Source organism: Armatimonadota bacterium (genome assembly GCA_031459715.1).
GTDB lineage: Bacteria > Sysuimicrobiota > Sysuimicrobiia > Sysuimicrobiales > Humicultoraceae > Humicultor > Humicultor tengchongensis.
Genome location: JAVKIA010000009.1, coordinates 1 through 57,671, shown reverse-complemented (window position 1 = coordinate 57,671; position 57,671 = coordinate 1). Strand labels below are relative to the sequence as shown.

Sequence of the window (57,671 nt, the reverse complement as noted above, 5' to 3'; positions counted from 1 at the left end):
GGGGACGCAGAAGACGGTGCTGGAGCGCAAGGCTCCGCCCACCTTTGACGTAATCATCGAGATCCAGGAGAAGGACCGTCTGGCCGTGCACCACGACGTGGCTGCGGTGGTGGACCGCTTCCTGCGCGGCGCCCCTCCCCGCCCCGAGCTGCGCGTGCGCACCGAGGGGGGAGAGGTGGAGATCACCCGGCCGACGCTTCGGGCGGAGACGTGGGCGCCGGCGGGCCCCCTGGCGCCTGCAACGGACGGGACACGCCCGGGGGGGCGGGTGCTGCGCATCTACCCCTTTGCCGTGAGCCGCAACCGCCTGGAGCGGGCCATCCGCGAGTTGCGGGTGCCCGCCTACATCACCGACACTCTGGCCGACGCCGATATGGTGCTGTCCATCCGGTCCCAGGAGAAGCGCCGCCCCAAGAAGCTGGCCGACGCCCAGGCCCGGGGCATCCCCCTGCACGTGATCAAGAGCAACACCGTCTCCCAGATCCAGGCCTTCCTGCGGGAGGTGTTTGACGTCGAGGAGTACATGGGCGAGGAGACCGCCGCCCTGCGCGAGGTGGAGGAGGCCATCGCCGAGGTCTTCGAGTCGGCGCAGCCGGTGGAGCTCTCCCCGCAGAACTCCTACGTGCGGCGGCTGCAGCACCAGCTCATCCAGCGCTACGGTCTGGCCTCGGAGAGCCGCGGCGAGGAACCACTGCGCCGCGTGGTCATCTTCCCCAAGTAGCCCGGCGCCTTCCGTGCGCGGCTTCTTCATCACCCTGGAGGGCCCGGATGGGGCCGGCAAGAGCACACAGGGCCGCCTCCTGGAGGCCTACCTGCGGGGAGCCGGGGTGGACGTCCTCTCCACCCGCGAGCCCGGCGGCACCCCGATCGGCGAGCGCATCCGCCAGATCCTGCTGGACACCAACCACGCCGAGATGGCCGCGGAGACAGAGATGCTGCTCTTCGCCGCCGCCCGGGCGCAGTTGGTGCGCCAGGTGGTACGGCCGGCGCTGGATGGGGGCACCACCGTGCTCTCCGAACGCTACGTGGACGCCTCCCTGGCCTACCAGGGGTACGGCCGGGGCCTGGACCTGGGTCTGGTGCGCGCGGTGAACGAGGCGGCTACCGGGGGGCTGCTGCCCGATCTGACCGTGCTTCTGGACATCGACCCGGAGGTGGGCTTGCACCGCGCGTGGACCGCGGCCCGGGAAGGCACCCGGGGCGGCGACCGGCTGGAGCGGGAGGCCCTGGCCTTCCACCAGCGGGTGCGGGCAGGATTCCTGGAGCTGGCGCGCGAATCGCCGAAGCGGTTCGTCGTCGTCGACGCGCAGGACGACGTGGAGCGCGTGCACCAGGCGGTGGTGCAGGCGGTCCGGGAGCTGCTGGGCGGACGGAGATAGTCTGCGGCGCATGCCGGGAGGGGGCGGGGCGATCAAACTTGTCCTGGCCGTGGTGCAGGAGAAGGACGGGGGGAGGCTGATGGAGGCCCTCACCGCCGCCCAGTTCCAGGGGACGATGCTGGCCAGCACGGGCGGATTCCTCCGTGAGGGGAACAGTACCATCCTGATCGGCGTCCAGGACGAGCAGGTGGATGAGGTGCTGGGGATCATCCAGAAGGTCTGCCACCGCCGGGAACAGTTGCTGAGCCCCATGCCTCCGGTGGTGGAGCCCGTGGACTCCTACGTCACCTATCCGGTGAAGGTGGAGGTGGGCGGGGCCATCGTCTTCGTCCTGGGCGTGGACAGGATGGAGCGCATTTAGATCCCCCATATGCCCTTCCGCGAGGTCGTCGGCCAGCGGCACGCTGTTCTTCTACTCCGCTCCGCAGTGCGCGCGGATCGTCGGGCGCACGCCTACCTGTTCCTCGGCCCGGCGGGGACGGGGCGGCGGACCCTGGCGCTGGCCTTTGCCCAGTTCTTGAACTGCCAGCAGCCGATGGAGGACGATGCCTGCGGAGCCTGTCGCACCTGTCGGCGGATTGCCGCGGGCAACCACCCCGACGTGCGCATGCTGGACATCGCCGCGGCGCAGTTCCTGGTGGCGGTGGGACGGGAGTACCGGGGTCGGGAGATCCCCATCGACCAGATCCGAGCCCTGCAGCGGGACGCCTCCTACCCGCCCTACGAGGGGCGGGTCAAGGTCTACATCATCGCCGATGCGGAGCTGCTCAGCCCCGGCGCGGCCAACAGCCTGCTGAAGGTGCTGGAGGAGCCGCCGCCGGATGTGGTCCTCATCCTCATCGCGGAGACCACGGTGCCTCTGCCCGCCACCATCACCTCCCGCTGCCAGACCGTCCGCTGCGCGCTGGTCCCCACGGCGCAGATTGCGCATACGCTGCTGGAGCGTTACGCCACCCCACCGGAGCGGGCGCGGCTGCTGGCCTCCCTGGCGGCGGGGCGCATGGGGCGGGCGCTGGCCTGGGCCCGCTCCCCGGAGGCGCTGGGCCGGCGCGACCGCCTGCTGGACCGCCTGGTGCAGGTGGAGGACTCCACTCTGCCGGCCCGTCTGGATGCCGCGGAGGAGCTGGCCCGGGAGCGGGAGGCCCTGGGGGAGCTGCTGGAGATCGCCGCCCTCTGGTACCGCGACCTGGCGGTGTGGAAGGAGTCGCAGGATCCGGACCTGCTGGTCAACCTGGACCGGCGGACGGAGGTCGCCCGCTGGGCGGGACTGCTCTCCTGGGAGGACCTGGGCCGGCGCATCGCCGCCGTGGAGGCGGCGCGGGACTCCCTGGAGCGTAACGTCCACCCGCGTATCCTGCTGGAGAGTCTGTTCTTCAAGATCGCCCCGGCGGAAACCCCCACATAGGTCGCGCTCCGTCCGACGTTTGCCCGTACGTCCTGCAGCTGATCGACATCAAGGTGCGGGAGATCGAGTCGCGGATTCGGGGGCTGCGCCTGTTCGCCAGCGACCTCAGACGCCTGGCCAAGCGGCGGCCGCCATCCCTCCGGAGAAACTCGCGGCCAGGGCCCGCTTCTGCCACATCATCGAGAACCGCGCACTGCTCCAGCCGCCGAAAGATCCGTCCGCGACGCCGCGGCGGCCGTGACCTACATCCTCTCCGGGTACGCCTCCCTGTTCGTGCGCGCCCGCGCGCGGGTGCAGGTCCGCCTTGGGCGTCTCCGCTTCCTTACGCTTACCTGAGGCACTGGTTGCTCGTCCAGCCCTTGCCCGTCCCCCGCCAAACTCCTGCGTCATCTTGAATGCTTCCTGGACTTTTCAGGCCGCGCAATGGGGGGCCCAGCCGGCGCAGCCGCTTCAGGGCCTCCAGGTTCCGGCGGTCGGCGTCCTGCCGGTCGAAGCCGGGGGTCTCGATGAACCCCGGCAGGTGGTGCACCGCCGGGTGGTGGATGAGGGCCCGCAGCCCCATGGTACCGATCCGGCCGGCCCCGATGTGCGCGTGGCGATCCAGACGCGTCCCCAGCCCTGCCCGGGAGTCGTTAAGGTGGAGGGCGCGCAGGTGCCGCAGGCCCACGGTGCGGTCGAAGGCCCGCAGTGTGCGCGCCACCCCTTCAGGGGTGCGGATATCCCACCCCGCAGCGAAGAGGTGCGCAGTGTCCAGACACACTCCCACGCGGGGGTGCCAGACCAGTGCGTCCAGGATCTCCGCCAGCTCCTCGAAGGTCCCTCCGATGGCCTCACCCGCGCCGGCCGAGTTCTCCAGGAGGACCAGCGAGCCGGCGGTGCGCTGCAGCACCGCCTCCAACGCCGCCACCACCCGTGACCTCGCCGCCCGCAGGGAGTGCCCCATCCGGCTGCCGATGTGGGTGATCACGCCCATCCCCCCCAGGAGAGTAATGCCCTCGACGCTGCAGGCGAGGGAGGCCACCGAGCGGGAGTGGACGGTACGGTCGGGACTGGCCAGGTTGATCAGGTAGGCGGAGTGGGCGACCAGGGGGTCGAGGCCGGCGCGGGCGCGCTTCTCCCGGAAGAGAGCCACCACCTCATCGGCATAGCGCACGGGCCGCCACTGCCGCGGATTGCCCACGAAGATCTGCAGGCACTCGCAGCCGACGGCAACGGCCCGGTCCACAGCCAGGTGGAGGTTCCCGGCGATGCTGACGTGGGCGCCGAATCTCATCCGTCCCGACTCTACCATCTCGCCCTCTATAATCCACCTGTGCCTGGCCCAACCGAGGCGGGCGCAGGCGGAGGAGGAAAGCATGTGGGAGCGCTGGGGGTTCAACACAAAGGCGATTCACGGGAGGGCGGCGAGGTTTCCGCTGAAGGCGGTTAGCCCGCCCATCTTCGAGACCACCACCTTCCGCTACGACACGGTGGAGGAGGGGGCGGCGCTGGGCGTCGACCGCGGCGAGGGTTGGTACTACACCCGCTGGGGTAACCCCACCACCGCCGAGCTGGAGGCCCGGGTGGCCCTCCTGGAGGGCGGGGAGATGGCCATCGCCACCGGTTCGGGGATGGGGGCCATCAGCACCGTCATCCTGGGCCTGTTGCGCGGGGGTGACCACCTGGTGGCCCCGCGGGCCGTTTACCAGGCCTCTTACGAGCTGTTCGCTCAGGTGCTACCCGCCTACGGGATCGGCGTCACCCTCATCGACCGCGTCGACCTTGCGGCCTACGCGGAGGCGCTGCGCCCGGAGACGAAGGTCCTCTACGTGGAGTCGCCCAATAACCCGCTGCTGGAGATCACCGACATCGCCCAGGTGGCCCGCCTGGCTCACGCCCACGGGGCGCTGCTGGTGGCCGACAACACCTTCGCCACGCCGTACAACCAGAACCCTCTGTCCCTGGGCGCCGACCTGGTGGTGCACAGCATGACCAAGTACCTGGGCGGGCACGGCGACGTTACCGCGGGGATCATCGTCGGTGGCCGTGACCTGCTGCAGGCGCTGCGGCCGCGCTTCCGCATCTTCGGCCCCGTGCTCGACCCCTTCGCCGCCTGGCTGGTGCTGCGCGGGCTGCGGACGCTGGGGCTGCGCATGGAGCGGCACAACCAGAATGCCCTGGGCCTGGCCCGGATGCTGGCGCGGCACCCACGGGTGGAGCGGGTGCACTATCCCGGCCTGCCCGAGCACCCCGGGCACGCCGTGGCCCGGGGGCAAATGCGCGGCTTCGGCGGCATGCTCAGTTTCGAGGTGCGTGGGGGCGCCTCCGCCGGCGCCCGCATGGTGGAGGCGCTGCGCACCGCGGTGCTGGCGGTGAGCCTGGGCTCGGTGGAGACTCTGGTGACGCACCCCGCTTCTACAACCAGCGTGGGCATCCCCGCTGCGGATCGGGCGCGGGCCGGTATCCGGGAGGGGCTGATCCGGGTCTCGGTGGGGCTGGAGGACCTGGACGACCTGGTGGACGACTTCACCCGCGCCCTGGACGCCTAGGAGCACGTCCTTGAACTGCCGCGTGAGACGGCCGGCGCGGGGTGAGCCACACGGACGCAGGGCCGGTTCTGGCGCGCGCCGAAGTTCCTGCTGGCGGGGGCGAGGAGGGCGATGGAGCAAGTCTCTGAGCAGCGCAGCACGGCGGAGGGCACGCTGGCCCGGGAGTTCGGCCTCCTGGAGGAGATGACCCGGGCGATTGAGGACGCTGCGCGCCTGCTCCTGTCGGGCCTGCAGGGCCGCCTCCCTTTGCCACAGGCGTGGGCGGAGATCCGCGACCTGGAGCATAAGGGCGACGCCATCGCCCGCGACCTCTTCGACGCCCTGCTGGTGCCCCGCGCCCTCCCCGTGGAGCCCTCCTCGCTGCAGGCCCTCACCGGCTACCTGGACGATGTCCTGGACGGGATCGAGGCCGCGGCCGCACGCGTGGCTCTCCACCGCCTGCGGCGCATCCTCCCCGTGGCGGTGGAGATGGCCCAGCAGATCCTGGCTTCGGCCGCAGAACTGCGTGCCGCGGTGGGGCAGCTGCGACGCATGCAGAACGTCTTTCCGCATACCCGTGCGCTGCACCGTGGAGAGAACCGGGTGGACGACCTGCTGCGGGAGGCTATCGAGACCCTGTTCAACGGGCGGTTCGCTCCCAAGGACATCATCAAGTGGAAGGATATCTGCGAGACCCTGGAGGCCTGCACGGACCGCTATGAGGATGTGGCCAACGTCCTGGAGACGATCCTGGTGCGGGCCGGCGGGGAGGAGCACCTGCGGCTGGGAGAGCTGGTGCTGGACGTGGAGCGGCACGAGGTGCGGGTGGCCGACCAGGTGGTCCCCCTCTCTGCCAAGGAGTTCGAGCTACTCCACCTGCTGCTACGCCATCAGGGGAAGGTGGTCCGCCGGGAGCGCCTGATGCACCAGGTCTGGGGCGAGGACTACTTCGGCGACACCCGCACCCTGGACACGCATATCGGCTGGTTGCGGAAGAAAGTGGAAGCAAAGGGCGGCGTCCGCATCGTGGCCGTCCGCGGCATCGGCTACCGCCTCGACCTGCGCGGGTAGTCTCCAGGCTTCACCTCTCCTTGACCTGGATTTCAACCGGGCTTGGCCTTCCCTTTGACGCTGGGGCGCTACCTTCGGAGTGACAGCAAGAGATCAGGTCAGGAGGAGAGATGGTGATGCGTTGGATTTCCGGAGAGACGACGAGGCGCTGGGCCCGCGCCCTGATGGTGGCGGTGGCGGTCGCCGGCACAGTCCTGCCCGCCCTGCCCGCGGGCGCACAGCCCATCACCCTCAACGGTGCGGGGGCCACCTTTCCGTTCCCGCTGTACTCCAAGTGGTCCCAGCTCTACGCGGCTGAGCGCGGCGTGCAGATCAACTATCAGTCCATCGGTTCCGGCGGCGGTATCCGGCAGTTCATCGCCAAGACCGTGGACTTCGGCGCCAGTGACGGCCCCATGACCGACGAGCAGATCGCCCAGGCGGGCGGTCGGGTGTTGCACATCCCCATGGTGGCCGGCGCGGTGGTGCCTGTGTACAACATCCCCGGCGTGGGGCAGGGGCTGAACTTTACCCCTGAGGTCCTGGCGGACATCTTCCTGGGGAAGATCACCCGCTGGAACGACCCGCGCCTGGCCCGGGCCAACCCCGGGGTGAAGCTTCCCGCGGCCGAGGTGGTTGTGGTGCACCGCTCAGACGGCTCGGGGACCACGGCCATCTGGGTGAACTACCTGAGCAAGGTAAGCCCGGAGTGGAAGGCCAGGGTGGGCGAGGGGACCTCCGTGAACTGGCCTACCGGGCTGGGGGGAAAGGGCAACGAGGGAGTCGCCGGCCTGGTGCGCCAGACCCCCTACACCCTGGGCTACGTGGAACTGGCCTACGCCCTGACCAACAGGATGACCTTCGGGAACGTGCGCAACAGGGCAGGACGGTTCATCCGCCCCTCCCTCTCTACCACCACCAAAGCCATGGAGGGGGCGCTGCCATTGATCCCGGCGGACTACCGGGTGTTCTTCACCCATCCGGCCGGACGGGACGCCTATCCCATCGCCGGCTTCACCTGGATCCTGATCTACGGCGAGCAGCCTGACCCGGTCAGGGGGAAGGCGCTGGTGGAGTTCCTCTGGTGGGCGACTCACGAGGGGCAGAAGTACGCCCCGACCCTGCTCTACGCTCCCTTGCCCAAGAGCCTGGTCGCGCGGATCGAAGGGACCCTGAAGAGCGTCACCGCCGGCGGCAAGTCGCTGCTGTAGGCTCCGCATGGCATCGGTGGTCGCCGCCCCTGCCTCCGGGCCGGTCGCCGCACACCGCGGCGACCGGCTCTTCGGGGTGGTATTGGCAGCAGCGGCGCTGGCCGTACCGCTGCTGTTGGGTGGCCTCCTCCTGGCGCTCCTCGCAGGCGCGTGGCCGGCGGTCCAGCGATTCGGCCTGACATTCTTTGCCGGGTCGACCTGGGATCCGGTCACCCACGAGTTCGGCGCCCTCCCGTTCATCTACGGCACGCTGGTCTCCTCGACCTTGGGGCTGTCGATGGCCGTGCCTCTGGGTCTGGGAGTGGCCATCTTCCTCTCGGAACTGGCTCCGGGATGGCTGCGCGTGCCCGTAGGCTTCCTGGTGGAGCTGCTGGCGGCGGTTCCCAGCGTCGTCTTTGGGCTCTGGGGGATCTTCATCCTGGTTCCCTGGGTGCGCTCCGTGCTGACCCCGCTGGTGAAAGGTGCCCTGGGGTTCCTCCCGCTGTTTGACGGTCCGCCGCTGGGCATCGGCATGCTGGCCGCCGGCCTGATCCTGGCCATCATGGTCGTGCCATTCATCGTGGCCGTGGGCACGTCGGTGATGCGGGCCGTCCCCACCACCCAGCGGGAGGCGGCGCTGGCCCTGGGGGCCACCCGGTGGGAGACGACCCGGCGGGCGGTGCTGCCCTACGCGCGCTCGGGGATCATGGGGGCGGTGTTCCTGGCCCTGGCTCGGGCTTTGGGCGAGACTATGGCGGTGACCATGGTGATAGGCAACGTACCCCAGATCAAGGCGTCGCTGCTGGCTCCCGCTTACACCATCCCCGCGGTGATCGCCAACGAGTTCACGGAGGCGACCTCCGACCTGTACGTGGCGGCGTTGATCTACACCGCGGTGGCCCTCTTCATCGTGACGGTGGTCGTCAACGCGGCGGCCCGCCTCCTGGTGGGACGGGCGGCCAGGGACGCGGTGCTGGGAGAGTGACCGTGGATCGAGGCTATTTGCGGCGAACATGGACGAACAGGGTGATGGCGGCGCTCGCCGCGCTCTGTGCCGCTCTGGTGCTCGCGCCACTCTTCTTGATCCTGGTCTTCCTGACGCGCGCGGGCCTTGGGGCCGTCAACCTGGAGTTCTTCACCTCGCTGCCCGGGCCGGCTGGCGAACGCGGCGGGGGCATGGCCAACGCCATCGCGGGGACGGTCTACCTGCTATCCCTGGCCGCGGTTCTGGGGGTCCCCCTGGGGGTCCTGGGCGGGGTCTTCCTTGCCGAGTATCCCCACATCCGGCTGACCCACCTGGCCCGCTTTGCCGCCGACGTGCTGAACGGAACGCCCAGCATCATCATGGGTCTGTTCGCCTACATCCTGTTGGTTCTGCCGCTTGGTCACTTCAGCGCGCTGGCTGGCGGGGTGGCTCTGGGGGTAATGCTCATCCCCATCGTGCTGCGGACGACGGAGGAGGTCGTGCGTCTGGTGCCGTCAAGCGTGCGCGAGGCTTCTCTGGCGCTGGGGATTCCTCAGTGGAGGACAACCCTGCAGGTGGTCCTCCCCACCGCCGCCGCTGGCATCATCACCGGGATCATGGTCGGTCTGGCGCGCATCGCCGGAGAGACAGCCCCGCTGCTTTTCACAGCGTTCGGGAACCGATTCTGGAACTGGGACCCGCTCAAGCCCATGGCCGCGCTGCCCATCCAGATCTTCGCCTACGCCATCTCGCCCTTTGACGATTGGCACCGCCAGGCCTGGGCGGGGGCTCTGGTCCTGGTGACCATGGTCCTGCTGGTCAACGTCGCCGCGCGCACCGCGGCCGGCCGGCAGCTGAGACTTAGGTAGAAAGGGAATGTCATGGACAGCCTTACGGCAGTGGAAGGGCTTTCGGTGCCCGTGGCCGCGGCGGTGATGGAGCACGCCGGCGGCATTCAGGTGCGCGAGCTGCACGCCTGGTTCGACCGCCTCCACGCCCTCCGCGGCATCAGCCTGCAGATTCCCCAGCGGAAGGTCACGGCCATCATTGGCCCCTCGGGCTGTGGCAAGTCCACCTTCCTGCGCTGTCTCAACCGCATGCACGAACTGGTCCCCGGGGCCCGGGTGGCCGGCCAGGTGCTGCTGGACGGCCAGGACGTCTACGCCCCGGGCGTGGACGCAGTGCTCGTCCGTCGCAGGATCGGCATGGTCTTCCAGAAGCCGAATCCCTTTCCCACCATGAGCATCTACGAGAACGTGGCTGCGGGCTGGTGGCTGGTCGGCGAACGGAACCGGCGGCGGCTGGACCAGATCGTGGAACGCAGCCTGCGCGCCGCTGCGCTGTGGGACGAGGTAAAGGACCGCCTGCATCGGCCCGGCACCAGCCTCTCCGGCGGCCAGCAGCAGCGCCTGTGCATCGCCCGGGCGCTGGCCGTCTCGCCCGAGGTCCTGGTGATGGACGAGCCGGCCTCGGCCCTGGACCCCGCCAGCACGCTGCGCATCGAGGAGCTGGCACGTCAGCTGACGAAGAGCATTACCATCGTCATTGTCACCCACAACATGCAGCAGGCCGCCCGCGTCTCGGACTTCACCGGGTTTTTTCTGGACGGGGAGCTGGTCGAGTTCGGCGCCACCCAGCAGATCTTCACCACTCCCAGGGACCGGCGCACTGAGGAGTACATCACCGGGCGGTTTGGGTAGCTGCCAGCGCAAGGCTGCGCGAGGTAGATCCGGGGTGACGCGGGAGGCATTTGAGCGCGAGCTGCAGCGGCTGCAGGAGGACGTCATCCGGCTGGGTGTACTGGCCGGGCAGGCTATCCGCCGTGCCGTGGAGGCGCTGCAGGCCCGGGACGTAACCCTGGCCGAGCAGGTGATCGCCGAGGACGACCGCCTCGACGCCATGCACCTGGAGCTGGAGCAGCGGTGCATGCACCTGCTGGCCACTCAGCAGCCCATGGCCGGGGACCTGCGCACCATCGCCTCGGTCTTCGCCATCACCCTGGATCTGGAACGGATGGCGGACCACGCCGAGGGGGTCTGCCGGGCGACGCGGCGTCTGGGGAATGAGCCGCCGGTCAAGCCCCTGGTGGATATCCCCAGGATGCAGCAGATCGTCCAGGAGATGCTAAACCATGCCCTGGAGGCTTTTGGCACCCGTAATGCCGATCTGGCAGTGCGGACGGCGGCCAGGGATGACGAGGTAGACGCACTGCGCTCCCAGGTCTTCAAGGACCTGCTGGACATCATGATCCGCGACCCCAACCTGATCCCCCGGGCGCTGGAGCTGTTGATCGTGGCCCGCCACCTGGAACGCGCCGCGGACCACGTCACCAACGTCTGCGAGCGCGTGGTCTACATGGTCACGGGCGAGCTCCGAGAGCTAAACGTCTGAGTCACACCGCCAGCATGCCGGCGTGGGGAGACCGCTAGTCTTGACACCCCCCGGGCGCGGGGATGATAGCATCTCAGATATGGAGCCGCGGGCAGCACCTGGCAGGCCGGGGGTGGCCGATCCGGCCCTGTATGTCCTGGTGACCATCCCCCGGTCCCTGGAGCCCAGCGTCCGCGGGGCTCTGGGGGGCCTTCACCTGCCCTTCTTCGTGGAGTGGACCCAGAACGGCATCGTCCTGGTTGCCCGCGCACAGGAGTGGCAGCGGGTGGCGGCGCGCTTTCCCGGAGCGGTCACCGAGGAAGGCTACCGCCTCGTCTCCCTGGGTGTGGCCTCGGGCGTTGGGGGGCCCGACTCCGGGCATGCGGCGGCGGCTGCCGACCTGGCGGCGCTGGCCAACCTGCTGCAGCAGCGGGGGGTGGCCGTGCGTCCGCTGCGCTCCTTCTACCGCGACCACCTGCTAGTGCCGGCAGAGCAGCTGGCGGCGTGCCTGGAGGTGCTGGGAGCGCTCCCCGGGCCTAGATAATGCCGTGAAAGGATTGCCTACTTGAACATGTACTACTCTCCCAAACCGACAGCCGAACCTGGGAGGTGCGTCATGCGGCCCCCGCTGCGAATGCGTATCTAGCCGGGTCAAGTAGCGGCGCGGGGATCGTCCAACACGACTGGCCTATCACACATTCCCAGCACAAAGATCACCCCGCGTCGAATCGGCGTCCCGCTCCTGAAGCGCGAGCGGCTCCTGACGATGGTGCGCGAGGGGACAGCGCGCCGGCTGCTGCTTTTGTGCGCGGAGGCCGGATACGGGAAGACGAGCCTGCTGCTTTCTGCCCTCCCCGAGGCCGGCGTGCCCGCCGCCTGGCTCACCCTCGATGAGTCCGACGCAGATCCCAACCTGTTCAGTGCCGGCTTGATCGCGGCTCTCTGCGCCGTGGTGCCGGACCCCGGTGCCCGGGTGCAAGGCATGCTGACGACGGGACCGGAGGTGGCAGAACTGCGCCGTGCTCTGCTGGGCGCGCTGGACACGCTGCCTGAAACTGTGATCGTCCTTGACGACTTCCATACCGTCGAGCACAATCCGGAGGTCGTGCGCCTGGTGGATGACCTCCTCGGTAACCTTCCGCCACCCGTTCACTTTGTGATCGCCACGCGGACCTGGCCGCGCCTGGAAGTCCTCCCGCGCCTCCTGGTACAGGGCCAGGCCACAACGGTCGACTACAGCCACCTCAAGTTCTCACGGGACGAGACAGCAACGTTCTTCCGCACCAGCCACGGCCTCCACATCGACGATCTCCTCGCCGGCGGCCTCACCGAGCGCACCGAGGGATGGCCGGCCGCCCTGCAGCTGATTGCCCTGAGGACCAAGGCCCAGGGCCGGGCCGATGTGCACGGTACTCCGCGAGAGATCTACGATTACCTGGCCGCCACCGTGCTGGACACGCTCGAGCCGGTGACCCGAGGCTTCGTCCTGCGCGTGTCGATCCTCACCGAGCTCTGGCCGTCCGTATGCCAGGCGCTGGTGCCGGAGGTCGAGGCGCGGGCGATGCTGGCGGAAGTGGAACGCAGCAACCTCTTCCTCTACCGGCTCGACGACGCGGGTCCACGGTACCGCTTCCACCAGTTGTTTGCTGAGTTCCTCCGGCAGCGTCTGAGCGACGAAGAGGGATCGCAAGCGGTCTCGGCACTGCACTATACAGCGGCGCAACGGCTTGAAGCAGAAGGCATCCCCGACCTCGCCGTTCGTCACTACTTTGCGGCGGGAGCGCTGGGAGAGGCCGAGCGCGTGATGAAGCCGCTGCATGGCGACCGGCTCACCTCCCGTCTGGCCTATGCGTTTCGCGACCTGGTGCTGCGGCTGCCTGAGGACGTTCAGCAGCAATACCCGTGGATGACGCGCTGTGGGGCCAGCGCGTGCCGGTACGTCGGCGACTACCCTGGAGGCCTTGCCCTCGCGCAGCGTGCCGCTGCGGCAGCGAGAGGACGTGATCCCAACCTGTGGGCGTTTTCCATGCACGGGATCGCCGTCATGCTGCTGCACATGGACCGGTTTGAAGAAGCGGCACGCACATGCCAAGAGGCCCTGGCCTCTTTGGCCGCTGATGTCGAACCACGCTGGAAGATCGCCCTGCTGGTCGTCCTGGCCGACAGCTTGCTGCACCTGGGACGGCTGGGTGAAGCGGAAAATCTCCTCCCCGCCATCGAGCGCGCCGCCCCAGTCCCTCAACCCGGGAAGGGACTGCGCGAGAAGTACTTCCGCGCGGCTCTCGCTCTGGCGCGCCTGGAGTTCACTCGTTCGGTCGAGCTCTATCGGGCGGCGCTGGATGAGGCCACAGCCGTTGGCTCTCAGACGTACGAAACCTGGATTCTGGCCGACATGGTTGCCGTCGAACTCGGACGTCGCGATCTGGCAGCGGCGCGGGATGCCCTGCAGCGGGCGCAAACCTCACACGCCCGCACGGGTGAGCGCCAGACCGACCTGCAGCTCACGAATCACGCGGGCGGCCTGGCCCTGCTGGCCCAGGATCCCTCCGAAGCCGCTCGATGGTACCAGCGAACGCTGGCGTTGTGGCGCGAAGGCGAAACGCAGGAACCCCGTATCGTGGCGCTGCTCGGTCTCGCCCGCGCGGCGCGTGCGCAGGGGAATCCGGCGGAAGCGGAGAGCCTGCTAGCCGCGGCATCCACAAGCGCAGAGCGCTGCCGTTTTGGGAAGCTCCTTCCCGAAATTCGACTGGAGCAGATCAGTTTGTTGTACGCGCGGGGAGAGGCTGCACGCGCAGCGGCGCTGCTCCCCGCCGTCCGTGATGCCTTCTCCGACTGGGGGACGCTCCCGGGGCTGGCGCGGGTTGCGCTCTGGGAGGCTCAACTGACCGCGTCAGCGCCAGACGACCTCCTCCGGATCGCCGTGACACAAGCGGCCCAGGCGAAGGATGACCTGATCCCGTTCCTGGCGGCGGAGGCAGCCTGGACCGGCACCATTGCTGCTCACGGCACTCAAGCGAGGTGTCGAGCCGCAGGCCGTGGAGGACCTGCTGGTCGCGCTGGGGTCAAATGCGGTGGATGCGCTGGTGCAGGCGCTCGCCGACTCGCCGCTGCGGACCAGGGCCATCGGCCTCCTCGGGGTGATCGGCGACCCGCGGGCGCGGCGGCCCCTGCTTCAGCTCACACGCAAGGACCGGCAGGTGCGGACGCTCTGCGAACAGGCCGTGGCCAGATTGCGCCCACCGGAACCGGTTACCCTTCGAATCTCACTCCTGGGCAGATTCGAAATCCTGAGGAACGGCAGCCCGATCCCCGAGGCCGCGTGGAAGACTCACAAGGTGAAAGCCCTGCTGGAGTTCCTGCTTCTCCACCGCAGCCGGTTCGTCTCCCGTGACGAGATCATCGAAGCCCTGTGGCCGGAAGCCGACCCGCGGGCGGGCGAAGTCAGCCTCAAAGGGGCCGTGAAGACGCTCCGTCAGACCCTGGAACCGCTCCTCGAGGGCAGTCGTTCGAGCTTCATTGTGCGCAACGGATCCGGCTTCCGGTTCGAGGCGGCCGGGCGCTGCTGGATCGACGTCGACGAGTTCGACCGGCTGCGCGCAGAGGCCCGGGGCCATGAGGCGACCGGACGTCTCGCAGAGGCGGTGACCGCTCTCGAGGAGGCCGCCGCACTGTATCGCGGTGATCTCCTGGAAGAGGAGCGATACGCGGACTGGCCGGCCGCGGAGCGCGAGCGCCGCCGGGAGATCCAGATCGCGGTCCTGGAGACCCTGGCCGATCTGCACGCTCGACGGCGGGATTACCGCCGGGCGCTAGACGCGATCCAACGGGTCCTGGCCCTGGACCGCCTGCGTGAACCTGCGTACCGCCACCTGATGCAGTACGCGCTCGCCCGGGGCGATCGGCAGGCGGCAATCCGCGCGTACCTGACCTGTGAGCAGGCTCTCCGTGAGGAGCTGGGCGTTACACCACAGCCCGAGACCCTCGCCCTCTACGAACAGGCCCGCGCTCTGACCCCCGCCTGAGGTATTTCACCCCAATTTCACCGCCGTTTCCTAATGTTCTCCCCGACCGGGTGGACTCCGGCGGAGGCGGCCATGGCAGGAGAGGTTCAGTCCGCGTCGTTTGTCGTCCGGCTCAGGGTGGATCCCTCAGAACGCCGGCGCTGGTGGGGGGAAGCCCAGCACGTCGAGACCGGCGAGCGGATCGCCTTCCGCGACCCGGCGAAGCTCCTGGAGTTCCTGCAGCGGCACCTGCGGGAGCTGGATGACACCCGGTGAGTCGCTGCGCGGAGGTGAGGCAGATGCGGTGGATTGTGGCAGTACTCGCGATGGTGCTCGCGGTCGCAGGCATCTCCATGGCCCAGCCTGCGGCGTTTGAGGTCTGGGTGGGCAACGAGGCGCTGGACGAGCTTTACGTGCTGGACGGCCGCACGTACCGCATCCTGGCGACGATCCAGGTCGACGACGATGGCAAGCCGGATACAAGTCGGCCGCACTGGATCGCCTTCAGCCGCGACGGTCGGTACGCATACGTCACCAACGTGCGGGCGGCCGCCAACACCCGCAATCTTCTGGTGATCGACGCCGCGGCCCGGAAGATCGTCGCCGCGCTGCCGGCGGGACCGGCGGCGCACGCGGTCACGGCGTCACCCGACGGGCGGCGCGTGTGGGTGGCCAACAACGGGGTGGACGAGATCTCCGAAGTTCTCGTAGACGGCGGCAGTTTCCGCCCGGGACGCCGGATCGCCTCCGGTGGGGCGGCGCCACACTGCGTCGCCTTCTCCCGGGACGGGCGCACGGCCCTCATCCGTCACCGCGGACGGGTCGTGGCTGGGCAGCGGGCCCCCGGCTCCTTCACCCTCCTTGAGGTTGAGTCCGGGCGGATCCTGAAGAACTTGGAGACCGGGCTGGAGGGCTGTGCCGTCGAGCTGGCCCAGGACGGACGGCGGTTTTTCGGCACAGTGGGCTTCCACGCCACCAACGGCGGAGAGAACAACCAGCTGATGGTGCTCGACACCGCGGGGAGCGTGCTGCATCGGGCTGTCCTGCCTCTCAATGACCCGCAACCGCTGGTGCAGAGCCAGGATGGCACCGCATTGTGGATTATCGGGCGCGGAGACGACAAGGTAGCCGTGCTGGACGCCCGGACCTATCGGATCATTACGACCTACCCAACACCGGAGAAGGCGCAGCGGCTGGAGTTCTCCCCGGACGGCCGACTCGTCTTCTTCAGCGTACGAGGCGCTCCCGGGGGCGGAAAGACGCCAGGGATCGCTATCATGAACGCGGCGACAGGAAGGCTTCTGGGCCTGATTCCCCTGGATGGGGATATCCGTGCCATAGCGGTGCGAGCCCTGGAATAGCCGGCGCGTTGAAACGCTAGAAGCCGCGGGGGCCGAAGGATGATCCCTCCGGCCTCCGTCTGGCTTTCACCAGGCGGCAGTGGCAGTGCCGGAGTCTTTCGGCGGCCCGGCCCGTCCGCTCACCCGCCGCACGAGGTTGAAGTTGAGGGAAACTGGGTGAAGCACACAGAGAATCAATGGCCGCGAACTTTAGCGGGGAGCCATCCAGCGGCGGATGATGTCCGCCGCCTCCCTCAAGGAGGCAGCGACGGCGTCGGGAGCGATGGTCTCTGCCAGCGGGACGTTGTGCGGGTTCGGGTCCATGGTCACCAGGATGGCGCGCATCCCCAGCGCCTGCGCCCCGCCCACATCCGCGTCCAGGGTGTCTCCCACCATGACGCACTGCTGCGGGGCCAGCCTCCAGGTGTTCAGGACGGCGCGGAATATCCCGGGGTCCGGCTTGATCCGCCCGTAGCCCGCCGACGAGACGACAGGGTCGAGGTACTGCGCCAGCCCGGTGCGCGCCAGCACCGCCTCCACCAGACGGTGGTCGGACGCGTTGGAGACCACGGCCAGGCGCAGCCCCATGTCGCGCAGTGCCGCCAGCACATCTGCCGCGTCGGGGTAGGGGGCGATCATGGCGATCTCCGGCTGGAAGAAGACCCAGGAGGCCTCTTCCAGGAACGCAGGGTCCTGAGGCCAGCCCAGCCGCTGCGCCGCGCGCGCCATGGCCTGGCGGTTGAGCAATTGCCGCCCGGTGGCCGCCGTCTCCGTCCACATCCACTGCCGGGCCTCGTGCACCACCTCCGCCGCTTCCGCCGGCACAGGCAGCCCGCGGGCCTGGGCCCAGCGCAGGAGGCCGGCGGTGTTGGCCTCCTCGAAGACATCGCTGCTGTTGGGGCCGACCGCGGAGAGATGCGGTCGTAGCGGCCGGACCAGGGTGCCGAAGAGGTCGAAGATCGCCCCCTGCAGGAGAGGCGACGGGTGCGGACGAATGCTCATGCCGGTGTGTTTGTCGTATGCTGATGCGCGCCCGTCCGCTATCCAGCCGCCCGCGGACGGGCCTGGTTGAGTGTATCATGGCGGACCTGCTCTCCTCCCGCCGCCTCCCGCAGCGTCAGGAGAATTCCCGGTGAGCCGGTTGCGTGTGGCCGTACTCATGGGTGGTCCGTCCCCGGAGCGCGAGGTCTCCCTGCACACCGGGCGGCAGATCCTCGCAGCCCTGGATCCCGCCCGGTACCAGGCGGTGCCCGTGGAGGTGCTGCCGGACGGCCGGTGGGCGCTGGGAGGCGGGCCGCCGCCGGTGCTGTCCGGGGGAGAGGCGCCGCAGGGCGGCAGGCTGGCCGTCCGCTCCGGCGCCATCGGCATCGACCGGGTCCTGCAGGACGGTCCCCTGGATGTGGTGCTGGTGGCCATGCACGGCCCCTACGGCGAGGACGGCACGGTGCAGGGGCTGCTGGAGCTCGCCGGCCTCCCCTACACCGGCTCCGGCGTCCTGGCCAGCGCCCTGGCCATGGACAAGCTGCGCAGCCGGCAGCTCTTCGCCTTCAACCACATCCCCGTACCCGCTACCGTGGTGGTTACCCGGGCGGGCATGGCTCGGGAGTGGACCCACATCGCGGGCGAGGTGTCGAAGACGCTGGGCTACCCCTGCGTGGTCAAGCCCAACGCCCTGGGCTCCAGCATCGGGGTGGCCGTCGTGCGGGATCCGGAGGGGTTACGCCCTGCCTGCGAGGCGGCGCTGGCGTACGGGGACGTGGTGCTGGTCGAGGAGTATATCCGGGGCACGGAGATCACCGGCGCGGTGCTGGAGGACCCCGCCACCGGGCAGGCGCAGGCCCTCCCTCTGGTGGAGATCGTCCCGCGGCGGGAGTTCTTCACCTACGAGGCCAAGTACACGCCCGGAGCCAGCGAGGAGATCTGCCCGGCGCGGCTGCCGCTGGCGGTGGGGGAGCGGGCGCAGGAGCTGGCAGTGCGGGCTCACCAGGTACTGGGCTGCCGGGACATGTCCCGGGTGGACATGTTCGTCCGCGACGGGCGGGTGCTCGTGCTGGAGGTCAACACCATCCCTGGGATGACCGCCGTCAGCCTGCTTCCCCTGGCAGCCCGCACCGCCGGCATCGAATTTCACGCCCTCCTGGACCGGCTGATCGCCTGCGCCTTACGGCGGCGGGGGTAGCCAGGCCCGGCGCGCAGAGATGCGGGGACGCGACTGGTTCGTCAAGGGGCACGGCCTGGGCAACGACTACCTGGTGGTGGACCCGCGGGCGCTCTCCTTTCGCCTCAGCCCCGGAGCGGTGCGGGCGATCTGCCAGCGGCACACCGGCGTAGGCGCCGACGGGATCCTGGCCCTGGTGCCCTCGCGCCGCGCCGCCTTCGGCGTGCGCATCTTCAACCCTGATGGCAGCGAGGCGGAGAAGAGCGGCAACGGGCTGCGCATCCTCTCTCGCTTCCTATACGATCACGGGTACACCCGGCGGCGCACCTTTACCATCGAGACGCCAGGCGGCATCGCCCGCACCACCCTGCGGCTGCGCGCCGGGCAGGTCGGCGCCATCACCGTGGAACTGGGGCGAGCCTCCTTCCAGAGCACCGCCGTGCCTGTGGCCGGTCCGCCGCGCGAGGTGCTGGACGAGCCGCTGGTGGTAGACGGTGAGTCGATTCGGGTGACCGCGGTCTCCCTGGGCAACCCGCACTGCGTCGTCTTCTTGGATCGGCTGGAGGTGGCCCGGCTGCGCCACCTGGGTCCCCGGCTGGAGACCCATCCCGCCTTCCCGCAGCGGACGAATGTGCAACTGGCCAGGGTCGCAGCCCGCGACCGTCTGGAGATCCTGATCTGGGAGCGGGGAGCCGGGGAGACGCAGGCCTCCGGGACGAGCGCTGCCGCTGCCGCCGCGGCGGCAGCGCGCCTGGGCCATGCCGGGCGGCGGGTCGCCGTGACCATGCCGGGGGGGAGGCTCGCCGTGCGGATAAGCCCCGACTGGACGGTGCACCTCACCGGCCCGGCGGAGGAAGTCTGCGCCGGGACGTTCGCCGGCGGCCTCCTGCGGCGGCTGCGCCGCGCCCGCTAAGGTAGAGGCCCGGGGGCGTGCGGCCGCGACGTGTCCGACGAGGGCCGTGCAGGGAGGCAGTCGTCTTTCTGTTGTGGCCGGCCGGCTGCGTCCAGTACCCTGGAATGGAGCTTCCTGGAGGCCTGGTGTGAAGAAGATCCTCTACGTCATCCTGGACGGGGTGGGTGACCGCCCCATCGCCGCGATGGACGGGCAGACGCCGCTGGCGGCCGCGCGCACGCCCCACCTGGACCAACTGGCCCGGGAAGGCCGGCTGGGTCTGGTGCAGACCGTCGGGCCGGGCATCGCCCCCGAATCGGACGTGGCGGTGTTGGCCATGCTGGGATACGACCCGCGGGCCTACCACACGGGGCGCGGTCCGCTGGAGGCCCTGGGTGCGGGGCTGCTCTTCCATGACGGCGACCTGGCGCTGCGCGGCAACTTCGCCACCCTGGGCGCCGGGCAGCGCATCGTCGACCGCCGCGTGGGTCGCAACCTCACCTCGGAAGAGGCACAGCAGCTTGCCCAGGCGGTGAACAGCCAGGTGCGACTGGCGGCGGGGGCCGCATCGTTCGTCCTGGGGGCCACTGTGGGCCACCGCTGCGTGGTTGTCTTCTACCCCCGGGAAGGGAAGCTCTCCGCCCGCATCACCAACACCGATCCGGCGTACGCGCGAGCGGGGGGATTGGGCGTGGCCAGGGCGGTGGTCGGCACCGAGGTGGAGGAGTGCCGTGCCCTGGACGACAGCCCCGAAGCCTGGGTGGCGGCGGAGCTGGTCAACGAGTTCACGCGCAAGGCGCGGGCGGTTCTGGAGGAGCACGAGGTGAACGCGCGCCGCCAGGCCGCGGGCTTGCTGCCGGCCAACGGCATTCTCCTGCGCGATGCTGGCGATCATCTGCCGGCGGTGCCACCGCTGGCGCAGCGCTTCGGGGCGCGCCTGGCCTGCCTGGTGGAGATGCCGGTGGAGCGCGGGATTGCCCGGTACCTGGGGATGGACATCGTGGAGATCGCCCCGGGTGTGGACTACCGGGCGTGGGCGGCCAGGGCGCTTGAGTCCATCGCGGCCTACGACGGGCTCTACCTGCACCTGAAGGGGCCGGACGAACCCGGACACGACGGCGACTGGGAGCGCAAGCGGGCCAGCATCGAGGAAATCGACGCCCAGTTCTTCGGGCCGTTGCTGGCATCCGCTCCAGGGGAATGGCTGTGGGCGGTGACCGCAGACCACGCCACACCCTGCGAGATCCGCGGGCACAGCGACGATGCGGTGCCGCTGCTGGTGGCTGGCAGCGGCAGCGACGGCAGGGCCCGGTTCACCGAGGCGGAGGCGGCCCGGGGATCCCTGGGGACCCTGCAGGGAACCCAGGTGCTGCCCCTGCTCGTCGAACTGGCGGCGGGACCGGGCGGCCGGGCGAAGGCCACACCAGGGGACCCCAGGGGATGAAGAGAGTACCGCCGGGCAGGCGCGGGCGGGGCGGATGCGTGGCCGCCCTCGGTATCGTCCTCCTCCTGCACCTGGCGCCGCCCGCCGCCGGGCAGGTGGTCTTCACTCTGCCCCAGGCGGTGGCCTTCGCCCTGGAGCACAACCCGCAGGTGGCGGCCAACCGTGCCGCGGTGAAGGCCGCAGAGGCCCAGGTGCGCGCGGCGCAGGCCGGCCTGGCCCCCACGCTGAGCCTGAGCGCCGGCGGCAGTCTCGGCGGTGCGGGCGGAAGCGTGAGCACATCGGGTCAGGTGAGCACGGGCGTGACCTACCTTCTTTACGACGGAGGAGTCCGCCAGGTCCAGGTCCGTCAGGCCCAGGCGCAGCTTGAGGCCGCCCGCCAGGCGCTGGCCGCCGCGCTGGCAGAGGTGGCCCTGCAGACGGTGCAGGCTTACATGGCGGTAATCGTGGCGCAGCAGGTGGTCGCGCTCCGGGAGCAGGCGGTGAGGCAGGCGCGCACGCAGCTGCAGGCGGCGCAGGCCAACTTTCGGGCGGGCAGGGTGGCCCGTGCGGATGTGGTCCGGGCGGAGTCGGCCCTGGCCGCTTCCGAATTTGACGAGGTGAGTGCCCGCGGTCAGGCCGAGATCAGCCGGTCGGCGCTGCGCACGGTGATGGGGCTGGACGGTGGATCCCCGGTCACCGTCACCGCCCCGGGGGAGCCGCCGCCCCTGGAGGTCTCCGAGACAGAGGCAGCGCAGCGGGCGCTGCAGCGCCCCGAGGTGCAGCGCGCGGAGGCGGAGGTACGCGCTGCGGAGGCAGCCCTGGCCATCGCCATGATGCAGGGGGGAGTTACCGTCACCCTGGACGGCCGCTACGTCCTGGTGAGCACCGCGGGCAGCGGAACGGGTGCGGCCGGCGCATGGTCGGTGGGGGTGGGTGTGGCGGTGCCGCTGCACGACGGCGGACGGCGCGCGGCGCAGATCGAGGCGGCGCGCGCCGGCCTGGAGACCAGCCGGGCGCGGCTGGAGAGCGTCCGCTTCCAGGTCTGGCAGGAGGCGCTCCTGGCCCGGCTGCAGGTGGCCACGGCGGCGGCGAAGCTGGAAGCGGCCCGGCGCTCCGCTACGGCGGCACGGGAGGCGTTCAACGTGGCCCAGGGGCGGTATGCGGCGGGTGTGGGCACCATCGTCGAGGTGGTCACCGCGCAGACGGATCTGGCGGCGGCTGAGGTGGCTCTGGCGCAGGCTGCGGCGGATCGCTGGACCACCACAGCGGCGCTGCGGCGGGCGGTGGCGCTCCCCGTCCTCCCATGACCTCTGTTGGAGCGGGAGCGAGGTAGGGGTATGCGAAGGGTCGTGGGTATCCTCCTGGCCGCGGGGCTCCTCGCGCTGGCTGGCTGGCGCGCCGTAGAGGTCATCCGGGCGCGGCAGGTGCAGGCCGTGAACAACGCCACGCCGCGGGCCCGGACCACGGTGGTCCAGGCTGTTCCCGCAGCGCGCGGCACGATCACCATGCGCGCTGTCTACGTCGGCGAGGTGGCGGCGCGTGCCCGCGTGGAGGTCTTCTCCCGCATCGGCGGGGTGGTGGCGGAGGTGGCCGTACGCGAGGGGGACCTGGTCCGCCGCGGGCAGGTCGTCGTCCGCCTGGACCCCAAGGAGCTGCGCTTCCAGGTAGAGCAGGCCCTAGCTGCGGTGCGCACGCAGCGTCTCCAGGTGGAGCAGGCCCGGGTCACCCTGGCCACCCAGGAGGCGCGCCTGGCCCAGCTCCTGGCCGGGGCGCCCCCGGAGCAGATCCGCCAGGCGGAGGAGCAGGTGCGGCAGGCCGGCGCCAGCCTGGAGTACAGTCGCCAGCAGCTCGGTCGCGCCCAGGAGCTCTACGCGCAGGGATTCGTCGCCGGCCAGGCTGTGGAGGCGGCCCGCCTGGAGGTGGTGCTGCAGGAGACGCGTCTGCGCAGCGCCGAGGAGCAGCTCCGTATGCTGCGCGGCGGACCGCGGCCGGAGGAGGTGGAAGTGGCGCGGCGGCAGGTACGCCAGGCGGAAGTCGCCCTGCGCCAGGCGCAGAGCCAGCTGGCCCAGGGGGAGGTGGCCCTGCACCAGGCGGAGTCCCTGCTAGGGGAGAGTACGGTTCGTGCGCCGGCGACCGGCGTGGTCAGCCGCCGCATGGTTGACCCGGGAGCCACGGTGACGCCGGCGACGTCGCTCCTCCAGCTGGTGGATGTGGATCCCGTGCTGGTCACCATCCCGGTGGCGGAGCGGGAGACGGCATTCATCCGCCCGGGTATGAGGGCGGCGGCGCGCATCGATGCCCTTCCTGGGAGGATCTTCTCCGGCCTCGTGGTCTCCATCAGCCCGGTGCTGGCCACCTCGACGCGCACGGCGGAGGTACGCATCGAGGTCCCCAATCCCGGACGGCTGCTGCGCCCCGGGATGACCGCACGGGTGGAGCTGGAGCTGGTGGCCCGGACCGACGTGGTCACGGTGCCCGTGGACGCGGTGCTGGAGCAGGAAGGTGTGAAGCGCCTCTTTGTGGTGGCAGAGGGGGTGGCGCGCGCCCGCCAAGTGCAGACCGGGATCAGTGACGGCGTGCGGGTGGAAGTCAGCCGCGGTCTGGCAGCGGGGGAGCTGGTGGTGGTCGCCGGCCAGCACACCCTGCGCGACGGCGCGCCCGTCCTCGTTGCTGAGTCCGGGAGGAAGCGGCCGTGAACCTCTCCCGCCTGGCCATCGCCCGGCCCATCGGCACGCTCATCATCTTCAGCGCGGTGGTGCTGGTGGGGCTCAGCGCGCTGGCCGGCCTGCCTATCGACCTGCTGCCCGAGGTCTCCTTCGGCCGGCTCACGGTATCCACGAGTTATCCTGGCGCGGGGCCAGAGGAGGTGGAGAATTTGGTCACCCGCGTGGTGGAGGAGGCGGTGAGCACGGTGGCCGGCGTGCGGGACGTCCTCTCTACCTCCAGCGAGGGCAGCTCCCGGGTGACCGTCACCCTGCCCTTCGGCATGGACCTGGATGTGGCGGCCAACGACATCCGTGCGGCGCTGGAGCGCGTCCGCCGCCGCCGGCCCGAGGGCGCAGAGACTCCGGTCATCTTCAAGTTCGACCCCTCACAGTTCCCCATCATGCAGCTGGGGCTGGTGGCGCGGGACAGCCAGAGCACCGCAGCGCTGCGCCAGCTGGCCGAGGAGCAGATTCTCTTTCGCCTGGAGCGCGTGCCCGGGGTGGCCCTGGCCGACGTGCAGGGCGGGGTGCGGCGGCAGATCCTGGTGGAGCTGGACCAGGGGCGGATGCGGGCGCTGGGCGTCTCGGCGCGCGACGTGGCCGGGGCGCTGGCGGCGGCCAACCTGGCGGCGCCGGCCGGCCAGGTGGTGGAAGGCGCCCGGGAACTGGGCCTGCGCGCCCTGAGCCAGTTCCGCACCCTGGAGCAGATCCGGCGCACCGTGGTCAGCACCCGCGGCCGCACCCCCATCCTGGTCGCCGATGTGGCTACCGTACGGCAGGGGACCGAGCAGGAGCGGGGACTGGTGCGCATCAATGGCCAGCCGGGTGTGCTCCTGCAGATCCAGCGCCAGCCCGGCGTGAACACCGTGGCCGTCTCTAACGGCGTACTGCAGGAGGTGCGGCAGATCAACTCCTCTCTGTCTGGAGCCACGCTGTTGCTGGTGGGCGATAACGCCCGCTTCATTCGGCGCAGCATTGCCTCGGTGCAGCAGGCCCTGCTGGTGGGGGGCACCCTGGTGGTGGCCGTCCTCTTCCTCTTCCTGCGGGACCCGCGTAGCGTCCTGGTCATCGCCGCGGCGGTGCCTATCTCCGTGGTAGCCACCTTTGCCGTGATGCTCTTTTCGGGCTACTCCCTCAACCTGATGACCCTGGGCGCCCTGGCCCTGGGCGTGGGCATGCTGGTAGACTCGTCCATCGTGGTCCTGGAGAACATCTTCCGCCACCGGGAGATGGGGTACACCGGACGGGAGGCCGCCCTGCAGGGCACCCAGGAGGTCCTCCCGGCGGTCGTCGCCTCCACCCTGACCACCATCGTCGTCTTCCTCCCCATCATCTTCCTCCGGGGGGAGGCGCTGACCACTCAACTCTTCTACCAGTTCTCCGCCGTGGTCATCTTCGCGCTACTGTGCGCCCTGGCCGTCTCCGCCACCCTTACCCCCGTGCTGGCTTCCTTTCTTCCGGCGCTAAAGGGCGGCGGGGAGCGGCACTGGACCGCCTCGCTTGTCGCCGCCTACCGGTCGTTACTGCAGCGGGCCCTGCGCCACCGGGCGACGGTCTACCTGGTGAGCCTGTTGGTCTTTGCCCTGGGCCTAGCCCTCTACCAGTTCATCGGCCGTGAGGTGGTGCCCCAGGCAGACGAAGGCGAGATCTTCGTCAGCGTGGAGCTGCCCGTGGGGACGCCTCTGCCGACCACGGCAGAGGCGATGGCCGGGCTGGAGCGGGCTGCCCGGGAGGTTGCTGCGGAGATTCGAGACGTCACCCTGACCGCCGGCTCCGCCGCCTTCGGCGGGAGATCCAACCGCGGGTTTCTGCGCTTCCGGTTGAAGGATCGGGGCGAGCGCGCACGGTCGACGGAGGAAGTGGCGGCCGTCCTGCGGCAGCGGCTGCGGGTGCCCGGCGGGCGGGTGTTTGTCCGCGCCAGCGCCGGGAGTCTCTCAGTGCTGCGCTTCGGGCAGTCCGATCCCATCGCCGTGGAGATCCGCGGGTTCGATCTGGGCCAGGGGTTGCGGCTGGGGCAGCGGGTCCGCCAGATGCTCGAGGAGATCCCGGGCGTCACCGACGCCAGCGTGGCCCGGGAGGAGCTGATTCCCGAGCTTGCGGTGCGCATCGATGTGGAGCGTGCCGCCGCCTTCGGGCTCACGCCGCAGCAGGTGGTCGCCGCCCTTCAGGTGGGGGTGGGCGGCGATGTGGTCACCATCTTCCGCCAGGGTGGGCGGGAGCAGGACGTGGTGGTGCGGCTGCGGGAGGGCGACCGGCGCACCCCGCAGGACGTGCTCGCCCTCCCCCTGGTTACGCCGGGAGGGGAGCAGGTCCGTCTCAGTCAGGTGGCCGTCCTGGAGCGGGAGGTGGCGCCCGCGTCCATCTTCCGCAAGAACCGCGAGCGGGTGACCACGGTGACCGCGGGGATCAGCGGGCGGGACTTCGGTAGCGTGATGCAGGATGTGCGCTCGCGGATCGCCCGCCTGGACCTGCCGCCGGGATTCGCCGTCACCTTCGGTGAGGAGTTCGAGGAACAGCAGCGGGCCAACCGGCAGCTGGTCGCCGGCTTCCTGGTGGCCGTGGGCCTGGTCTATGCCGTCATGGCGGTGCAGTTCGAGCAGCTGCTCTCCCCGCTGCTGATCATGGGTGCGGTGCCCTTCGCCCTGACCGGCTCGTTGCTGGCGTTGTTCCTCACGGAGACGACGTTGAACATTCAGTCGCTCACCGGGCTGATCGTCCTGGTGGGGATCGTGGTGAACAACGCCATCATCCTGGTGACCTTCATCCTTACCCGGCACCGCGAGGAGGGGCTTCCGCTGTACCAGGCCGTAGTGGACGCAGCGGGAGTGCGCCTGCGACCGGTGCTGATGACCACGGCGACCACGGTCCTGGGGCTCCTCCCCGTGGCCCTGGGCCTGGGGGAGGGAGGGGAGCTGCAGGCGCCCCTGGCGCGCAGCGTTCTAGGCGGCCTGCTGCTGTCTACTCTGGTGACACTGGTCCTCATTCCCACGCTGTACGTGAGCGTGGAGGAGTTCCGCGCCGGATTGCGGCAGCGCCGCGCCCGCCGCCAGGAGAGGGCGCCGGCACGCCGCCCCCTCCCCGTCTCCGGCGCCGCCAGCGACGCCGCCTCCGACCCTGCCGCGGGGGCGACCATCGCTAAACCCGCGGTGCGGACGGCGCGTCCACTCTGGTGAAGACAGGAATGCCGGTGAGACGGGTCGCCGTCGTCGTGGTGGTAGTCGCCCTCCTGGCCACCGCCGCCTGGGTGGTGCGCGGGCGAACGGGGGCGCGGGCCCCGGCGCAGGGGCGGCGCACGGCGGTGGTTGTGCGCGGCGACCTGGTGGTCAGCGTCTCCGGGACCGGCACCCTGCAGCCCTACGCCCAGGTGGAGGTGCGCTCGCGGGCCACGGGCACGGTGGCGGAGTTACGTGTCCAGGAGGGGGACCACGTGAACCGCGGGCAGCTGCTGGCGGTGATTGAAGACGAGGACGCTCGCGCCGCCTACGCGGCGGCCACGGCGCAACTGGCCGTGGCCCGGGCGCGGCTGGACCAGTCCCGCCGCAGCCTGGCCGCCGCCCGGGCGCAGAACGCCGCCAGGGTGGCCCAGGCCGAGAAGGCCCTGGCCACGGCGCAGGCCCGCCTGGCCCAGGTTCTGGCTGGCTCCCGCCCCGAGGAGGTGGCGCAAGCGGGCGAGGCGCTGCGGCAGGCGGAGCTAGCCCTGGACCTGGCGCGGCAGAACCTGGAGCGGACGCAACAGCTCTACGCCGCCGGTTTCGTCCCCCGCGTCGAGTTGGACCAGGCGCAGAACCACTCCGCCGTGGCCGAGGCACAGGTGCGCGCGGCCCGGGCGCGGCTACAGGCGCTGGAGGCGGGGAACCGGGCGGAGGATATCGCCGTAGCCCGGGCGCAGGTGCGCGAGGCTGAAGCCACCCTGGCCGCCGCCGCGGCAGCGCGGCTGCAGGAGGACGCGCTGGCCGCGGACGTGGCCGCAGCCGAAGCGGCGGTGCGCAGCAGCAGCGCCCAGTGGGCTCAGGCCCGTGACCGGCTGCGGGAGACGCAGATCACCGCGCCCATCTCCGGCATCATCGCCGTGCTGGCCGTGCAGCGGGGGCAGTCGGTGATCGGCGGACTGACGGGGGGCACCCTCGTGCTGACCATCGCAGACCTCCGGGTCATCCAGGCCCACGTGCCTGTGGACGAGGCGGACGTGGCCCAGATCCGGCCGGGGATGGCCGTGCGTATCACCGCCGACGCCCTGCCCGAGCGGACTTTCGCCGGGCGCGTGGAGCGCATCGCCCCTCAGTCCACTGTGGTGCAGAACGTCATCCAGTTCAATGTGGTGGTGACGCTGCAGGACCCCGACCCCGCGCTACGGCTGGGGATGTCGGTAGACGCGGAGTTCCTCATCAGCGAGCGTAAGGGCGTCCTGCTGGTCCCCACCGAGGCGGTCCGCGGCACCGACCGCAGGCAGGTCCTCGTCGTGGACGGCGAGGCTTTGGTTCCCGTTCCCGTGGAGACGGGCGCGACCAATGGGCGCTTCGTGGAGATCATCCGCGGCCTGCGGGAGGGGCAGGTGATCTACCTGGGCCCCGCGGCCGCCCCCGGCAGGAGCACCGCGCCGCAGCCGATCAGCCCCTTTCAGCCGCAGTTTCCGCGGCGCACGGCACCGGGGCGGAACTAAGCGTCGGTGGTACTCATCGAGCTGGAGAACGTGGAGAAGGTTTATCGGATGGACGGGGTGGAGGTACGAGCCCTGCGCGGCGTGACCATGACCATCGCCTCCGGGGAGTTTGTGGCGATCATGGGGCCCAGCGGCTCGGGGAAGTCCACCTGCCTGCACATTATGGGGTGCCTGGACCGGCCCACTGCAGGGACCTACCGGCTGGAAGGGGTCGATGTGACCACGCTCCCGGATGCGGCGCTGGCGCGCCTGCGCAGCCGGCGGCTGGGGTTCGTCTTTCAGTCCTACAACCTGCTGCCGCGCCTGCCGGCGGTGGAGAACGTGGAGTTGCCCATGATCTACGCCGGTGTCCCCGACCGCCGCGCCCGTGCCCTGGCTGCCCTGGAGGCGGTGGGCCTGCGGGAGCGCGCCCGCCACCTGCCCACCCAGCTCTCAGGTGGAGAGCAGCAACGCGTTGCCTTCGCCCGTGCTCTGGTCATGTCCCCGGCCATCATCCTGGCGGATGAGCCTACCGGGAACCTGGACTCCGCGGCGGCGCGCGAGATCATGACCCTGGTGCAGCGCCTCTCCCGGGAGGGAATGACCATCGTCCTGGTCACCCACGACGCGGAGATTGCCTCCTGCGCCCGCCGGCTGATCCAGTTCCGCGATGGTCGGGTGGTGCGGGATACGCCGGTACGCGGGGGCGGGGGCCGGCCAGCTCCATGAACGTCGCCGTCAGCATCCGCATCGCCTGGCGGTCCATCGCCGCCAACACGCTGCGCTCGCTGCTCACCATGCTGGGGGTTATCATCGGCGTGGCTTCCGTGGTGGCCATGGTGGCCATCGGCCAGGGGGCGCGCCACGCGGTCACGCAGCAGGTGGAGGCCCTGGGCAGCAACCTGCTCACGGTTTTTGCCGGGGTGCAGCGCTTTGGCGGCGTGGCCACGGCGGGACCGGTGCGGACCCTGACCCTGGCGGACGCGGAGGCCATCGCCGCGGAGGTGCCCAACGTCGCCGGCGTCAGCGCCGAGTTCTCCCGCCAGGCACAGGTGCTTTTTCGCGAGCAGAACACCAGCACGCAGATCTCCGGGGTCACCCCCCAGTTTGCTGCCGTGCGCAACTTCCACCCGGTGGCCGGGTCGTTCATCACCGAGGAGGACATGCGCCGCCGCGCCAGGGTGGCGGTGCTGGGCCAGACGGTGGCCCGCCAGCTCTTTGGGGACGCCGACCCGGTGGGGCAGCAGGTCAAGATCCGCGGCGTCACCTTCACGGTCATCGGCCTCATGGAGCCCAAGGGGGCCACGGGCTTCTTCGACCGTGACGACGTGGTCTTCGTCCCCCTGTCCACGGCCCAGCGGCGCCTCTTTGGCGTCGACTACGTGCGCAGCATCTACATCCAGGTGGCCTCCGCCGCGGCGATGGAGGCCGCCCAGAACGACGTGGCTGCGCTGCTCCGCAGGCGGCACCGGCTAGGGCCCGACCAGGAGGACGACTTCACCATCCGCAGCCAGGCTGACGTGCTGCAGGCCATCACCGGGGTCACCCGGACGATGACCCTCCTCCTGGGCGGCATCGCCGCCGTCTCCCTGATCGTGGGAGGAATAGGCATCATGAACATCATGCTGGTCTCGGTGACGGAGCGGACCAGGGAGATCGGCATCCGCAAGGCCGTGGGCGCGCGGACGCAGGACATCCTCGCGCAGTTCCTGGTGGAGTCGGTCCTGTTGAGCACAAGCGGCGGCCTGGTGGGCATCCTGGCAGGCATTCTCGGCTCGCGTCTGGTGACGCGGTTCGCCGGCTGGGCCACCCTGCTCCCCCCGCAGGCGGTACTGCTGGCCTTCTCCTTCGCCGTGGCGGTGGGGGTATTCTTCGGGCTGTACCCGGCGCAGCGGGCGGCACGGCTGGACCCCATCGAGGCGCTGCGCTACGAGTAGCGCTCGCCGGGGGAGCGGCATGCGTAGATACCGGTGGTGGATTGCGGCGTCGGCCCTCGTCGCACTCCTGGCCCTGGCAGGGGGCGCCTACTACCTGGCGCGCAGCCGGCTGGCCCCGGCGCGCCCTGCCGACCCGGGGCTGGCCATCGTTCTGGCCATCCGGATACTGGAACGGGATCCGGCTACCCGGCTGACCCGCGAGCAGGCGGTGGCGATCCTGCCGCTGCTCCGCGCCCTGCAGGAGGTGCCGCCTGGGGATGCCGAGGCGGCCGCAGCCTTCGCCCGAGCCGTCCGTGATCGCTTCACCCCGGAGCAGCGGGCGGCCCTCCGGGCCGTCCGGCAGCGGGGAGGGGCAGGCCCCGGAGGGACGGCAGGCCCGGGTCCCGGCCTTCCCGGCGCCCCGCGGCGCCTTGGGCCTGAGCAGCGGGCGCAGCTTCGGGGACGGCTCCTCCAGGAGACCATCCGCGCCCTGGAGGAGCGCGCGCGCTGAGGCCATTGCGGTCACCAAAGCGGCGGTCGCTGCCATTCCGCCCGCTGCCCACTGGTGAGCCAGCACATCCGCTTGACGCCGCGGATCGGGTATGAGATGGTTTGGTCAGGCCATTGGATGACCGACCACTGCCCCAGTTCGGAGTGGGAAGGTGAAGGCGCTTGCCATCGCGCCCCGGTTCCAGCCGGTGCGCCGCACACGCGTCTACGAGGCCGTCGCCGCCCAGATCCAGGCACAGATCGCGGAGGGGCGCCTGCGCCCCGGTGACCGCCTGCCTCCCGAACGTGAGCTGGCCCAGGCCTTCGGGGTCAGCCGTGACTCGGTGCGCGACGCCATCCGGGTGCTGGAGCTGGCCGGCCTGGTGGTGCCCCGCCAGGGCGAAGGGACCGTGGTGCGGGAGCTCACCCTCGATTCTGTGGTCTCCCCCCTGGCGTCGGCGCTCCTGCAGCGCAGGGACCTGCTCTTCGACCTGCTGGACGCACGCCGCATCATCGAGCCCGCGCTGGCCTACCGGGCGGCACAGCGGGCCTCGGAAGAGGACATCCGGGCGATGGCGGAGATCCTGCGGCGCCAGGCGGCGAAGGTGCGGGTGGGGGAGCCGGGGATCGACGAGGACACCGCCTTCCACTACCGCCTGGCCACCGCCGCGCGCAACCAGGTGATTCTGAAGGTGATGGACGTGCTGATGGACCTGCTGCGAGAGGGGCGGGCGCGCTCGCTGCAGGTGCAGGGGCGACCGCAGCGCTCCCTGGAAGGCCACCGCCGCATCCTGGCGGCGCTGCGACGCCGCGATCCGGCAGGGGCGCAGCGGGCCATGGAGCAGCACCTGGAGGAGATCGGGCAGATCCTGCAGCGCCTGCAGGCTTAGGGAGGTAGCGATGGCGACTCATTCGGTGGAAGTGGTCTACCGCGGGATCTTCCAGAAGACCCTGGCCAAGAACATCACCCGCGGCATCGTCCTGGCCGCGGTAAAGCAGGGCAAGATCGGCATCGCCTTCGGCCGCTACGGCGACAGCCCCGAGCGCAACGGCATCCCCGCCAAGAACTTTGCCATCGTCGCCGACAACGAAGAGGAACTGCAGGCCAGCATGGCCCAGTACGAGCCTAAGAGCGTGGACCTGACCGTCGCGCTGGACGACACGCTGTGCAAGGGGGTAGAGTCCTGGGCCTGGTACGGGCTGCAGCCCATCAACAGGCTGACCAGGCCCGGCGGGTATCTCCTGGTGACCACCATGCTGGACTTCGCCGACCTGCTGCAGATGGCTCACGCCCGGGAGCAGCCCTACCACCTGGCCCTGGTCCGCGGCCTGCCGTCGTTCTCCGGGCTGTGGGTGTACAAGGACGACCACACCGATGTGCGGGTGCTGGGCGCCGTCTCCCGCCTCCTGCCAGACCTGGTGAGCCTGGAGGCGGTGGAGGCGGCCATCCGACAGGAGTGGAAGAGCGAGCAGAAGGTGGCCTCGGCCCGCAAGGCCTACGAGCGCGTGGAGGTCATGGCCGTAGCCCCCGGGGTGGGTGACCGCCGCAGGCCCTACGAGTTCGAGCTGCCCCGGTGGTGGGAGCTGCGGGAAGGGGTGACCATTCCCGCCATCGTCCCCGGGGAGGCCTTCCCCGACCCGACCACGGGCGCAGTGGGTGGGTGGCGGCCGGCGCGCAACCCGTACTTCAAGAAGTTCAGCACGCGCACCATGCGCCCCGTGATCGATTTCGAGGCCTGCATCAAGTGCACGCTCTGCTGGTTGCAGTGTCCCGACTCCTGCTTCGACGTCACCCCGGACGGATACTACGACGCCAACATGGAGGCCTGCTGCGGCTGTGGGGTGTGCGAGGCGGTGTGTCCGGTGGACAACTGCATCACCATGGTGAACGAGGCGGCCTTCACCAACAATGACAGCCAGTGGGCCGCCTGGAAGCGGGACCGGGAGGCGTACCGGGCCTGGGTGCGGGAGAAGATCCAGCACCGGCCGGAGCGCTCCCACGGCTTCCAGCAGCGCGGGCAGTACGAGCGGCAGATCCGGGAGATGGCGGCCGCGGCTGTGGGAGGGCCTGCGGTCAGGGAGCGTACAGGAGGCTGAGCCATGGCCAAGGTTGCGCAGCGGAGTGAGCCGGCGGAGACGGAGCGGGAGGAGCTGATCAGCGGCAGCGAGGCCATCGCCGTGGCCTGCAAGCTGGCGGATGTGGACGTCATCACCGCCTACCCCATCCGGCCCTACGACACGGTAATGCAGTACGTGGCCAGGCTGGTGGCCAACGGAGAACTGGACTGCGAGTACATCGTCGCCGAAAGCGAGCACTCGCAGTTCGAGATCGTCAAGCATGCCTCTGCGGCCGGAGCACGGGTCTTCTGCGGCAGTAGCGGTGTGGGCTGGATGTACGCCTTCGAGGCGCTCACCGTGACGCCGGCTTTGCGCATCCCCCTGGTGGCCATGGTGGGCAACCGGGCGCTGGACGACCCCGGGGCCTTTGGGGTGGAGCACAACGACGCCCTGGCCGTGCGCGACCTGGGGTGGCTGCTGGTCTGGGTGGACACGGCGCAGGAGGCTCTGGACACGGCGCTTATTGCCTGGCGGGTGGCGGAGGACCGGCGGGTCTTCCTCCCCTGCGCCATCGGCTGCGACGGCGCCTTCCTCACCCACTCCCAGTCCATCGTCAGGGTCCCCCCGTCGTCCTGGGTGCGCCAGTTCCTCCCTCCCTACAACCGAGGCGACCTGCTGCTGCACCCGGACAACCCCATCACCGTGGCGCCGCAGGTGAACGAGGACTGGCTGATGGAGCTGCGCAAGCACAACGACGAAGCCATGACCCGGGCGCGGCAGGTGCTGCGCGAGGCCTACACCGACTTCGAGCGCATCTTCGGCCGGACCTATGGCAACCCGTTCTTTGAAGAGTACCAGACCGAGGACGCCGAGGTGGTGCTGGTGGGCATGGGGACGCTCTCCATGCCGGTGAAGGTTGCCGTGCGGCAGATGCGCCAGCAGGGGCTGCAGGTGGGGTTCGTCCGCCTGCGCTGGTTCCGTCCCTTCCCCACCCAGGAGCTGGCGGCCACCCTCTCCCGCTTCCGCGCGGTGGGGGTGATCGACCGGGACTACTCCTTCGGCTCCCCGCACAGCAGCGGCGTGCTGGCCAACGAGATTCGCGCCGCCCTCTACAGCGCGCCGGCCCGCCCGCCGCTAGTCGCCTTCATCTGCGGGCTGGGCGGTCGCGAGGTCACCGTGCCCAACGTGCGGGAGATGACCGAGCTGGTCCGCCGCGCCGCTGCCGGCGAGCCGGTGGAGAGCACTTACTGGATCGGGATCCGGCAGTAGAGGAGGAGTGAGTACCATGGCCGAGGCCATCGCCACCACCCCGCTCCCCACCCTGGAGCCCTTTAAGGGCGTGAAGAAGGTGCCGCTGGGGGAGTACTTCACCTCCGGCCACCGCACGTGCCAGGGCTGCGAGTCCGCCCTGGTGATGAGGCTGATGGTCAAGGCGGCCGGACCGCGGACCATCGTCCTGGGGTCCACGGGGTGCATGTACGTGGCCAACACCACCTACTACAGCACCTCCTGGGTGGTCCCCTGGATGCACACGCAGCTTGGGTCCAGCGGCTCCGCCGGGCTGGGCACGGCCGCCGCCCTGCGGGCACTGATGCGCAAGGGGAAGCTGCCCACCGAGCCCATCAACGTCATCGCATTCTGCGGGGATGGGGGGGGTGCGGACATGGGTCTGTCGGCCATCTCCGCCGCCCTCACCCACACCGAGTACAACTTCCTCATCCTCCTCTACGACAACGAGTCCTACGCCAACACCGACATCCAGCTCTCCGGCCTCACCCCTTACGGCGCGCACACCACCTTCAGCCCTCCGGGGACGGCCAAGCGCATCCTGCACCAGCGCTGGAAGAAGAACGTGGCCGGGATGCTGGCCGCCGGCCATCCCTCCTGCCGCTATGTGGCCACCGTTTGCGCCAGCTACGCCGTAGAGATGATGAACCGCGTGCGCAAGGCTCTCTCCATCGGCGGCCCCACCTTCATCCACTCCCTGGACCCCTGCCCCAAGGGATGGGACTACGACCCCATGCTCTCCCACGAGCTGGGCGAGCTGGCCGTGGAGTGCGGCATCTGGCCCCTCTACGAGGTGGAGGACCACAAACTGAAGTTGTACGGTCGGACCAAAGGCATCGCCCAGGGACGGTCGAAGCGCCGGCCGGTGCGCGACTACCTGGTGCGGCAGGGGCGCTTCGCCCACTTTACCGACGACGACATCGACTACTTCCAGGCCAAGGTCGACGAGATGTGGGAGCGCTGGATCATCCCCGGGGTCATACCCTTTGCCAGCGAGATCACCAACGGGAGGAGTCCGGACTGAGAGGCAGGCTTGAGCCGGCGAGGAATCCGGTGAGTGACGAAGCCCGTTCGCCGCGAGCCGTTGCAGCAGACGGGCTTCGCGTTTATCAATTTTTGACTGATGCACTTAAGAATAGGCTTTCGCCCGGCAGGGTGGAGCAAGCAGGATCACTCCAGCGTCGGAGGTGAGGAAGGTGAGTCGGAAACTGCCCTTACGGCTGGCTGTGGTGCTGGTGCTGCTGGTGGGGCTGGTCGCACCGCCCGGGCCGGTTGCGGGAGCCTCAGCCTTTACCCCCCGCCGGCCTGTGGAGTTCACCATCCCCGCAGGGACCGGCGGGGGCGCCGACCAGCAGGCGCGCTTCATGTCCCCGCTCATCGAGAAGTACCGCCTCTCCCCGCAGCCCTTCATTCCGGTGAACCGGCCGGCGGGTGCCGGGGCCCAGGCGTTTCTCTTCCTGGTGGACAAGGCGGGGGACTCGCACACCATCCTCATCACCCTGGACAACCTCTTTGCCACCCCCGTGGCCCAGGTTATCCGCAACCGGGACGGCACGCGCTTCACCTGGCGCAGCCTCACCCCCATCGCCCGGCTGTTGCTGGACAACTTCGTCCTTACGGTGCACAACGACTCCCCCTGGAAGACGGTGGCGGAGTTCCACGCCGCGGCCAGGGCGGCGCCCCGGGGGAGCATCAAGATGGCCGGCACAGGATCCAAACAGGAGGACGAGATCATCATGGTAATGCTGGAGCAGGCCTGGGGCGTGGACTTCACCTATGTGCCCTTCCCCGGCGGTGGAGCGGTGGCCGCTGCCCTGGTGGGCAAGCAGGTGGACTTCACCGTGAACAACCCCCTGGAGATGGTCGGCCACTGGGAAGGCGGGCGGTTGCGGCCGCTGGCCATCTTCGCCAGCGAGCGCGTCCCCCTGCGGAAGCCGGTGGTGGGTAACACAGCCTGGGGGGACATCCCCACCATGAAGGAGCTGGGCTTTCCTATCGAGTACCAGATGCTGCGCGGCATCTTCGGTCCCAAGGACATGCCCGCTGAGGCCGCCGCTTTCTACCGCGATGTCTTTGCCAGGCTGATGGACACCCCGGAGATGGCGGACTTCATCGAGCGTGGCGCGTTCACCAAGGCGTTCCTCACCGGGCCGCAGTACGTGGCCTGGCTGGAGCAGAAGGACAGGACGGTGATCGACCTGATGGTCAAGGGCGGTCTGGCGCCCAAACCTTAGCAGAAGTGGCGGGGGGCTACAGGCTCCCCCGCCACACTAGAGGCGACATGCGGCGGGCGGAGATACTGATGGCCCTGGCCCTCTCCCTGGGGGCGGGCGCCTTGCTGCGCCAGGCGCTGCGGCTGCCCATCGGCTGGACGGCGGTGGGTCCGGGAGCCGGGTTCTTTCCCTTCTGGCTGGCGGTGGGGGTTGCTGTCTGCGCCGTGATCCTGCTGGGGCAGGGCCTGCGCGCGCCTCTGACCGAGGAGGGCGGCGCGCCCTTCATCCCCTCTGGAGCCTGGAAGCCCCTGCTGGCCGTCTTCCTGCCCATGGCCGCCGTCGTGGCCCTGGTGGACTACCTGGGAATCTACCTGGGAGGCGCGCTCTACCTGGCGGGGTACACCTGGCTGGTGGGACGGCACCGCTGGCATACCATCCTGCCGGTCAGTGTCCTGGTGCCGCTGGTTCTGTTCCTGATCTTCGAGAAGTGGTTCCTCCTCCCCCTGCCCAAGGGGGTCGTTCTAGAATACTTCCTTTACGGGCGATAGGCCATGCCGCTGCTGTCAGTCTTCAACGACCTGCTCTTCGGGCTGGGGGTAGCCCTTACCCCCTTCAACATGACCGTGGCGGTGGTGGGGCTGATCCTGGGGACGGCCATCGGTGTCCTCCCGGGGCTCGGCGGCACCAATGGGGTGGCCCTGCTCCTGCCCCTCACCTTCACCCTGCAGCCGACCTCGGCGATCATCCTGCTGGCCTCGGTCTACTGGGGCGCCATCTTCGGCGGCGCCATCACCTCCATCCTTTTCAACATTCCCGGCGAACCATGGTCCGTGGCCACCACTTTCGACGGCCACCCCCTGGCCAAGCAGGGCAAGCCGGGAATCGCCCTGACCGCAGCCTTCACCTCGTCGTTTATCGGCGCGCTGGTGTCGATCATCCTCTTCACGTTCTTTGCTCCCCCGCTGGCGGAGCTTGCGCTGCGGTTTGGGCCGCCGGAGAACTTCGCCGTCCTCCTGCTGGCCTTCGCCACCTTCACCGGGCTGGGAGGGGGAAACCCGGTGAAAACCGTCCTGATGACGCTGCTGGGGCTGCTGTTGAGCACGGTCGGCTTCGACATCGTCACCGGCCAGCCGCGGATGAACTTCGGCCTGATCTCCCTGCAGAGCGGGGTCAACTTCGTGGTCATCGCCATCGGCCTGTTCGGGCTGGGGGAGATCTTCCTCACCGTGGAGGAGGGCCTGCGCCTGGAAGGCATCCGCGCCCGGCTCAGCTTCCGGGACCTGGTGGAGACATGGAGGCAGTTTCCGCGCTACGCCGCCACCATCGTCCGCAGCACGATCCTGGGCTTCTGGATCGGTGTCCTGCCCGGGACCGGGGCCACACCGGCCTCCTTCATGAGCTACGGCCTGGCCCGCCAGTTCAGCCCGCACCCGGAGCGCTTCGGCAAGGGGGAGGTGGAGGGGGTGGTGGCCCCGGAGACGGCCGCGCACTCTGCGGGCATCGGGGCGCTGTTGCCCATGGTCACCCTGGGCATCCCCGGTTCGCCCACCGCCGCAGTGATGCTGGCGGGGTTCTTCATCTGGGGGCTGAACCCCGGGCCGCTGCTCTTCCAGACGCAGCGGGAGTTTGTATGGGGACTGATCGGTTCGATGTATATCGCCAACGTCATCGGCGTGCTCATAGTGCTCACACTGGTGCCGGCCTTTGCTGCCATCAACCGCATCCCGTTTGGCATCCTGGCCCCGCTGATTGTAATCATGTCCAGCATCGGCGCCTACGCCGCCAACAACCAGATCCTGGACCTGTGGATCATGCTGGGATCGGGGGTGGCCGGCTACCTCTTCAAGAAGCTGGGCTACCCGCTGGCCCCGCTGGTGGTGGCCCTGGTGCTGGGGGACATGACGGAGCAGGCGCTGCGGCAGACGTTGATCATGGGGCGGGGGTCCCCGGCCATCTTCCTCGGCCGCCCCATCGCCCTGGGCTTCTTCCTCGCCGCCGCTCTGCTCTTCGCCCTACCCGCTCTCCGGCCGCTGTGGCGGCGGGCCCGCCCGCCCGCGGAAGCCAAGGAGGCAATGGAGGCCGGCTCGCTCCGCTGATACCCCCCGCAGTCCCCTGCCTCCTGCCGAAGCTCATGTCCGTGACCACCATCACGGTTGCCCGGCTGCTGCAGGCCGGGTGTACACTAGGAACGCTGACTGAAACCCGTCCGCCCGGACGAGGCTGTTCGGGAGAGGTTGCACATGACTGAAGGCGTAAGCGAACGGGCACTGACCCTGCCCCACTTCGGCCCCCTGGAGAACCTCCTGCTGTGGGCCGTGCTGGTGGCGGCACTGCTGGCGCTACTCTACGGCGGGTGGCTGCGGGCGCGCGTGGTGCGCCGTGATCCGGGGACGCCGACGATGCAGGCGGTGGCGGGAGCCATCCAGGAGGGGGCGCTGGCCTACCTGAACCGACAACTGCGCACCATGCTGCCCGTTATCATCCTGCTCACGGCGGGCCTTTATCTCCTCTACCGCCCCATCTACGCTGAGAACCCGACGCTGGCCATCGGGGTAGCCGGGGCCTTCCTGCTGGGCTGCTTGGCCTCCTACGGCGCCGGCCGGGTAGGGATGACCTCGGCCGTGCAGGGAAACGTGCGGGTGGCCAGCGCGGCGCGCCGCAGCTACCGCGAGGCGCTGGAGATTGCCTTCCAGGCCGGGACAATCTCGGGCATGTTCACGGTGGGGCTGGGACTGGTGGGCGCCACTGTGATGTTCATGCTCTTCCGCGAGAACGCCATGCGGGTGCTGGTCGGCTTCGGTTTTGGCGGGTCACTGGTGGCGGCGTTCATGCGCGTGGGCGGCGGCATCTACACCAAGGCCGCAGATGTGGGCGCCGACCTGGTGGGGAAGGTCGAGGTGGGCATCCCCGAGGACGACCCGCGCAATGCCGCCGTGATCGCCGACAACGTGGGGGACAACGTGGGGGACTGCGCCGGCATGGCCGCCGACGTCTTCGAGAGTTACGAGGTCACCCTGGTGGCCGCCATCATCCTGGGAGCCGCCACCCTGCTGGATCCGGCCTTCGTGGCCCGCTACGGGGGACCGGCGGTGGCCAGCGCCTTCGCGTTGAAATTGATCATCTACCCGCTGGTAGTGCGCGCCATCGGGGTCTTCGCCTCCCTGGTGGGAACCTGGTCGGTCCGGGGGAAGGATGAGGCAGTGGGCGACCCCATGCGCCCCATCAATATCGGCTTCTGGATCTCCGCGCTGGTGTCCGCCGCCGGGTTCCTGGTGGTGAACTATCTCTACCTGCGGGACCCCACCACCGGCGCGCCGGACTTCCGCTTCTTCTGGGCCACGCTGATGGGGATCGTCCTGGCTGTGGTCATTGGATGGCTCACCGAGTACTTCACCCACGAGGACCGTGCCCCCGTGGGCGAGATCGCCTACGCCACCCGCACCGGTCCGGCCACCATGCTGCTGACGGGCATGGGCTTTGGCCTGGAGAGCAGCGTCTGGGCCATCGTGGCCATCGCCGCCACCATCTTCGGCTCCATGGCCATCTTCGGCGGCAGCGTGGCCCTGGCCGCTTACGGGATCGCGCTGGCCGGCCTGGGGCTGCTGACCACCACGGGATTCATCCTGGCCATGGACACCTACGGGCCCATCGTGGACAATGCCAACGGCATCTTCGAGATGTCGGGCGTGGAGAGAGGCGGCCAGACCCTGGCCGGCCGCATCGTGGCCCGCCTGGACGCGGTGGGCAACACCACCAAGGCGCTGACCAAGGGGTTCGCCATCGCCACTGCGGTGGTGGCGGCCATCGCGCTGTTTCGCTCGTTTGTGGATGAGGCCCGCCTCTTTGTGACCACCGAGCAGCTGCGGCAGGTCGGGGAGCAGGTCACTGAGGTGGTCAGCCGGATCGGCATCCAGGTTAATCTCCCCCAGGTCTTCATCGGACTGCTGATCGGGGGAGCAGTGCCGTTCCTGGTCTCGGCCTTCCTGATTCGCGCCGTGGGACGGTCGGCGTTCCTGGTCGTGGAGGAGGTCCGGCGGCAGTTCCGCGAGATCCCGGGGCTGATGGCCGGCACGGCCCGCCCCGACTACTCCCGGAGTGTGGACATCGTAACGCGCGCAGCACAGCGGGAGCTGCTGAGCCCGGCCATGTTGGCCATCGGCGCCCCGGTCCTGGTGGGGTTCGGGCTGGGTGCTTCCGCCCTGGGGGGCTACCTGGCCGGAGCCATCCTCACCGCGCAGTTGCTGGCGGTCTTCATGGCCAACACCGGCGGGGCCTGGGATAACGCCAAGAAGAAGATCGAAGGCGGGTACCTCGGCGGGAAGGGGTCGGACGCGCACAAGGCCGGAGTCATCGGTGACACCGTGGGCGACCCACTCAAGGACACCGCCGGTCCCGCCCTCAACCCGCTGATCAAGGTGATGAACCTGGTGGCGATTCTGATCGCGCCGGTCATCATCCAGCCGCTCACTGCCACGACGCGCGGGATCGTCGTCGTCCTCGCGGTCCTCACCATCGCTACGGCAGTATTCTTGAGCCGGAGGGCAGCTCTTCAGGCCAGGGAGGCCCCGGTGGCCAGCGTCCCCACGGCGGAGGGCTGAGGCGGGAAAGGCGAGGCCATGCCACTGAGCCAGGTGAAGCGGGTGCTCCTGGGGCCCCCGCTGCCCACACGTCGGATCGTCCACGAGCGGCTCAACAAGATCCAGGGACTGGCGGTATTCTCCTCCGACGCCCTCTCCTCGTCGGCCTACGCCACGGAGGAAATCCTGCTGGCCCTGATGCTGGCCGGACCGTCGGCGCTGCGACTGGCCTGGCCAGTCTCGCTGGCGATTACCAGCGTGCTGGCCATCGTGGTCTTCTCCTACTTCCAGACAGTGCACGCGTATCCCGGCGGCGGCGGCGCGTACATTGTGGCGCACGCCAACCTGGGAGTGTGGTTCGGGCTTGTGGCCGCCGCCGCGCTCATGATCGACTACGTGCTGACGGTCTCTGTCAGTGTCTCCGCTGGCGTGGCGGCCATCACCTCTGCAATCCCCGGTCTGTTCTCCCGTCGGGTCGCGCTGGCGTTGGCTGCGGTGGCGTTGATTGCCGTGGTCAACCTACGCGGTGTGCGTGAGTCCGGCACGGTCTTCAGCGTGCCCACGTACCTGTTCATCGGAATCATGCTGACCTTGGTGGTTCTGGGCGTCTTGCGTACCTGGGGGACGCCCGCGCTCCCCCCGCGGCTGCCCCCGGCGGTGCCTGCAGCGTTTCAACCCCTCACCCTGTTCCTGATCCTGCGCGCCTTCGCCTCCGGCTCGGCGGCCATGACCGGTGTCGAGGCCATCAGCAATGGGGTCATGGCGTTTCGTCCCCCGGAGTCGCGCAACGCCGGAATCACCCTGATCTGGATGGGGGCGATCCTGGGCGTGCTGTTCCTCGGGATCACCTACCTGTCCCAGCATCTGGGCATTGTGCCCACGGCACACGAGACCGTCGTGTCGCAATTGGCACGGGCGGTCTTTGGGGGCGGACTGGGCTACTACCTCACGCAGGCGGCGACGGCCTCGATTCTGATCCTGGCAGCGAACACCAGTTTTGCCGACTTTCCCCGGCTCGCCTCCATCCTGGCCCGTGACCGCTTCTTCCCCCGGCAGTTCGCCAACCTGGGGGACCGGCTCGTGTTCGGCAACGGCATCCTCCTGCTCGCATTCCTCTCCGGTCTGCTCATCTACGTCTTCGATGCCAGCACGCACCAACTGATCCCGCTGTACGCGGTGGGGGTCTTCGTCTCGTTCACCCTCTCACAGAGCGGCATGGTCCGGAAGTGGTGGCGGGAGCGCGGCCGGGGTTGGGCTCACAGTATCATCTTCAACCTCCTCGGGGCGGTGGCCACGGCCATCGTCCTGGTGGTTGTGGTGATGGCCAAGTTTGCTCAGGGCGCCTGGATCGTCGCGCTCCTGGTCCCGGCGCTGATCTGGTTCATGCGGAGCGTCTGGCTGCACTACCGGGACGTGGCCCGGCAGCTGTCGCTGGAGGGGGCGCGCCTGCCCACGGCCGGCTTGCAGCACAAGGTGGTGGTCCCCGTCTCCGGGATCAATCAAAGCGTTCTGCCGGCGCTGCGCTATGCGCAGTCGCTGAGCAAGGACGTGACCGCCGTCCTGGTGGATATGGACCCGCGAGAAACCGCGGAGGTCCGGGCGAAGTGGGAACACTGGGGGATGGGGATTCCGCTGACGGTCCTGGAATCGCCCTACCGCTCCGTCGTTGGGCCCTTCCTGCAGTACTTGAACGACCTGGAATGGGAGGTGGGCTTCGATCAGCAGCTCACCGTCGTCCTGCCTGAATTCGTGCCTGCCCGCTGGTGGCACTTCCTGCTGCACAATCAGAATGCGCTGTTGATCAAGGCGGCTCTCTTCTTCCGCCGGAGATCCGGCACGCGGGTTACGGTGCTCACCGATGTGCCCTTCTACCTCTCGGAAGCGAGGCCGCAGGTGGAGCAGCGCTTCGTGGCGCGGCCCACGCTGCTGGACAGGTGGCTGCTGCTCTCCCTGGGGATGCTGGTCCTCGTCGGGGGCGGCCTGATCCTGGGGATGGTGCTGCGCCTGCCGGTTCTCCAGATGATTTTCGGACTGACCGTGTTGGTCGCACTGAGCCTGGCGATCGGCCTGTTCTTCCTCCGCACGCTCCACGCCTGACGCCTCCCCGGAGCGTGCTCCGGTAGGGTACACTCAAAGGGTGCAGCACGATCCCCTTGCCGTCCTGCTCATCGTCCTCCAGCTCATCTACCTGGAAGGCATCCTTTCCATCGACAACGCTGCGGTGCTGGGGGCCATGGTCGCCCACCTGCCCCGGCACACCCCCATCCCCTGGCCGCGGATCCTCCGTTTCCTGCAGCGGCCGGTACACCGGCTGTTGGGTGGGCAGCGCCCTGCAGCCCTGAAGGTGGGATTGCTGGGCGCCTACCTGGGGAGGGGGCTGATGCTCTTTGTCGCCACCTGGGTGATCCGAAACCGCTGGCTGCTGCTGCTGGGCGGGTTGTACCTGATCAGGCTGGGCGTCGATCACCTGGGGGAGACGCCGGCTGAGGCCCGGGCCGCGGAGGCCAGGGCCCGCGGGGAGAGCGTGCGTCGAAGCGGCCGCCCCTTCTGGTCGGTGGTCCTGGGGGTGGAGCTCGCCGACCTGGCCTTCAGCCTGGACAACGTGGTGGCCGCAGTGGCCCTCTCCCGCCAGTTCTGGGTAGTGATGACCGGGGTGGCTCTGGGGATTATCACCATGCGCTTCGCCGCGGGTATCTTCGTCTACCTCATCGAGCGCTTCCCCGTTCTGGAGGCGGCGGCCTACCTGCTGGTGCTGAGCATCGGCGGAGGGCTGGTGGTCGAAGACTTCTTCCACGTGCGCCCCACCGACGTGCAGCGGTTCCTCATCTCCTTCTCCATCCTGCTGCTTACCCTGACCTACGGGCGCAGCCCGACCCTGCAGCGGCTGGGGCAGCGGCTGCGCTGGTTGCGGCGCGCGCTCGGCTACATTGACCTCCTCTTCGTCTACGCGCTGCGGCCGCTGGCCTGGCTGCTGGCCGGGGCGGTGGCGCTTGGGCGCGCGGTGAGGCGGGCCAGTGCCAGAGTGAGCTTCCCCGCCCCCGACGCGGCGCAGGCACCCGGCCACGGCGAGACGGCCTCTCGCGCCGACGACTAGGTGGTCCCCCGCCAGACCCTGCTCTACCGCCTGGCCTACCGCACCGTCCGGATCCTGCTGCGTCTGGGATTCGGCTTCCAGGTGGAGGGGGCGGCGCGCATTCCCTCGGGCGGAGCACTGGTGGTGGCCAACCACCCCAGCGCCCTCGACCCGGTGGTGCTGGCCGCGGCGCTGCCCAGGCGGGCTCTCTTTATCGGCGCCGCAGAGTTCCTGGCCATGCCGCTGGTGGGATGGGCCATGCGCGCCTACGGCACCATCCCGGTACGCCGCGACCGGATCGACCTGGCCGTGGTAAGGGAGGCGGTGCGCGCGCTGCGGGCCGGCGCGCTGGTCGCCATCTTCCCTGAGGGCAGGGTTTCTCCAGGCGGCGGTTCCCCCAAGGCCGGCGCCGGGATCCTGGCGGCGCGGGCCGATGTGCCCACCGTCCCGGCGGCCATCCTGGGGACGGCGCAGGCCCTACCCCTGGGTTGCTACCTTCCTCGCCGGTCTCAGGTGCGGGTGATCTTCGGGCCCCCGCTGCCCCCGCCACCACCGGCCGACCGCACCGCTGCGGACCGCCTGGTGGAGGAAGCGCTGGGCTGGGCGCGCCGTGCGGTGAGCGGCGCCCTTGACAGCGGCGTGCCCGCTGCTACCGTGGAAGGCAACAGGCGAAGCGAGCACAGCCGGCAGTGATGACTTTCCTGCAGTTCGTCGTTTATGCTCCCCGTCAGTGCATCTGTCCCGGGCGGAGGCCGTGGCGCGCCTTCGCCCTGCCCCAGGCCTGACCGCCTGATCGCACTCCGCAAGGGACGCCACGGTCTCCGCCGCCAGGATCGATCACTTCTCCGGCGGAGGTGCAGGAATGACCCGTACACAGGTTGACCACAACGCCATCAAGTTCGGCCAGGTCACCATCGTCGTTGTGGTGGCCCTGGCCTGGCTGTTCGCCCGCATCTGGCTGGTCCCTGTCCTGGCGGTAGCTCTGCTTTTCAATGCCGCCTGGCCCACCATCGGGCCGTTGCGCCTGCTGTACCGCTACCTGGTCCTCCCCCTGCGGCTGGTCCGTCCCCACCTGGTCACCGACGAAGCCGCTCCCCACCGCTTCGCCCAGGCCGTGGGCGGAGCCCTGATGCTGGGGGCATCGGCCGCACTCTACGGCGGGGTGACCGCGCTGGGGTGGGTACTGGCCGGAGTGGTGGCCGTGCTGGCGGCGGTGAACGTCCTGTGGAACTTCTGCGCTGGCTGCTTCCTGTTCTACCAGCTGCGGAGGGCCGGGCTGCTGCGTGGGGAGCGGCCGGCGTGAGCGAGCGATTGGTGGTCCTGGTCTCGGTGCTGCTCCTGTTGGGGCTGGCGGGGCTGTGGCTGGCGGCGCGGCCGCGCCGGCTCTCCGCCCGCCTGGCCCGCAACGGCCCGTCCCCGCTACCGCCGGGACGTCCTCTGGTGCTGGCCTTCACCTCTCCGGACTGCGCTGCCTGTCAGGCGGCCCAGCGCCCCGCGCTGGCGGAGCTGGCGGCGCGCCTGGGCGACGGCGTCCAGATCCGCGAGGTCGACGTCCTGGCGGACCGGGAGACCGCCCGCGCCTTCGGCGTCTTCAGCGTGCCCACTACCGCCGTCCTGGACGCCGCCGGCAGGGTGGTGGCGCTGAACATCGGGTTTGCCTCCGCGGACCGCCTGCTGGAACAGCTGTCTGCAGTTAGGGCCCACGAGGACCGCTGAGAGATGCCTGGCGATTCGGTAGTGTCCGGTGTTTTGGGGAAAATGATCTCCAGAGGAAGCGCCTCCCCCACATCTCAGGCAGGATCAACCAGGCCACCCGCGGCCGCAATAAGTGCCCGGAAGAGCGCCGCCTGTTCCGCATCACGATCCCACATCCGCTCGGGATGCCACTGTACCCCGAGGACAAACTGGTGCCCCGACGCCTCCAGAGCTTCGATGACGCCGTCCGGCGCCCGGGCCACTACCACCGTGCCGGCGGCGGGTCGGTCCACGGCCTGGTGGTGGAACGAGTTCACAGGTACCTGCGTCTTTCGCAGAATACGGTGCAGGCGCGAGCCGGGCTTCACCTGGACCTGGTGCGCAGCCTGCCAGTCTTCGAGCCTGCCCGACTGGTCGTGCCCGCGCGGGTCCACCCCGGCGAGCGCGAGATCTTGAACCAGCGTCCCTCCCAGCGCAACGTTTAGCACCTGGATACCCCGGCAGATGCCCAGCACAGGTATCTGCCGATCCAGGGCCTCTCTTATGAGGTCCAGCTCGAGAGCATCGCGCTCGACTACCACCTCCAGGGACGAGGCGGCGCGTGGATCGATGGCCTGTCCGTAGCGTTCCGGGTGGACGTCAGGGCCCCCCGCCAGGACGAGGCCGTCGATGTCTCGTGCCCCAGCCGCGCCGGTCTGGGGTGTGATCAGGATGGGCCGGCCCCCGGCCGCCGTGATGGCCTCCTGATAGCGGTTCAGACCTCGCGATCCGGACGACCAGGTCAGTCCGATCCTTGGGGTAGCTATCATTGTTGACGCCTTGTTCTGGGAGAGGACGCTATGATGCACAAATCCCCTTCGCCCTCTCATCGAGACCGTAGCGGTTCGCCTCCGGGAGGAGGTGACGTGACGACCACCTAACAAGAATACTCCGATGGCTCAGTCCCCCCTCCTGCAGATCGAGCAACTCACGAAACACTTCGGCGGTCTTGTCGCAGTGCGAGACTACAGGCTGCGAATTGCCCCAGGTGAAATCGTCGGACTGATCGGCCCGAACGGCGCGGGGAAGACCACCATCTTCAACTTGATTTCCGGCCACCTGCGTCCCAGTGCCGGGCGCATCGTTTTCCGCAATCGGGAGATCACCAACCTGCGCGCTGATCACGTGGCTCGCCTGGGTATCGCGCGGACTTTCCAGAACATTCGACTTTTCCCGCATCTGACAGTCCAGGTGAACGTTCTCATTGGCGCCCAGCTCCACCGCCGCTACAGCGCCCTCGATACCCTGTTGGGTCTGCCGTCGTTTCACCAGGGGGAGAGGCGTCTGGCCAGCCGGACGGCGGAGATCCTGGCTCTGCTGGGCTTGGGCGCGGTGGCCGACCTGGAGGTCCGCAGCCTGCCCCTGGGCGTGCAGCGGAAGGTGGAGATCGCGCGGGCCCTGGCCCTGGACCCGGTGATCCTCCTGCTGGACGAGCCGGCGGGCGGCCTGACTGCCGCGGAGAGCGGCGAGGTGATGGCCCTGTTGCGGCAACTGCGCGACCGCCTGGGGCTGACCATCTTCCTCATCGAGCACGACATGCGCGTGGTGATGGGGCTGTGCGATCGCGTGCAGGCCATCAACTTCGGCCAGCTCATCGCGGAGGGCTCGCCGGGTGTCATCCGCGAGCACCCCGCGGTGATTGAGGCCTACCTGGGTGTGGATGCCGTTGCTGAGCGTTGAAAACCTGGAAGTTGCCTACGGGGGAATTTGGGCGGTGCGCGGGGTCTCCCTCCATGTCGGCGACGGGGAGCTCGTGGCCGTTCTGGGCGCCAATGGCGCAGGCAAGACGACACTCCTGAAAGCGATCTCGGGGGTGGTGCGCCCCCGGAACGGCCGGATCATTTTCCGGGGACACTCTCTGCTCGGGCTGGCACCCCACCAGGTCACGCGTCTGGGGATCGGTCACGTGCCTGAGGGCAGACAACTCCTGCCCCTGCTAAGTGTCATGGACAACCTGCGGCTTGGCGCCTACGCCCGCCGCGACCGTTTCATCCGCGACGACCTGGAGCAGGTCTTCGCCTACTTCCCGATTCTGGCCGAGCGGCGCCGCCAGCCGGCGGGAACGCTGTCCGGGGGGGAGCAGCAGATGCTGGCCATCGGTCGGGCCCTGATGTCCCGTCCGCGGCTCCTGTTGCTCGACGAACCGTCGCTTGGTCTGGCTCCTCTGCTGGTGCGCACTATCTTCATGGTAATCGAGCAGATCCGCGCCGCGGGCCGGGCCATTCTGCTCGTGGAACAGAACGCGCGCATGGCCCTAAATATCGCCGAGCGGGCCTATGTCATGGAGACGGGACGGATCGTGCTCACGGGTACCGCCGCGGAGCTCGCCGCGACGCCCGCTGTGGCGGCGGCCTATCTGGGTGCCCGGGTAGGCTAGTCGTGGCCCTGGTCACTTATCTCCTGCAGCAGGTAGTCAACGGAGTGACCCTGGGCAGCATTTACGCCCTCACCGCCATCGGCCTCTCTATCGTTTACGGGATCCTGCGGCTGATCAACTTCGCCCACGGGGACGTGTTCATGGCTGGCGCCTATGTTGCCCTCCTGCTGGTGGCGGCGGTCGGCGGCAACTTCTGGCTGGCCCTGCTCGGCGCGGCGGTTGGGGCGGCGGCCCTAGGCGTCCTGATCGAGCGCGGAGCCTACCGTCCCATCCGGCAGGCTCCTGAGGTGGCCGCCCTGATTACCTCGCTGGCGGTTTCGATCTTCCTGGAGAACACCGCCATCATGGTCTTCACGGCGCACCCGCGCACGTTCTCCGTCCCCGCCTGGTTGACCGACCTGCATACGGTGGCCGGCGTGCTGTTCAACACCCTCACCGTGCTCACCGTGGCCACGGCAGCGGTCCTGATGGCAGGGATTCACCTTTTCGTCACCCGCACCCGGGAGGGCATCGCCATGCAGGCCTGCGCTCAGAACTTGCTGGTCGCCGAGATGCTGGGGGTAGACACCGCACGGATCATCATGCTGGCGTTTGCCGTGGGTTCCGCCCTGGCAGCGGTGGCCGGGGCGATGCTGGGGGCCCAGTACGGCCGGATCGATCCGTTTATGGGATTCCTCCCCGGGCTCAAGGCGTTTGTGGCTGCCGTGATCGGAGGAATCGGCAGCGTCCCGGGAGCAATGGTTGGAGGATTCGTTCTGGGGTTTGCCGAGATCCTCTTCGTCGGGCTCCTGCCCCCGGACCTGTCAGGGTACCGCGATGCCTTCGTGTTCCTGCTGTTGATTCTGGTCCTTCTGGTCCGCCCGCGTGGGTTGCTCGGCACGATGGAGGAGCGGGGGGTCTAGAGTGCGCGCTCTACCGGCGCTGATCCTGGGCGCGGCAGGCATCTGGCTGGGGCAGACCTACCTCAACCCTTACTATCTGCGCCTAGTGGATGTGGTCGGCATCAACATCATCCTGGCCGTCAGCCTGAACCTCACCAATGGAATGACCGGGGTGTTCTCGCTGGGGCACATTGCCTTCATGGCCGTGGGAGCCTACAGCGCAGCGCTGCTCACCCTCCCCCTCCCCCGGAAAGAGTTGATTCTTCCTGACCTGTTCGGCTGGCTGCGGCAGACGCAGATCGGCCTCCTGCCGGCCACGCTGGCCGGGGGCGTGCTGGCCGCGCTGTGCGCTGCGCTGATCGGCTACTCGGTTCTGCAGCTGCGGGGACACTACCTGGCGGTGGCCACGCTGGGGTTTCTGGTCATCGTGCGCTCCGTCCTGGTGAACTGGGAACGGGTAACCCGCGGCGGCGTAGGTATCAGCGGGATCCCGCCGTACACCACCACATGGTGGACCTACGGATTTGCCGCAGCCTGCATCTACCTGTCGTGGCGTCTCACCCAGTCGGCCTTCGGGCGGGCCATGTTGGCCGTACGGGAGGATGAGAGCGCGGCAGCGGCCATGGGCATCCCCGCCGCCGCCACCCGTCTGATCAGTTTCGTGCTGGGTGCCTTCTTCGCCGGCACAGCCGGGAGCCTGTGGGCGCACCTGATCACGGTGATCTCGCCGAACTCCTTCTGGCTGGTGGAGACTTTCAACTTGGTCGTCATGATCGTGGTGGGAGGCCTGGGAAGTACCACAGGTGCGGTGGTGGGGGCCATCGTGTTGACGCTGATCCCGGAAGCCCTCCGCAGCCTGGAAGGGGGCATCGAGGTGGTCGGAATCACGCTCCCTCCGTTGTTCGGTCTCAGCCAGTTGATCCTCGCCGTGATGTTGATCCTGACGATGATGCTCCGGCCACGCGGGCTGGTGGGGGGCTGGGAGGCGCGCTGGCCTCGCCTTCCGCGCCTGCGGCAGGTCCGCGCTGCCCGAGGAGCGAACGGATAGCGTTGTTCCCGGCAATGCAGCCGGTGGGTCAAAAGGAGGTGCGGAACATGAGGAGGATCTCCGCGCTGGCCATTCTGGTAGTTCTGGCAGCGCTGGCCCCGCCCGTCGTCGCCCAGCAACCCTCCCTCAAGGTCGGCGCCCTGTACAACGTGACAGGAGGTATGTCCTCCATCGACGCGCCAGGGCTCAACGGCGCGAAGTTGGCTGTCCGCGAGTGGAACGCGCGGGGCGGCGTGCTGGGAAGGCGCATCGTCCTGGCCGCGGAGGACGGCAAGACGGACCAGACCGTCGTGGCCACCGCCATGTCCCGCCTGATCAACGTACAGAAGGTCGTCGTGGTGGGTGGTCTCAACGACTCGACGTTTGCCCTGGCCGCCGGGCCCATCGCCCAGAAAGCCAGGATTCCCTTCGTCATCGCGGGGGCAACCCTGCCCAACCTGCCAGACCAGATTGGCGACTACGCCTTCATGGCCCCTTTCACCGATGACGCTCAGGCGTTCGTGGGCGCCATCTACACGGTGCGCACGCTGAAGGCCAAGCGCGTCTGGATCATGACCGACAAGGCCTACGACTACACCCTCACCCTGACCAAGTTCTACAAGCAGAAGCTGCTGGAACTCGGCGGTGCGGTCGTTGCCGAGGACGTCTATCAGAGTGGCGACAAGGACTACTCCGCACAGATCACCCGCCTGCGGCGCATCTCGCCGGCGCCCGACGCCTTGTTTATCTCAGCCGTCCCTGATGATATCGGGCTGGTCGTACGCCAGATCCGTTCCGCGGGCATCAAGATTCCCATTGTGGGGGGCGACGGCTACGACACGGAGCTGCTGGTGAAGATCCCGGGCAAGGCGCTGGCCGACAACATTCACTTCACCACCCACGTCTCGCTGACCAGCAAGGCTCCCGTGGTGGCCAGCTTCGTCAAGGCATACACGCAGGCGTACCGGCACGGGCCGGAGAATGCGTTTGCAGCGCTGGGGTACGATACCTTTAACCTCATCCTGGACGCGGTGAAACGAGCGGGCAAGGCCGATTCCCAGGCCATCAAGGCCGCCCTGGAGGCAACGCGGGGATTCCGCGGCGTGACCGGGACCATCAGCTTCGAGGGCGGGCGGCACGTGCCCAAGAAAAGCGTCACGGTGATCAGGGTGGTGAAGGGAGTCTTCCAGTTCGCCGGTGAGACCACACCCTGAGCGATGGGGAAGCAGACCTGGGCGACGTGGGCACAGGAGCAGGGAATCCGCTTCGTCCGGTTTACGTATTGCGATAATGCCAACCTGATCCGAGCGAAGGCCGTCCCCGCGGAGCGTCTCGACATCTGCGTCGCCTCCGGCGTTGGTTTCTCGGTGGCCCAGCAGGCCCTCCCCCTGATGTACGACGCTGTCCTGCCCGAATCGGGGCTGGGCCCGGTGGGCGAGGTGTGGCTGATGCCGGACATGGAGACCTTGACGGTCCTGCCCTATGCCCCGGGGGCGGCGGTTGTCCTGGGAGACTTTCATACCGCGGAGGGGCGGGCCTGGGAACACTGCCCCCGCACGTTCCTCCGGCGCATGAGCGAGGAGGCCGCTGCGGCGGGCCTGCGCGTGGAGGCGAGCTTCGAGACAGAATTCTACCTGTTCCGCCAGATGCCCGAGGAGTATCGTCCCCTCGATGACACGGTCTTCGCGCAGACGCTGGCCTTCGACCTGGCTCACGACGTGCTGCTGAACCTGCTGGACACACTACAGCGCATGGGGCTGGAACCGCAGCTCTTCTACCCCGAGTCCGGGCCCGGCCAGTTTGAGCTGACCATCCGACACGCTCCCGCGCTGCAGGCGGCGGATCGGCAAGTTCTCTTTCGGGAGGTGGTGCGCGGCGTGGCCGCCCGTCACCACCTGGTGGCCTCTTTCGCCCCCAAACCGCTGGCGGACAAGGCGGGCAGCGGCGCCCACCTCCACCTCAGCCTCTGGCGACAGGGGCAGAATGCGCTCTACGATCCGGCCGATCCACTGTCCCTCTCGGAGGAGGGGTACTGGTTCATTGGCGGCCTCCTGGAGCACCTGCCGGCACTGTGCGCGCTGACGGTTCCCAGCGTCAATTCCTACCGCCGCATCCGGCCGCAGTTCTGGGCCGGCGCGTTCACCTGCTACGGTCAGGAGAACCGCGAGGCGGCCGTGCGGGTTATTACTCCGCGGCGTGGACCGGAGAGCATGAACTTTGAACTTAAGACGTGCGACGCTAGTGCCAACCCCTACCTTGCCCTGGGCGCAGTCATCGCCGCCGGGCTGGACGGCATCCGCCGCCGCCGCCATCCCGGCGACCCGGTCGAGGTCGACCCCGCATCTCTTTCGGTCGAAGAGCGCCGCCGCCGGGGCATCCTGCCTCTGCCCGCCTCCCTGGGGGACGCCATCGCCGCGCTGCAGCAAGACCAGGTGCTGTGGACGGCCCTGGGCGAACCGCTGGGTACCTCCTATCTGGCCGTGCGGAGAGGGGAGTGGCTGGCGCTCAAGGACGTCTCGGTGGAGGAGGAGATCCGCCAGCACCTCATGCGGTACTGAAACGCCGTCCGGCGCTGGGGCCATGAAAGGGACGACGGAGGTGCTGCCATTCGCTGAAATTCCCCTGGTCGACCACCACTGTCATTCCCTCCTGGTGGATCAGCCGCGGACGGTCGAGGCCTATCGTGCCTGCTTTACCGAAAGCCCGGACGGGGAGGTCCCCCGGCACCACGTTGCCCACACCGTCTTCTATCGGCGTGCCATCCGAGATCTGGCGGAGTTCTTCGGATGCGCGGCGGATGAGGAAGCGGTACTGGAAGCGCGATCTCGGATGCCTTTCTCCGAGCTCGTGCGGGAATGCTTCGCTGCGGCGAATGTGGCCGCTGCGCTGGTAGACTACGGATTCCGCCCCCGCGATCACTATGCGCCCGGCGCACTGGCCGCGCTGCTGCCGTGCCGGACGGCACCGGTGTTGCGGCTGGAGGCCCTCCTCCAGGAGCTGTTGCCGGCCGCTCCTTCCCTAGCTTCCCTACAGGATGCCTTCGTGGCGGCGATCGAGGAGGCTCCCCGGGAGGGGGTGGTGGCCTTCAAGACGATCATCGCCTACCGCAGCGGCCTGGCGGTGGAGCGCCATAGCCCCGAGGCGCTCGAGGCGGCATTTCAAGCCGAGAGGGCGCAGGCGGGGAGCGGACCGCACCGGGTCACGGCCAAGCCCCTCCTGGATGCCATGCTCTGGCTGGCTCTAGAGCGCATCGCCCCGCTGGAGCTGCCTGTCCAGGTCCACGCCGGGTTTGGCGATCCCGACCTGCATCTGGTCTACGCAAACCCCGCCTGGCTGCGGCCGGTGTTTGAGTACCCGGCTTTCCGCAGGGTGCGTTTCGTCTTGTTGCACAGCTATCCATACGTCGCGGAGGCTGCTTGGCTGGCCTCGGTCTATGCCCACGTCTACGTTGACCTGTCCCTGGCCGTACCCTTCCTCGCCCATGGCGCCACCCAGGCCCTGGTGGACGCCCTGGCCCACGCCCCGCTCACCAAGGTGCTGTACGCCTCGGACGCGTTCTCCATTCCTGAACTCTTCTGGCTGGGTGGCCTTCACGGGAGGCGGGCCCTGGATCGGGCCCTGCGGCGAATCGCCGCCGAAGGCTTTCTTGCCGAGGAGGAGATCCCGGAGGCGGCCGGGCGGATCCTTGGGGGGAATGCACGCGACCTCTACTCCCTGGAGCGCGCTAACCGAGCAGAGGACGGGCCAACCTCCTGATGGAGGCCCGGGCATTGACGCTTAAACTGGTGTGCTGTTACAAAGGTAGAGGTATGCTGGCGATGAGGAGGGCGCGTAGGCGCCGCTGGCGGCGGAGCGAACCGGGGACGGTGTGAGCCCGGTCCGCTCAGGGCGCTGAACCCATCCTCCGAGCCGTGCGCGCGGTTATCCAGCCGCGCCGGCGCCCCACCGTGAGCGGGGGAGAGTGCCGGCAGGCGAACCCTGCCGGAACCAGGGTGGTACCACGGGCACACCCCGTCCCTTCGGGCGGGGTGTGAGTCTTTCTGAGAGGAGCACCGGGTCATGACCGTCGGGTACGTCAAGGAAATCCCAAGTAAGGCGGAGGCCTTCTCTGACTGGTACACGGCTGTCTGCCTGCGGGCGGAGCTGGCCGACTACTCGCCGGTGCGGGGGATGATGGTGATCCGCCCCTACGGCTACGCCATCTGGGAGGGAATCCAGCGCTGGCTGGACGCCCGTTTCAAGGCCACCGGCCACATGAACGCCGCTTTCCCCCTGCTGGTGCCGGAGTCGCTGCTGCGGCAGGAGGCGGCGCACGTCAAGGGGTTCGCGCCTCAGGTGGCCTGGGTGACGCATGGCGGGGACGAGCCGCTGGCGGAGCGGCTGGCGGTGCGCCCGACCTCTGAAGCCATCATGATGCCCATGTACGCCAGGTGGATTCAGTCGTACCGCGACCTGCCGTTGCTCATCGTCCAGTGGAACAGCGTGGTGCGCTGGGAGAAGGCTACGCGCCTCTTTCTGCGCACCGCGGAGTTCTTCTGGCACGAGGGGCACACCGCCCACCGCACCGCGGAGGAGGCGGACGCGGAGTGCCGCCTCATCCTGGGGATCTACAAGGAGTTCGTGGAGAACGTCCTGGCCATCCCCCTCCTGGTTGGCCGCAAGCCCCCGAGCGAGCGCTTCGCCGGCGCGGACTGGACCTACACCCTGGAGGCACTGATGCCCGACGGCCAGGCCATCCAGGCCGGGACCACACACTTCCTGGGGCAGAACTTCGGCCGCGCCTTCAATGTCAAGTTCCTGGATGAGGACAACCAGGAGAAGTACGTCTGGACCACCTCCTGGGCCATCTCCACCCGGATCATCGGCGCGCTGATCATGGCCCACGGCGACGACCGGGGCCTGGTCCTGCCCCCGCAGATCGCCCCCTACCAGGTGGTCATCGTCCCCATCCCGGGACGGGACGGGGCGGCGGTACAGGAGCGCGCCGCCGCCCTGGCGGCGCAGCTGGGGGAGCGGTTCCGGGTGAAGCTGGACGACCGGGACCAGTACACCCCGGGGTGGAAGTTCAACGAGTGGGAGATGCGCGGCGTCCCCCTGCGGGTGGAGATCGGACCGCGGGATGTGGCACAGAACCAGGTGGTGCTGGTGCGACGCACCGGCCTGGCCAGGGAGGCGGTCTCGCTGGATGGACTGCCCGCCACCGTAGAGCGTATCCTGCGGGAGATTCAGGACGAGCTGATGGCCCGCGCGCGGCGCTTCCTGCAAGAGCACATCTCCGATGCTCAGACGGTGGACGAAGTCGCCGCCCTGATCGAAGCGCGCCGCGGGTTCGTCCGCGTGGGGTGGTGCGAGATGCCCTCCTGCGAGGAGACCCTCCGCGAGCGCTCCGGAGCCTCGCCCCGGGTCATCCCCCTGGACGACCGGCCGACGGGGGCCTGCGTGGTCTGCGGCATGCCGGCTGGGGCCACGGTGTACTACGCGCGGGCCTACTGAGGCTGGAGGCGGCCGGTGCGCATGTCCCGGCTCTTCGGCCAGACGCTGCGGGCGGCACCCGCCGAGGTGCGACTGGAAAGCTACCGCCTGCTGCTGCGGGCGGGGTACGTCCGCCCGCTGGCTGCTGCCACCTTCGGCTACCTGCCGCTGGGCGTGCGCGTCATCCGCAGGATCGAGCAGGTTCTCCGAGGGGAGCTGGAGGCCATCGGCGGGCAGGAAGTGGTGCTGCCGCTGCCTGCCCCATTCGAGGAGGCGGTGGCCCGCCTGGCGCAAAGCGAGGTCCACTCCTACCGGCAGCTCCCGCGGCTGCTCTATCGGATCCGCACCGGGCCCGGAGGTGACTCCCCCGGGCCCGGCGGGCCGCTGCGCACCGGGGAGGCGGCCGTGGTGGAGGCCGCCACCCTGGATGCCGACGAGGCGGGGCTGGAAAGGCAGCATCCACAGCTCTTCTGGGCCTGCGACCGCCTCTTCCGCCGCGTGGGCCTGCCAGGGGTCATTGCCGTGGCCGCCAATGGGGAGATGACCGGGGAGAGCAGAGGGCGTGCCTTCGTCTACCTGACGGAGATAGGAGAGGAGACAGTGGTCCTCTGCGACCGCTGCGGGTACGCCGCCACCCGCCGGGCGGCCCGCTGCGCCAAGCCCATCCCCCAGCCGGAAGCCCCCAGGCCGGCGGAGCCTGTGGCCACGCCGCACGCCGAGACCATCGCCGCCCTGGCGCAGGTCCTGGGCGTCCCTCCCAGCCGCACAGCCAAGGTGGTGCTCTACCAGGCTACGGTTCCGGGAGAAGGCGTGGGGGAGACGCGCGAGGTCCTGGTCATGGGGATCGTCCGGGGGGACATGAGCCTGGACGAGGGAAAGCTCGCCCGCGCCATCGGGGCCCGCCGGCTGCGGCCTGCCGCCGCTGAGACCATCCGCGCCGCCGGCGCGGTGCCCGGCTATGCCTCCCCGGTCGGCCTGGCCCGCGGCTCCGTACTGGTGGTAGTGGATGACCTGGTGGCCGCCTCGGCCAACCTGGTCGCGGGGGCCAACCGGGAGGGTTTCCACCTGCGCAACGTGAACGTGGGCCGGGACTTCCTCCCCGACGCCGTGGTGGATCTGGTGGAGGTCCAGGAGGGAGCTCCCTGCGTCCGCTGCGGGCAGGCGCTGCGCCTGGTGCAGGGCGTGGAGGTCGGCCACATCCGACCGCCGGGCGCCCACCTCACGCAGGCCCTCGGAGCCTACTACGTCGACGCGGAAGGGCAACGTCACCCCGTGGTCATGGGGTCATGTGGGATCGACATCGGCCGGCTCCTGGAGTGTCTTGCTGAGGCTCACCACGACTCATCAGGACTGCGCTGGCCCGCAAGCGTCGCCCCCTACGAAGTCCACCTGGTGCGCCTGGCCGGACGGGAGCCGGAGGTGGCCGCACGATCCGATGAGCTCTACGTCACACTGACAGAGGCCGGGGTGGAGGTCCTCTACGACGACCGGGAGGGGAGCGCCGGGGTGAAGTTCACCGACGCCGACCTGATCGGCCTGCCGCTGCGGCTGACCGTGAGCGGGCGGACGCTGCGGCAGGGCGGGGTGGAGCTGAAGGCACGGGATGAGCAGGCCTCCCGCCTCATTCCCTGGGAGGGAGTGCTCGCGGCTGTACGGCAGGACCTGGAGCGCCGGCGGGCGGCGGCCGTGGCTCCCAGGCCTGGCATCGCCCACCCGGAGGCCGAGATGGGATGAGTCGGGCGGGATGAGCCTGGGACGGGGACGCAGTATTGATCCTGTGTCCTGAGCGCGTTGTGTGAGGCCCGGATACGCCCGCGACACCCACGCCCAAGTCTGGCCGCGGGACGGTGCACTGGTGGCCGATGCCCTCACCTCCGCCGGTCACGCCTAGGTGACGCGTCGCTTCTTCCATTTCTGCCTGTGGCGCCACTTCCACAGCTCCCGCGAGGTGGAGTTCGTCAAGTCCCTCTACCGCGGGCTTGTGGTGCGTGCGGCCACCTGGATGGCCGCCTACCGCGACCCACAGACGGGTCTGCCGCACCCTTCGTGGGACCTCCCGCATGGCCTTATCCTTCTCAGGTTGCGTGACGGGGCTGTATTGCAGGTCATCCCCGCGAGGCCTCGCGCCTTGCTTCCCTTCACGTCTCCCGCAGCGGGGACCGTATCGGTCTTGTACGGAAACGGGAAAACGGAACGATGGTTGTGGAGGCGTTTTCTGCGGGGCGGCGGCTGTGGCAGAGAGCTCTTGGGCCCGGGACTGTCAGCGCCGGTGCTAAACTCCCCATAACGCCGAGGTAAAAGTCCCCACCTCAACAGAATCATGGTCACCAAATCCGTAGCGAGGAGGAGGTGGCCCGACTGCTGCGAGGTGAGGACGTGGACGAGATTCGCGAGATGCGCCGGCAAGGCCTGTCGATCACCGACATCGCGGAGCTCACCGGGTTTGACCGTAAGAGGGTGCACAAATGGCTCCTCCAGACCGGGCCGCCGCGCTACGGCCCCCGCGCCCCGCGGCCGAACAAACTCGACCCCTACAAGCCCTAC

Annotated in this window: 52 protein-coding genes (1 of these 52 running past the window's edge); 49 read left to right on the top strand and 3 right to left on the bottom strand. The window is 69.2% G+C overall.

The features are described 5' to 3' along the window. The 4 genes in view from QN152_05495 to holB are tightly spaced (at most 31 nt apart) and all read left to right on the top strand, a layout consistent with a single transcriptional unit that may run on beyond the window. Nucleotides 1-721, top strand: the 3' portion of a protein-coding gene (locus QN152_05495) for a R3H domain-containing nucleic acid-binding protein (protein MDR7538974.1). It extends 815 nt beyond the left edge of the window; the window shows 721 of its 1,536 coding nt (coding positions 816-1,536); its start codon lies off the left edge, out of view; it ends in the stop codon at nucleotides 719-721. 13 nt (nucleotides 722-734) lie between these two features. Then, nucleotides 735-1,379: a dTMP kinase gene (gene tmk, locus QN152_05490; GenBank protein MDR7538973.1), complete on the top strand. Its 645-nt coding sequence runs from the start codon at nucleotides 735-737 to the stop codon at nucleotides 1,377-1,379. 31 nt (nucleotides 1,380-1,410) lie between these two features. Continuing rightward, a complete protein-coding gene (locus tag QN152_05485; GenBank protein ID MDR7538972.1) occupies nucleotides 1,411-1,740 on the top strand; it encodes a cyclic-di-AMP receptor in 330 nt (109 codons plus the stop codon). A 9-nt stretch (nucleotides 1,741-1,749) separates the two neighbouring features. Beyond that, nucleotides 1,750-2,784, top strand: a complete 1,035-nt coding sequence (holB, locus tag QN152_05480; protein ID MDR7538971.1) for a DNA polymerase III subunit delta' — start codon at nucleotides 1,750-1,752, stop codon at nucleotides 2,782-2,784. Between the two features lie 328 nt (nucleotides 2,785-3,112). On the opposite strand, the gene QN152_05475 is transcribed toward holB, so the two are convergent. Continuing rightward, a complete protein-coding gene (locus tag QN152_05475; protein MDR7538970.1) occupies nucleotides 3,113-4,057 on the bottom strand; it encodes a deoxyribonuclease IV in 945 nt (314 codons plus the stop codon). Nucleotides 4,058-4,139: 82 nt separating this feature from the next. Here QN152_05475 and QN152_05470 point away from each other — a divergent pair, with 82 nt between their 5' ends. The 12 genes from QN152_05470 (at nucleotide 4,140) to QN152_05415 (ending at nucleotide 16,227) form a co-directional block, all read left to right on the top strand. Beyond that, nucleotides 4,140-5,312, top strand: a complete 1,173-nt coding sequence (locus QN152_05470; GenBank protein ID MDR7538969.1) for an aminotransferase class I/II-fold pyridoxal phosphate-dependent enzyme — start codon at nucleotides 4,140-4,142, stop codon at nucleotides 5,310-5,312. Between the two features lie 111 nt (nucleotides 5,313-5,423). Then, entirely contained in the window at nucleotides 5,424-6,362 is a 939-nt protein-coding gene (locus tag QN152_05465) for a DUF47 family protein (GenBank protein MDR7538968.1), read from the top strand. A gap of 110 nt (nucleotides 6,363-6,472) precedes the next feature. Continuing rightward, entirely contained in the window at nucleotides 6,473-7,552 is a 1,080-nt protein-coding gene (pstS, locus tag QN152_05460; GenBank protein MDR7538967.1) for a phosphate ABC transporter substrate-binding protein PstS, read from the top strand. A 7-nt stretch (nucleotides 7,553-7,559) separates the two neighbouring features. Continuing rightward, the gene (gene pstC / locus QN152_05455) at nucleotides 7,560-8,516 is read left to right on the top strand and encodes a phosphate ABC transporter permease subunit PstC (protein MDR7538966.1); all 957 of its coding nucleotides are present in this window, start codon (nucleotides 7,560-7,562) and stop codon (nucleotides 8,514-8,516) included. Nucleotides 8,517-8,560: 44 nt separating this feature from the next. Then, nucleotides 8,561-9,364, top strand: a complete 804-nt coding sequence (gene pstA / locus QN152_05450; protein MDR7538965.1) for a phosphate ABC transporter permease PstA — start codon at nucleotides 8,561-8,563, stop codon at nucleotides 9,362-9,364. 66 nt (nucleotides 9,365-9,430) lie between these two features. Beyond that, nucleotides 9,431-10,195, top strand: a complete 765-nt coding sequence (pstB, locus tag QN152_05445) for a phosphate ABC transporter ATP-binding protein PstB (GenBank protein ID MDR7538964.1) — start codon at nucleotides 9,431-9,433, stop codon at nucleotides 10,193-10,195. 34 nt (nucleotides 10,196-10,229) lie between these two features. Beyond that, nucleotides 10,230-10,886: a phosphate signaling complex protein PhoU gene (gene phoU, locus QN152_05440; GenBank protein MDR7538963.1), complete on the top strand. Its 657-nt coding sequence runs from the start codon at nucleotides 10,230-10,232 to the stop codon at nucleotides 10,884-10,886. Between the two features lie 112 nt (nucleotides 10,887-10,998). Continuing rightward, nucleotides 10,999-11,409 carry a hypothetical protein gene (locus QN152_05435; protein ID MDR7538962.1) on the top strand — a complete coding sequence of 137 codons (411 nt, stop codon included), beginning with the start codon at nucleotides 10,999-11,001 and terminating at the stop codon, nucleotides 11,407-11,409. Between the two features lie 222 nt (nucleotides 11,410-11,631). Further along, nucleotides 11,632-14,256: a hypothetical protein gene (locus QN152_05430; protein MDR7538961.1), complete on the top strand. Its 2,625-nt coding sequence runs from the start codon at nucleotides 11,632-11,634 to the stop codon at nucleotides 14,254-14,256. Next, a complete protein-coding gene (locus tag QN152_05425) occupies nucleotides 14,201-14,887 on the top strand; it encodes a BTAD domain-containing putative transcriptional regulator (GenBank protein ID MDR7538960.1) in 687 nt (228 codons plus the stop codon). The genes QN152_05430 and QN152_05425 overlap by 56 nt, the downstream gene beginning before the upstream one ends. A 72-nt stretch (nucleotides 14,888-14,959) precedes the next feature. Then, nucleotides 14,960-15,142 carry a hypothetical protein gene (locus QN152_05420; GenBank protein MDR7538959.1) on the top strand — a complete coding sequence of 61 codons (183 nt, stop codon included), beginning with the start codon at nucleotides 14,960-14,962 and terminating at the stop codon, nucleotides 15,140-15,142. A gap of 50 nt (nucleotides 15,143-15,192) precedes the next feature. Next, nucleotides 15,193-16,227: a hypothetical protein gene (locus QN152_05415; protein MDR7538958.1), complete on the top strand. Its 1,035-nt coding sequence runs from the start codon at nucleotides 15,193-15,195 to the stop codon at nucleotides 16,225-16,227. Between the two features lie 189 nt (nucleotides 16,228-16,416). On the opposite strand, the gene QN152_05410 is transcribed toward QN152_05415, so the two are convergent. After that, a complete protein-coding gene (locus QN152_05410; GenBank protein ID MDR7538957.1) occupies nucleotides 16,417-17,208 on the bottom strand; it encodes an HAD family hydrolase in 792 nt (263 codons plus the stop codon). A gap of 130 nt (nucleotides 17,209-17,338) precedes the next feature. On the opposite strand from QN152_05410, the gene QN152_05405 reads away from it, so the two are divergent. The 23 genes from QN152_05405 (at nucleotide 17,339) to QN152_05295 (ending at nucleotide 45,352) form a co-directional block, all read left to right on the top strand. Then, nucleotides 17,339-18,385 (top strand): D-alanine--D-alanine ligase, encoded by a 1,047-nt coding sequence (locus QN152_05405; protein MDR7538956.1) that lies wholly within the window; start codon nucleotides 17,339-17,341, stop codon nucleotides 18,383-18,385. A gap of 19 nt (nucleotides 18,386-18,404) precedes the next feature. After that, the gene (gene dapF / locus QN152_05400) at nucleotides 18,405-19,277 is read left to right on the top strand and encodes a diaminopimelate epimerase (protein ID MDR7538955.1); all 873 of its coding nucleotides are present in this window, start codon (nucleotides 18,405-18,407) and stop codon (nucleotides 19,275-19,277) included. A gap of 127 nt (nucleotides 19,278-19,404) precedes the next feature. Then, nucleotides 19,405-20,700 (top strand): alkaline phosphatase family protein, encoded by a 1,296-nt coding sequence (locus QN152_05395; protein MDR7538954.1) that lies wholly within the window; start codon nucleotides 19,405-19,407, stop codon nucleotides 20,698-20,700. A 38-nt stretch (nucleotides 20,701-20,738) separates the two neighbouring features. After that, nucleotides 20,739-21,986 carry a TolC family protein gene (locus QN152_05390; protein ID MDR7538953.1) on the top strand — a complete coding sequence of 416 codons (1,248 nt, stop codon included), beginning with the start codon at nucleotides 20,739-20,741 and terminating at the stop codon, nucleotides 21,984-21,986. Nucleotides 21,987-22,016: 30 nt separating this feature from the next. Continuing rightward, entirely contained in the window at nucleotides 22,017-23,375 is a 1,359-nt protein-coding gene (locus QN152_05385; protein MDR7538952.1) for an efflux RND transporter periplasmic adaptor subunit, read from the top strand. Further along, nucleotides 23,372-26,557, top strand: a complete 3,186-nt coding sequence (locus tag QN152_05380; GenBank protein MDR7538951.1) for an efflux RND transporter permease subunit — start codon at nucleotides 23,372-23,374, stop codon at nucleotides 26,555-26,557. The genes QN152_05385 and QN152_05380 overlap by 4 nt, the downstream gene beginning before the upstream one ends. Nucleotides 26,558-26,571: 14 nt before the next feature. Then, entirely contained in the window at nucleotides 26,572-28,044 is a 1,473-nt protein-coding gene (locus tag QN152_05375; GenBank protein ID MDR7538950.1) for an efflux RND transporter periplasmic adaptor subunit, read from the top strand. 48 nt (nucleotides 28,045-28,092) lie between these two features. After that, nucleotides 28,093-28,752, top strand: coding sequence for an ABC transporter ATP-binding protein (locus tag QN152_05370; GenBank protein MDR7538949.1), 660 nt, complete (start codon nucleotides 28,093-28,095; stop codon nucleotides 28,750-28,752). Further along, a complete protein-coding gene (locus tag QN152_05365; GenBank protein ID MDR7538948.1) occupies nucleotides 28,749-29,960 on the top strand; it encodes an ABC transporter permease in 1,212 nt (403 codons plus the stop codon). The genes QN152_05370 and QN152_05365 overlap by 4 nt, the downstream gene beginning before the upstream one ends. 19 nt (nucleotides 29,961-29,979) lie before the next feature. Further along, nucleotides 29,980-30,450 carry a hypothetical protein gene (locus QN152_05360; GenBank protein MDR7538947.1) on the top strand — a complete coding sequence of 157 codons (471 nt, stop codon included), beginning with the start codon at nucleotides 29,980-29,982 and terminating at the stop codon, nucleotides 30,448-30,450. A 151-nt stretch (nucleotides 30,451-30,601) separates the two neighbouring features. Then, the gene (locus QN152_05355) at nucleotides 30,602-31,318 is read left to right on the top strand and encodes a FadR/GntR family transcriptional regulator (protein ID MDR7538946.1); all 717 of its coding nucleotides are present in this window, start codon (nucleotides 30,602-30,604) and stop codon (nucleotides 31,316-31,318) included. A 10-nt stretch (nucleotides 31,319-31,328) separates the two neighbouring features. Next, a complete protein-coding gene (locus QN152_05350; protein MDR7538945.1) occupies nucleotides 31,329-32,525 on the top strand; it encodes a 4Fe-4S dicluster-binding protein in 1,197 nt (398 codons plus the stop codon). A gap of 3 nt (nucleotides 32,526-32,528) precedes the next feature. Then, entirely contained in the window at nucleotides 32,529-33,755 is a 1,227-nt protein-coding gene (locus QN152_05345) for a pyruvate ferredoxin oxidoreductase (GenBank protein ID MDR7538944.1), read from the top strand. Between the two features lie 16 nt (nucleotides 33,756-33,771). Next, the gene (locus QN152_05340; protein MDR7538943.1) at nucleotides 33,772-34,797 is read left to right on the top strand and encodes a thiamine pyrophosphate-dependent enzyme; all 1,026 of its coding nucleotides are present in this window, start codon (nucleotides 33,772-33,774) and stop codon (nucleotides 34,795-34,797) included. Between the two features lie 172 nt (nucleotides 34,798-34,969). Further along, nucleotides 34,970-36,007 (top strand): tripartite tricarboxylate transporter substrate binding protein, encoded by a 1,038-nt coding sequence (locus QN152_05335; protein ID MDR7538942.1) that lies wholly within the window; start codon nucleotides 34,970-34,972, stop codon nucleotides 36,005-36,007. Between the two features lie 47 nt (nucleotides 36,008-36,054). Further along, on the top strand, nucleotides 36,055-36,534 hold the full coding sequence (locus tag QN152_05330; protein ID MDR7538941.1) for a tripartite tricarboxylate transporter TctB family protein: 480 nt from the start codon (nucleotides 36,055-36,057) through the stop codon (nucleotides 36,532-36,534). Between the two features lie 3 nt (nucleotides 36,535-36,537). Further along, nucleotides 36,538-38,082, top strand: a complete 1,545-nt coding sequence (locus QN152_05325; GenBank protein MDR7538940.1) for a tripartite tricarboxylate transporter permease — start codon at nucleotides 36,538-36,540, stop codon at nucleotides 38,080-38,082. Between the two features lie 144 nt (nucleotides 38,083-38,226). After that, a complete protein-coding gene (locus tag QN152_05320; GenBank protein MDR7538939.1) occupies nucleotides 38,227-40,584 on the top strand; it encodes a sodium-translocating pyrophosphatase in 2,358 nt (785 codons plus the stop codon). 18 nt (nucleotides 40,585-40,602) lie between these two features. Then, entirely contained in the window at nucleotides 40,603-42,660 is a 2,058-nt protein-coding gene (locus QN152_05315; protein MDR7538938.1) for an APC family permease, read from the top strand. Between the two features lie 40 nt (nucleotides 42,661-42,700). Further along, entirely contained in the window at nucleotides 42,701-43,657 is a 957-nt protein-coding gene (locus QN152_05310) for a tellurium resistance protein TerC (GenBank protein MDR7538937.1), read from the top strand. Next, on the top strand, nucleotides 43,658-44,329 hold the full coding sequence (locus QN152_05305; protein MDR7538936.1) for a lysophospholipid acyltransferase family protein: 672 nt from the start codon (nucleotides 43,658-43,660) through the stop codon (nucleotides 44,327-44,329). A gap of 169 nt (nucleotides 44,330-44,498) precedes the next feature. Next, the gene (locus QN152_05300) at nucleotides 44,499-44,939 is read left to right on the top strand and encodes a DUF4395 domain-containing protein (protein MDR7538935.1); all 441 of its coding nucleotides are present in this window, start codon (nucleotides 44,499-44,501) and stop codon (nucleotides 44,937-44,939) included. After that, nucleotides 44,936-45,352 carry a thioredoxin family protein gene (locus QN152_05295; protein ID MDR7538934.1) on the top strand — a complete coding sequence of 139 codons (417 nt, stop codon included), beginning with the start codon at nucleotides 44,936-44,938 and terminating at the stop codon, nucleotides 45,350-45,352. The genes QN152_05300 and QN152_05295 overlap by 4 nt, the downstream gene beginning before the upstream one ends. Before the next feature lie 74 nt (nucleotides 45,353-45,426). Here the strand turns inward: QN152_05295 and QN152_05290 are convergent, their stop codons facing one another. Next, the gene (locus QN152_05290) at nucleotides 45,427-46,179 is read right to left on the bottom strand and encodes a gamma-glutamyl-gamma-aminobutyrate hydrolase family protein (GenBank protein MDR7538933.1); all 753 of its coding nucleotides are present in this window, start codon (nucleotides 46,177-46,179) and stop codon (nucleotides 45,427-45,429) included. 85 nt (nucleotides 46,180-46,264) lie between these two features. Between QN152_05290 and QN152_05285 the strand changes: the two genes are divergently transcribed. The 10 genes from QN152_05285 to QN152_05240 form a co-directional block, all read left to right on the top strand. Beyond that, nucleotides 46,265-47,050 (top strand): ABC transporter ATP-binding protein, encoded by a 786-nt coding sequence (locus QN152_05285; protein ID MDR7538932.1) that lies wholly within the window; start codon nucleotides 46,265-46,267, stop codon nucleotides 47,048-47,050. Continuing rightward, entirely contained in the window at nucleotides 47,031-47,747 is a 717-nt protein-coding gene (locus QN152_05280; GenBank protein ID MDR7538931.1) for an ABC transporter ATP-binding protein, read from the top strand. Before QN152_05285 ends, QN152_05280 begins: the two co-directional genes overlap by 20 nt. A gap of 2 nt (nucleotides 47,748-47,749) precedes the next feature. Next, nucleotides 47,750-48,649 carry a branched-chain amino acid ABC transporter permease gene (locus QN152_05275; protein MDR7538930.1) on the top strand — a complete coding sequence of 300 codons (900 nt, stop codon included), beginning with the start codon at nucleotides 47,750-47,752 and terminating at the stop codon, nucleotides 48,647-48,649. A 1-nt stretch (nucleotide 48,650) separates the two neighbouring features. After that, the gene (locus QN152_05270; protein MDR7538929.1) at nucleotides 48,651-49,676 is read left to right on the top strand and encodes a branched-chain amino acid ABC transporter permease; all 1,026 of its coding nucleotides are present in this window, start codon (nucleotides 48,651-48,653) and stop codon (nucleotides 49,674-49,676) included. A 47-nt stretch (nucleotides 49,677-49,723) separates the two neighbouring features. Then, complete coding sequence (locus QN152_05265; GenBank protein ID MDR7538928.1) at nucleotides 49,724-50,869, top strand: ABC transporter substrate-binding protein; 1,146 nt, start codon at nucleotides 49,724-49,726, stop codon at nucleotides 50,867-50,869. Nucleotides 50,870-50,872: 3 nt separating this feature from the next. Then, the gene (locus tag QN152_05260) at nucleotides 50,873-52,213 is read left to right on the top strand and encodes a glutamine synthetase family protein (protein MDR7538927.1); all 1,341 of its coding nucleotides are present in this window, start codon (nucleotides 50,873-50,875) and stop codon (nucleotides 52,211-52,213) included. 40 nt (nucleotides 52,214-52,253) lie between these two features. Continuing rightward, on the top strand, nucleotides 52,254-53,411 hold the full coding sequence (locus QN152_05255; GenBank protein ID MDR7538926.1) for an amidohydrolase family protein: 1,158 nt from the start codon (nucleotides 52,254-52,256) through the stop codon (nucleotides 53,409-53,411). Nucleotides 53,412-53,714: 303 nt separating this feature from the next. Continuing rightward, on the top strand, nucleotides 53,715-55,148 hold the full coding sequence (proS, locus tag QN152_05250) for a proline--tRNA ligase (GenBank protein MDR7538925.1): 1,434 nt from the start codon (nucleotides 53,715-53,717) through the stop codon (nucleotides 55,146-55,148). A gap of 21 nt (nucleotides 55,149-55,169) precedes the next feature. Beyond that, nucleotides 55,170-56,861, top strand: coding sequence for a YbaK/EbsC family protein (locus QN152_05245; protein ID MDR7538924.1), 1,692 nt, complete (start codon nucleotides 55,170-55,172; stop codon nucleotides 56,859-56,861). A gap of 615 nt (nucleotides 56,862-57,476) precedes the next feature. Then, the coding region (locus QN152_05240; protein MDR7538923.1) for an IS21 family transposase at nucleotides 57,477-57,671 on the top strand (195 nt) is incomplete at its 3' end.

Excerpts from the sequence above, each read along its gene's own strand:
- holB (MDR7538971.1), top strand. The coding sequence starts at position 1,750 with ATGCCCTTCCGCGAGGTCGTCGGCCAGCGGCACGCTGTTCTTCTACTC.
- QN152_05475 (MDR7538970.1), bottom strand. The coding sequence starts at position 4,057 with ATGAGATTCGGCGCCCACGTCAGCATCGCCGGGAACCTCCACCTGGCT.
- QN152_05470 (MDR7538969.1), top strand. The coding sequence starts at position 4,140 with ATGTGGGAGCGCTGGGGGTTCAACACAAAGGCGATTCACGGGAGGGCG.
- QN152_05465 (MDR7538968.1), top strand. The coding sequence starts at position 5,424 with ATGGAGCAAGTCTCTGAGCAGCGCAGCACGGCGGAGGGCACGCTGGCC.
- pstS (MDR7538967.1), top strand. The coding sequence starts at position 6,473 with ATGGTGATGCGTTGGATTTCCGGAGAGACGACGAGGCGCTGGGCCCGC.
- pstC (MDR7538966.1), top strand. The coding sequence starts at position 7,560 with ATGGCATCGGTGGTCGCCGCCCCTGCCTCCGGGCCGGTCGCCGCACAC.
- pstA (MDR7538965.1), top strand. The coding sequence starts at position 8,561 with ATGGCGGCGCTCGCCGCGCTCTGTGCCGCTCTGGTGCTCGCGCCACTC.
- pstB (MDR7538964.1), top strand. The coding sequence starts at position 9,431 with ATGGAGCACGCCGGCGGCATTCAGGTGCGCGAGCTGCACGCCTGGTTC.
- QN152_05430 (MDR7538961.1), top strand. The coding sequence starts at position 11,632 with ATGGTGCGCGAGGGGACAGCGCGCCGGCTGCTGCTTTTGTGCGCGGAG.
- QN152_05420 (MDR7538959.1), top strand. The coding sequence starts at position 14,960 with ATGGCAGGAGAGGTTCAGTCCGCGTCGTTTGTCGTCCGGCTCAGGGTG.
- QN152_05415 (MDR7538958.1), top strand. The coding sequence starts at position 15,193 with ATGGTGCTCGCGGTCGCAGGCATCTCCATGGCCCAGCCTGCGGCGTTT.
- QN152_05410 (MDR7538957.1), bottom strand. The coding sequence starts at position 17,208 with ATGAGCATTCGTCCGCACCCGTCGCCTCTCCTGCAGGGGGCGATCTTC.
- dapF (MDR7538955.1), top strand. The coding sequence starts at position 18,405 with ATGCGGGGACGCGACTGGTTCGTCAAGGGGCACGGCCTGGGCAACGAC.
- QN152_05385 (MDR7538952.1), top strand. The coding sequence starts at position 22,017 with ATGCGAAGGGTCGTGGGTATCCTCCTGGCCGCGGGGCTCCTCGCGCTG.
- QN152_05370 (MDR7538949.1), top strand. The coding sequence starts at position 28,093 with ATGGACGGGGTGGAGGTACGAGCCCTGCGCGGCGTGACCATGACCATC.
- QN152_05365 (MDR7538948.1), top strand. The coding sequence starts at position 28,749 with ATGAACGTCGCCGTCAGCATCCGCATCGCCTGGCGGTCCATCGCCGCC.
- QN152_05360 (MDR7538947.1), top strand. The coding sequence starts at position 29,980 with ATGCGTAGATACCGGTGGTGGATTGCGGCGTCGGCCCTCGTCGCACTC.
- QN152_05350 (MDR7538945.1), top strand. The coding sequence starts at position 31,329 with ATGGCGACTCATTCGGTGGAAGTGGTCTACCGCGGGATCTTCCAGAAG.
- QN152_05345 (MDR7538944.1), top strand. The coding sequence starts at position 32,529 with ATGGCCAAGGTTGCGCAGCGGAGTGAGCCGGCGGAGACGGAGCGGGAG.
- QN152_05340 (MDR7538943.1), top strand. The coding sequence starts at position 33,772 with ATGGCCGAGGCCATCGCCACCACCCCGCTCCCCACCCTGGAGCCCTTT.
- QN152_05330 (MDR7538941.1), top strand. The coding sequence starts at position 36,055 with ATGCGGCGGGCGGAGATACTGATGGCCCTGGCCCTCTCCCTGGGGGCG.
- QN152_05325 (MDR7538940.1), top strand. The coding sequence starts at position 36,538 with ATGCCGCTGCTGTCAGTCTTCAACGACCTGCTCTTCGGGCTGGGGGTA.
- QN152_05320 (MDR7538939.1), top strand. The coding sequence starts at position 38,227 with ATGACTGAAGGCGTAAGCGAACGGGCACTGACCCTGCCCCACTTCGGC.
- QN152_05315 (MDR7538938.1), top strand. The coding sequence starts at position 40,603 with ATGCCACTGAGCCAGGTGAAGCGGGTGCTCCTGGGGCCCCCGCTGCCC.
- QN152_05300 (MDR7538935.1), top strand. The coding sequence starts at position 44,499 with ATGACCCGTACACAGGTTGACCACAACGCCATCAAGTTCGGCCAGGTC.
- QN152_05285 (MDR7538932.1), top strand. The coding sequence starts at position 46,265 with ATGGCTCAGTCCCCCCTCCTGCAGATCGAGCAACTCACGAAACACTTC.
- QN152_05280 (MDR7538931.1), top strand. The coding sequence starts at position 47,031 with ATGCCGTTGCTGAGCGTTGAAAACCTGGAAGTTGCCTACGGGGGAATT.
- QN152_05265 (MDR7538928.1), top strand. The coding sequence starts at position 49,724 with ATGAGGAGGATCTCCGCGCTGGCCATTCTGGTAGTTCTGGCAGCGCTG.
- QN152_05260 (MDR7538927.1), top strand. The coding sequence starts at position 50,873 with ATGGGGAAGCAGACCTGGGCGACGTGGGCACAGGAGCAGGGAATCCGC.
- proS (MDR7538925.1), top strand. The coding sequence starts at position 53,715 with ATGACCGTCGGGTACGTCAAGGAAATCCCAAGTAAGGCGGAGGCCTTC.
- QN152_05245 (MDR7538924.1), top strand. The coding sequence starts at position 55,170 with ATGTCCCGGCTCTTCGGCCAGACGCTGCGGGCGGCACCCGCCGAGGTG.